This is a genomic window from Bradyrhizobium sp. sBnM-33 (assembly GCF_032917945.1).
Classification (GTDB): Bacteria; Pseudomonadota; Alphaproteobacteria; order Rhizobiales; family Xanthobacteraceae; genus Bradyrhizobium.
This window is the reverse complement of record NZ_CP136624.1, coordinates 3,203,471-3,261,141: the sequence shown is the minus strand read 5'-3', so window position 1 is coordinate 3,261,141 and position 57,671 is coordinate 3,203,471. Positions and strand designations below refer to the sequence as shown.

Genomic DNA, 57,671 nt, shown 5'->3' with positions numbered 1-57,671 from the left:
TCCCCTCCTCAGCGCTCACCTTCGTCAACATTCGAGAAACCGCGGGGTGGTCGAAGGATGTGGCCGCGGCTGGCCCAAAGGCCGCAGCGCTGATCGCGGCGGCAGGCGAGGATACGCCGCCCGTCGCGCTGGTGACGCTCGAGAGCCGCGGCGTCGCCCTGATCTATGGCCGCGACGAGGCAGCGATCGAGGTCGGTCGCCGACTCGCCGACCGCCTCGACATCACGGTGCTTCTGACCAAGCCTGGCGACGTGACGCCTCGCCACTCAAACGAATTTCCAGTCCTGAAGGGTAGCGTGCGCCATGCTCGTGGGCATCTCGGGCAGTTTGAACTCACGATCGACGATTATGCATTTCCCGCGCCTTCGTCGCGCCGCCGGCTGGAGTTCGGCGCCCCGCGCAATGGCGCGGTCTCGACCTGCGATATCGTGCTGGATATCAGCGGCGGCCGGCCGCTATTTCCCGCACATGAATTGCGGCCCGGCTATCTATGCGCCGATCCCCGCGACCGCGCCGCAGTCGAAAAAATGATCGCGGACGCTGGCCATCTGGTCGGCACGTTCGACAAGCCGCGCTTTGTCCAGTTCGACGAATCGCTCTGTGCCCATTCGCGCTCCGGAATCACCGGCTGCACGCGTTGTCTTGATCTTTGTCCGACTGGCGCGATCACGCCGAACGGCAACGCGGTGGCAATCGACGCTGCCGTCTGTGCAGGCTGTGGCTCCTGCGCCGCGGTCTGCCCGACCGGAGCCGCATCCTATGCGCTGCCGGCCGCGGACGTGCTGATGCGACGGTTACGCACGCTTGTGCAGGCCTATCGCAAGGCCGGCGGCAGCAATGCCGTCGTACTGTTTCATGACGGCGACAACGGCGCTCCGTTGATTGACGCGCTGGCGCGGTTCGGCGACGGCCTGCCGGCAAATGTGCTCCCGGTCCGGGTCAACGAAGTCACGCAGGTTGGACCCGAAGCGATTGCTGCGCTGTTCGCTTACGGCGCAGCCGGTGCCTGTTTACTGACGCGGGCAAAACCCAGTCACGATCCTCTCGGCCTGCGGCGGGTTGTTGAGACGTCGGAAACCAGCGTCGCAGCGCTCGGCTTCGGCGATGGGCTGGTGCGCATCATCGAGACCGATGACCCCGATCAACTCCTTGCCATGCTGGACGCAGTGCCGGCTGGCGTTGCAACCCGGAAACCCGCGAACTTCGTTCCGCGCGGCGCCAAGCGCGGCTTGCTCGAAACCGCTTTTCGCGAACTGCACCTAGCGGCGCCAACGCCCGTCATTGTCGTGGCGCTTGCGCCCGGGGCGCCATTCGGTGGCGTGTTGTTGAATGTCGATAGCTGCACGCTCTGTCACTCCTGTGTGAACGCTTGTCCGACCGGCGCGCTGTCGGACAATCCAGACCGCGCAATGCTGCGCTTCACTGAAAGCATCTGCGTACAATGCGGGCTGTGCGAAGTGACATGTCCCGAGGACGCCATTGCGCTGCAACCCCGCTTCGATTTCCAAGCGTGGAATGCACCGCAGCGGGTGTTGAAGGAAGAGGATCCCTTCCATTGCATCGGATGTGGCAAGCCGTTCGGCACGAAAGTACAATCGAACGCGTAGTCGCCACACTTGAGGAAAAGCATTGGATGTTTGCCGGTGCTAATGCTCGGCGCATCGATGTCGTAAAGATGTGTGAAGACTGCCGCGTTGAGGCCGCCGTCAGCGAAAGCTTCGATCCTCATGCGGTGCCGCGCCCACCGACTATGACCACCGAGGATTACTTACGCACCCGGGAGGTGAGCAAAGGCGATCCGATCAGGTTGTCACAAACGCCATCAAGCGCGCTGCAACAAGGCCGTCAGGGGATCTGTGTGCCCGGTACCGAGACAACGGCACGCGCGGCTTTCGGAAGCGAAGGCCCGAGCTTATACGTCCCCGCCCGCTTTAAGCGCAGACCGCAGCCCTCGACCGCCTCACTCCTTGATTACGCGCCGCACAGCCCGTCTGAGCTGAGGTATAACCTCCTGTTCAAACCAAGGTTGTCTTTGCATCCAGACTCCGCTTCGCCAACTCGGATGTGGAAGTGGAAAGAACTTCGGAATATTCGGGAAATGCTTTTACCGTCTCCGTCATCGAGCTCTTCCGACCTGATCCCAGATAACGCTTTTGGGAATATTGACCAAGTAACAGCGTCACTGAGGATTCGGCAGGTGATCAAGTACGCGCCCGTGCCAGAGGGGAGCGCATTCCGGACGAGGCGGCTTATCACCGCCGTTCGCCGCCGCGCCGGGGTAACAAAAACCAATGGGCAGGATCGCGATTTTTCTCTGGTCGTAGAAAATCGAGCGGTTCAAATCCGTCCAATTCCTGAGGCGGTCGCCGCTTGCGTCGTTCCACGGGATACCGGTCTCATGGGCCTTGCTGCCTGGCGCCTAACTGATGATCATTAGTCGTGCGCTTCCTGATGCGCGCAAACTCGGCCGGGCGCCGTGCAGACGCTTGGCTTCCGCACATCCGACAAGCACTAGTTTCGCACAAAATGTGTGATAACGACACTCGAAGAGCGCCTCGATTTTACATCGTGGCAGCAGTGTTGCTGACTAGGATAGAGAGATACCGCCGGTCAGAGTAATGACCGACTACGAAATCGCCTCCCGCCGCGCCGGTGGCGGGCCAGCCGCGAATAGCGGCAGGCTCAAGAGTATCGGCGGACTCGTCGCGAAAATCGAATCCGATCAAGCCGCTTGCCAAGACCGTCGCGACCATGGAACCAATGGTCGCCCGCTGCGCCCAAACTAGAAATCGCCAGCGCTTTCGCTCCGGTACCAGCATCATCGGCTGGATCGTGTTACTGTTCGCTGGAAGGTGGTCGTGTGGATGCTCTCCTCCATCCCATTTCGAGATGAGAAGCTAATCCCGCTGTTATGCGGTAAGTCTTTGCAGCTCACCGCGAATAGGCATTGCGGCCTAGTTGTTCGAACCTTTGGCCAAGGTGCGCAGCAACTCGTATGCGTCGCTTTTCTTCACGTCGTCCTCTGCAGGCCTGACCAGCTTTAGCATCTTCCTTACTCGCTCTCGACCTAATAGGCCGGCAAGGTGAAGTACAATATTTCGGCGATCACGCTTTCCGATGCTCAATTGCTTCAATGAGGCCATGGCGTGGTCGGCCTCTCCCGCGCTGATGCCACGCCGGGCAGTCAGGCGCTCCAGGCAGAAGCGAACATTCACCAGGGGGATCGTGAGGGAACGATAGGAATCGGGATCGTATATGACTGCGATCTCATCGATGCCCCATATGCGCCCGGTGCAGTAGGCCCGGTATACCCATCCAAGCCCCACCATACCATCCTCCCGTGCTTCGTACGCGCGCAAAGCGCCGACGCTCGCAGCCCCGATGATCTTTACGCCGCGACGCAGAGCTCGGCGGATCTCATCAATTGGAACGGCGGAATCTCCACCGAGTTCTCCATCGATGATCGCTGCGACCGTCCCATCGCTCAGTTGATCGAGATCGCCTCGCTTCACCGGAGGTCTGACTTCGGCTGCGAGTAGCGTCCTAGCTTCTTCTTGAGAGAGGCTAAGCCCCGTGAACACAACTGGCGTCGACATGCTTGTCTACTCTCTCATTCTGATCCTTGGACCACCGGTCCGTTTTGAGAGTTGCACGGCGCACGCGGAGCAGCTGTAAAGCTCCTCCTATCCTTGCAGGGTGTGCTCACATCGAAGGAGCCAAACCATCTGCGCCAGAAACCGTGCGGTCTTCTTGTCACTCGCGAACCTAATAGCGAAGACGAGCTCGTTGTAGTCCGTGCAACTGACGGTGATTGGCGGCAACGTATCTACAGGGTGCATGCGCCCATCCTTCACCCCTGGCCGCGGTCGCAAGGCGGCTCAGCGCAGCGACTCGTTGATCTTGCTAAGGATGGTGAGGGGCACCAGTTGGTCGGGCAGCGGAGGCCGTTCCGGCTTCGCCAGCCTCTTAGGAGCAGGCGTGAAAGCTGGTGCCAATGTGAACGCAGCCCGATGAATTTCTGGCGTGTAGTAACCCGTGTTCGGCCGCAGCCGATCGAATTGCTCCCGTAGCGCTTTGATGGGTGGCCGCAGTGCTTTGTGGTCTTCACCGCCGGCAACCAGGGCCAGCATTCCGCCCGCGTAGGTGGGAACAGGCGCAAGGAAGGGCCGAACAGCGTGGAACGAACGGGCAAGCCGGCTGCAGACGCTATCCAACTGCTCTGGATTGTAGAAGGGTGCCCCGCTTTGGAGGGCGATCATGCCACCCGGTCGGAGCAAGTTCCGGCAGCGTTCGTAGAACGCCGTGGTGAATAGCTGCTCGCCGGGTCCGATTGGGTCAGTCGAGTCAACGATCACGGCGTCGAATTTTGCCTCCGCCTGCGTCACGTACTCGACGCCGTCTCTGATGACGAGAGTAACACGTCGATCCTCGAATGCGCCGTCCGACACCTGCGGAAAGAACCGTTTCGAGAGTTCGATGACATCATCGTCAATCTCAACCAGCACGACTCGTTCGACAGGATGCTTGAGCACTTCCTTGAGGGTGCCGCCGTCGCCTCCACCGATGATGAGCACGCGCTTGGCCGCGCCGTGTGCCATGAGCGGCACGTGCGCGATCATCTCGTGATAAATGTGGTTGTCGCGCTCGGTCAGCTGCACGACGCCATCCAGAACCAATACGCGGCCAAACAGCCGGTTCTCAAATATGAGGACATCCTGGAACTTGGTTCGCGCCTGGTACAGATCGGCGTCCATGGTGAAGACTTGCGAGTGGTGCTCGTAGAGCTTCTCCTGAAACGCGTTCATGGCATTACTCCTCGCCTGTGCTCCGAGACGGTCAACATCCGGGGGCCAAAGGCGTGCCTGAGCACCCCGATGGCTTTATGCGGATCAGCGTCACCGCACATGAATACGTCGACGGCAGCGTAGGCGCGCTCCGGCCATGTGTGGATCGAGATGTGGCTCTCCGCAAGCACGGCCACGCCCGTGATCCCGCCGCCAGGCGTGAAGCTGTGAAGGTCCATCTTAAGAAGCGTCGCCCCCGCCGCCACAGCGGCGTCGCGCAGCGCCGTCTCGACTACTTCGATGTCGTCAAGATTAGATGCTTCCCAGAGATCGATGACGAGATGCGTTCCGGCGAAGCGCAGGCCATCTCGCTCGACGAAGTGGTCGTGGACGGTGCCGCTTGGCATGACATGAGAAGCCGTGCGCGGAGTAACACCATCGGCATGGCGCAAACGGGCCTCTTCATGATTGATGTCGAGAGGGTTGGAGAGTGCAGCCATGCTGACGCGGGACGTGCTTTCCATTCGATTCTCCACGTTGCAGATGCTCTGCCGGTTACGTAAGATGGACCGGCGCTGCCAGGCAGCGGCGGTTGCCGCGAGCCTCAGGCAAACTGGGGCTCGCGGACCTTAAGAACGGTCAATTGCCGAATTTCTCCGGTCCGTGTTTCCCAGGTGATGGAATCTTCGGCGCTGAGGCCGATCAGCGCGGCCCCGACGGGGGTGAGAATGGATATCTTTGCCTGCGAAATGTCCGCATCACCCGGGTAGACGAGCATCACGGTCTGGACCTTTCCCGTCGTGTCATCACGGAACTCGACTTCGCTACCCATGCACACAGTCTGCTCTGAAAGGCCATCCGCAAGCACGTGCGCCCGCTCAAGCTCCTCGGTAAGGACCGACACTAGGTCCGGCATCCTCGTCGCTGCCGCTCGCGCGAGTCGCGAGATTCCTTCGTAATCCTTGGCCGTGAGCGTTATGCACGGCTTGATCTCACCGCTAATGGCTATCGCCTTGCGTTGTGTTATCATGATCATCTCCTATTCCTGTTCGAAATCTGCAGTTAAGGCAGCGGTCGGACCCGGATCGTCATCATTGTCGTCCCAGTGACGCCGGCTTGCATGCTGGCTCGCGGTCTCTGGAATTTCCGAACGGTCTCTCCCGGCTGCATCGGCTCTGGCTGTCGCTCCTCACGCGAAACGAACCGAAAGTTGGCGGCTGCTCGTCTGTTCTTAGCTTTTTGGAGAGCGTTGCGTCCGATTCGCCGTTCATAGCGCACCTCCTCCGCAGCGGACTTAGTCCGGCGGCTCTTGGATTGCGGACACGCGCCAGCAGGCTGTGCGGCCTGGAGCGGGTGAACAAAGCTTTTGAAGAATGCGCCGTATCGGCTATTGGGCGATCGACCACCAAAGTGGCGACCCGCTTCAGTCAGCTTGGTGTGATGGTCCCCGAGCTCGGGATACGACGGCGCCCGCTGAGCTCGGGGCTAAATGCCCGCGATCAGATTGCCTGCGTGACACAGGCCTCGACGAAATGTCGCTAAGCTCAACATGATGATGCAATACTTAGGCATTCGCTGCGGAAAGTCAACGGCGACACTCGCGGCGAGGATCAGAGCGCGTGCTTCCAATTCGGTTGCAGGTCGTGTCCGCGCCGGGAATCTGTAGACGGGATGACATGCGCTGCCTCCGCGCTGGTTTCTGCGCGCAAGCGCTTGGCAACTTCGCGGTCGCGCAGCCGTGTCGCGGCCCGATACGACAAACTCGCCGCCAACTATCTGACCTTCATTAGCTCGCATCAATCCGAATTTGCTACGCGCTTGTGAATCCAAGCTCCTAGCTGTCCCCCGAGCTGTTGCTCAAGGATGCGAGCCTGTGCGCCGACCGTCGTTTGGTCGGCAATCAATCGATCAGCGCTCTTAACGACACTCCGTACTGAGAGACGGGAAAGGGTCTGGCAAGCTCGATGCCGGTCTCATACATCCGGAAAAATGCATTTAAGTGACAATAGAATTCGTTTGTCTAACGTCCTTGCGAGATGACTCTTCAGATCATCGCTGAGGCGACGCGCAACGATGAAAGTGAGCGGGTCGAAAGAACCGTCGTTACCACTGTGGTTAAACTAAAGTTACGGAGACAACGTGTGCTCGAACCCGAGCCGAGTTGCGGCGTTACAAGGTGGAGCCCTATGTAATCGCTGCCGACATCTACGCCGCCTCCCATCACGTCGGCGATGGGGGCTGGACCTGGTACACAGGCTCTGCCGGATGGATGCAACGTGCCGGGCTCGAGAGTGTGAAGGATCGTCTCTACATATCGATCCCTGCATCCCCAACAGCAGGCCAGGCTTCGAGATAAGCTTCGCCGCCGTCCCGCCCAGCTACACATCAAGATCGAAAATCCGAAAGCGCGTCACACGCGGCGTCGCGGCGGCCCGGATGGATGGGACCTTGCTAACCCAGCGTCCTCTGCGTTTTGAACTGGCCGACGAATCTTACACATGAACTATCCATCACGTTAGGCTGAGGTCAGATCGAACGGTAAAAGCGAATTGGAGGACCATATGTCGCCAAATGTTTCGATAGAAAGACGTTACGGAGTTGTGTCTGCTGACGAGCGACGCGCCTTGGGTGGGCTTGAGTTCGTTCAACGGCTCGTTACCGGCGCATTGCCACTAAACACCATGGCCCGAACGCTAGGCTACGATATCGTTGAAGCGACGGCAGGACGGGTTATCGTAACCGCTGCCCCCTCGGCAGATCATCTCAATCCTGCGGGAACCGTGCATGGAGGCTTCGCAGCAACATTGCTCGATACCTGCATGGGACTCGCAGTTCTTACTACAATTGGAACGGGCTTCAGCTCAACGACACTGGAATTCAAGATCTCACTTTTGCGATCTCTGATGCCAGAGACGGGCCCGATAAGAGCTGAGGGGATCGTCATTACCAGTGGTAAGCGCATCGGTACCGCTGAAGGGCGTTTGACCGACAGCGAGGGTCGTCTTCTTGCGCACGGAACAACCACCTGCCTCATCTTCGATCGGTAGGATCGGGAGCTCAACTTCATGACGAAGATTGGTTCCTGGTCGGCGAATATCCCGAGCCTTGCACCTTGCCTGGCTACAGCAAGCCGGGGCGAAACACTGAAGCTCCGTCCCAGTGGATCCTGGACGGCTATTCACGCAAATGAGCTGGAGGGTCTCTCCGACGTAGCCTTGCCGAAGCTTCAACAGGCGACAACCCTGAAGATCGACATGACGGAGGTGCGTGAGCTCGACACCCTCGGCGCGTGGTTGCTTGAAAACTGTTACGACGCGCATCGGAGTCCGGCCGGCCAAGAAACATCGCCCAGTTGGCGAGTCCGCGAAACAGGTCCTACCGGAGATCCCGCTTCGACGGTGGAAGCACAAGCTCTACCTTCATTTATTCCAGACCCACATGCGGAAAGCGTCGGATTTCTGCGGTATCGATGCCGGTCGGTATCTCTCTTACTATGCGGTTAGCATGTCTATCACCGGATGTCTTTCGGTAGTCATAGCGGCGATCACCACGGCATCCATCACACCTTCGCCGATCCGCGGGCGGGCGCCGGCTTCAAGTTCATCCATTCAGCACAATGCCAACCCTGCTTACCGTGCTCTCGGTCTGAGACAGGGTGATTCATAACTCTAGGACATATGAACCAGGCGCGCCAAGATAGCCGGCCTCGCTTGCACCCCGCGCGCGACCGTCGCGTGCATTATGCGACCGAAGACAGATTCGACATTCTTGTCGTCGCTCTTGTTACCTGATGTAGCAACGTTAGTCTTGCTCAGGGTTGGCGGTATGATCAAAGCACTCGGGGCTGGCGTAATGGCTAATCCTCACTGCGGCTCTATCATTTGGACATCGCGAAGGCACTCGATGACGCTGACAATTCACCGGTGGCCGCTCGGGTAGCTTCGGCCCCAAATCGGGCCGCCAATCATGCGTCTGACTTTTTCGTACGGCTGACCTCCGTGTTCAGAACTTGTCTTTGATTGCGATATTTTTCCAAAAGCGCGCCGCCCCCGCGCGTTGGGAACGCAAATTGAGGCGCGTGTCGCGGCTGGGCCTCGCGTCCATCTGTTGCGCGCGACGAGCTTGCACCAAATTGCGCGTTAGGAGATCCGCGATCCAACCTGCGCCTCTAGACGGAGGTTCGCGATCGGGGCGCTCCCGGAGCGTGCGAGCAGCTATACAGCCGTCGAGCTTGGTCGACAAAGCAGTCGAAAATCGCGGAGAGAGGCAGGTATCAGGGCGCATTTCCAAGAGAATGGAATATCCTACAGAGCTGCACCAGACTAGGAGCGCTCCATGATGCCTATTGGGCCATCAATGCGGCGATTTGGGTTTGCATGATCATAGCTTGGGTCATGGTGCCGAATGTCAGACGGTCGGAGCGATAGCGCGTGAAGGCGCCCATCACGATTAGATCAGCTTCGCGAGCCAGGCATTCTTGAAGCAGAGTCGCACCTTCTGAAGCGCGTTGCAGCGGTAGTGTCACATCTCCGCCCGGACCCCATGACAGCGTAGATACTCCACCAGCTTAGCGCCAGAGGATGTGCAGGGCTGACCTCCGACTATCACAACCACGATTTGGACGCTCTTCCGAAGGAGCGGCAACGCGAACCGAACCGCCCGCGCCGCTTCAACATTCCCATTCCAGGCGACCACCGTTCGGCCACCGATTCGAGAAACCGCCCGCGGAATCAACAGCACGGGAGAACCCGTCTCCCGAATAGCGCTCTCTAGCGAAAGATTGGGCCAAGCCGATTCGGCCGCAGACGGACGCGTGATCACGATCAAATCAGAGATCCGGCCATTCGCTGCAATCAAGTCCGGCTCTGTGCCCGGCAGTGCCGAGAAACGGCCTGATAAACCGCTGTCCAGCGGAACTATCGTTGTTGCAGTTTCGAGGCGGCGCGAAAACAGGACGAGAGCGGCTCGCTGCAGCTCTGTGCCGTCGGGAAGGGCTATCTCGCCGGCAGGTTTGCAATCGATCACGTCGACCGTAATCGAAGCTGCATCCAAGGGTGCAGCGTAAAGTGCTTCGACGCTAGATCCGAATTGATTCGCCAGCAGAAACGCCACGTCCAGGGCGGCGGCGTCCTCTTGCGTACCTCGGATCGGAGCAAGGATTTTCTTGAACATCGGGCTCGTCCAACCTCGCGCCCCTCGCCTTACATTTCACGGTTATAAGTTCTAGACCGCTGGATGCCATCAATCAATGCGATAACAAGACAGGGATCTGAAGTGCGGATTGAAAGATGTTCCGGGTCGCGCCACCAAAGAGGAACTCCCGCTCCATGTCGTGTGCGAAACCTCCCATTACTACAAGACCAGCTTCAATTTCCGCTGCATGGCCGAGAAGAATGTCACCGACACTCCGATTTCCGCGCTGCAAAAGGTCGAAGCGCGCGCGCACTCCCCATCGGCCGAGATAACGGCAAACTTCGTCGCCGGACTCCGAGACTCGACGTTCCTTGTCATCAGCCACCGTCGTGACCACCACTTCCCGCGCATGGGTCAATACCGGCAAAGCATCGTGCAATGCTCGAGCGGCGGAGCGCGTGCCATCCCAGGCAACTAGGACTCTTTCCGCTGCCGGCGTATGAGCACCGCCTGGGACGAGGATGATCGGGCGGCCACTCCCAAAGAGCGCAGCTTGTACAAGCCCCTGGCGGGGATGACGCAACGAGCGGCAGACGTCGAAGATTACGACGTCGCGTGCTTGTGCAGTGTCGATCAACTTCTCACGGAGCGCTGAAGAAGGAGGCTGCGCCACCACGGTGCAAGTCACTCCTGCGCGACTTGCCGCATCTTGAACAAGCTCGACCGTACGTGGCACGCACTCCTTAGCTAGCTGTTCGGCCACCTCGTCCCCGACTTGCATGAGATCGGGCTCGATCATCCCAGTGGCCGGGTCAGACTCTATTTCGGTTATCCATGCTGTGACATGTGCTCCAACCAGGCGAGCCAAAGCGCACGCGTAATTGGTCGCCTGTCCGGGAGCGTTCGTATAAACTGGCGTCGTGATTAGCAGTACGTCCTTCATGCCGCCCTGGTATCGTCGCTCTTGAGGTGCATCACACGTCTATTTGGTCACGCGAATGGCCTTTCGCAAGTCGACAACCTATGACATTGAACACCGTTTAGCTGGCGTGGATCGCTAAAACTGTAGCGGAGCGAATTTTTTTGATTGACCGAGAGTCCATGAGGGCCGCCCCAATAAGCGTCATTACAGACACGCGTCTGTTCTCGATATGCGCCTCGGATGGATCTCGAGCATGATTTCCTAAAACTGAATGCCATCTCCAAATTCGACTTGCTCCCAAGGTAACGATCTCCGATTCCAATCGCTTGACGGAGTATGCGCCCTCGGTCCAGTTCTTCACGAAGAAACTCGCAGACATCCTCGGGGCAGTCGGCCGTCAATAGTCGCCTTCGAGACCCTGAAACTTCATGCTTACCTACGCCAATTTCTAAATTGCAGCCCTTGGTGAAAGCACCGAAACGTTGATCTGCGCGTCGCAAAAATTTTCCGAGCACACGAGAACCTTGCGTCCTACTGCTGCTGTCAACCCTTACGTCACCGACCCGTCAGCTTCGCGACGTTTTTGAAGTACTCACCATGCCTGCATAAATGCGCTCGATTAATTTCAGACATCAAAAGTGCAAACCGGAATTTAACGAGCCGCCTCAGTCTGATACTGTCTTCGCAATGAAGACTGTTTCATCGAATTCTCCTTACAAAATGACGCAGCAAGCAGTGATAGCTTGCGTTCTAAACGGACGCGTCGTTCCGAGAAGGATCCCGCGACCGAGTTCGAAGAGACCCATAGCATGTTCGCGCATTATTTCGGCCTGAGCTCTATACTGCGCTTCCGAAAGCTTGATGATTTCTGCTCCGTTATTCGAACAAGCGAGCCGGCTCACAAGCTGTAGCGCCTCGAGATGACTAGCAGCTACCAACCTTGCCGTGACTAGTCCGTAATTCGAGACGCATTTGGTGACTTCCAGGGTCGCCTCCGAAACGGCTCGATGGCTATCTGCCTCAGGGTACATCGACCTACCCATCAGTTTATCCCCTGACCGATCTCAGAGTAGATCGGCTCATTTGCCTGGCGAGTTGATGGCGGCATGCTCTCGATCCCTTGGATTGGAGGGGACACACTCAGCGCCAGCTAGCGGATTGAATTGAATGCGATTTCGCAACATCAGGGGCTTGGCAGCCAGGTCAGTTCGCCAGTTCGCCAAGCGTCCAAGCATGGCACTCAACCCGACCAACGAGATTAAGATTTGGGAAGTTAACCCGGCGGCTGAGGCCAGCCGGGATTACTGGCCCTTCTTAAGAAGGCCTGCGTGGCCGGAACGCAATTTCTTGTTCAGTTGGCGATCCAACTATAGGAATCAAGCTAGCTGCTCCGGGGCGCGCCGATTTGACGCGACATTTCAGATCACGTCGAGACACCCGACGTCATCTCAGGCCCTTCACCGCTTGGAAGCGTCTATTAGCATTCGGTGATGGCAAAACGATCGATTGGAATGATGAAAACGGGTTAGACTGGGAGATTAACCATTGCTGGCATCCTGCCGTAGGCATTCGGCTGCAGGCTTGTCCGATGACGTGACAGCCGACTCGATGCGTTCTCCTCTCTGTACGGGTGAAATCGGCGTCCGCTTGTATCACGAGGCGCCGGGCCAGCAGCTTGCGAATGTGGAAGACAAGACGAGCGAGCCTGAATGCGATCGAAAGGCGCGCATCAACCGGCTTGGGCACACCGAAATCACCAAACGTCGCATAAATTGCAAACGCAGAGCTAAACTCGCGTGCTTCCCGTATACGAGGCCGGATCGCTTGCCGGGAACGACTGGATCGAACCCTCGTCAACGGTCCTATCTTGGGCTCCCTCTGCCGGGAGCGGGTGCGGTTTGCGGGCGGGGGTCGCAGAGACTTCCGACGGACCTCCAAGGAGTTGACGTAGGACGTACTGCAGGATGCCCCCGTGGCGGATGTAGAGCACTTCTTGCGGGGTCTCGATGCGGGCACTGACCTCGAACTCGACTGCGCTACCGTCCTCGCGGCGAGCGCGCACCTTCAAGCGGCGCGATTGCGCGAAGCCGCTCGCGACGCCGGTGGTGACTCCGTCAATATCGAAAATCTCCGACCCGGTGAGTCCGAGGCTGGCTACCGAGGACCCGTCCGCGAACTGGAGGGGCAGTATGCCCATGCCAACGAGGTTCGACCGGTGAATCCGCTCGAAGCTTTCGGCGATAACGGCTCGCACCCCCTGGAGGTAGGGGCCTTTCGCCGCCCAGTCCCGGCTGGAGCCGGATCCATAATCCTTGCCGGCGAGTACCAGAAGAGGAATGCCCTTCTCCAGATAGCGCTGGCTCGCCTCGTAAATTGAAGTCACTTCGTGACGTGGCAGATAGGTCGTGTAGCCGCCTTCTGTTCCCGGAGCGAGCCGGTTGCGAATGCGAACGTTCGCAAAAGTGCCACGAACCATTACCTCGTGATTGCCGCGTCGTGACCCGTATGAGTTAAAGTCCTTTGGTGCAACGGCTTCCGAAACGAGGTACTCTCCGGCAGGTGACTGCACCTGGATCGTTCCTGCGGGCGAGATGTGATCCGTGGTGATGCTGTCCCCAAACACTGCGAGCGCGCGAGCACCACGGATGTTCTCGACTTCCAGAGGAGCTTTGCGGGGCATCTTCTCGAAGAATGGCGGACTCCGGACATAGGTGGAAGTCTGGTCCCAATTGTAAATGTTTCCCGTGGGTGCCTGCAGCGTGCGCCACTGTTCATCGCCGGCGAAAATCTCGCGGTAGTTCTCGAGGTAAAGTTTCGAACCGGTCGCCTCACGCATGGTCAGCCGGATTTCCTCCTGACTCGGCCAAATGTCGCGCAGAAATACGGGGCGTCCCTCTCGATCATGCCCTAGCGGCTCGGTTTCGAGATCGATTGTGATCCGTCCGGCGAGCGCGAAAGCAACGACGAGCGGCGGTGACATCAAATAATTGGCACGTACTTCCGAATGGATACGACCTTCAAAGTTGCGATTCCCGGACAGCGCTGCGGCGACGACGAGGTTCCTGCGCTCGATCTCCTCCGATATCTCGGTTGGAAGAGGTCCGGAATTCCCGATGCAGGTGGTGCAACCATAGCCGACCAGGTTGAAACCGAGTTGTTCGAGATAGGGCGTGAGTCCTGCGCGTTCGTAGTAAGCGGTCACCACGCGCGAGCCCGGCGCGAGGGAGGTCTTGACCCAAGGTTGCCGGCTGAGGCCACGTTCGACCGCACGCTTAGCAAGCAGGCCAGCGGCCAACATGACCGACGGATTTGATGTGTTGGTGCAGCTTGTAATGGCAGCGATGACGATCGAGCCGTGCTCCAGGACGTCGGCGCCACCCACCACGGGATGGAGCGGGCCGCCTCCAAAATCCCCTGCGCTCGATTCACCCCACACATCCAGTCGCTCATGGTGCGAGGTGCGAGCATCGGCGCCTTTTCGACTGCGCGGAGAGCTAGGCGGCAAGAGCGATGGCAAACAAGCCTCGAAGGCCACTTTGGCGCGCCTAAGAGACACACGGTCCTGAGGGCGACCAGGACCGGCAATGCTGGGCTCAACCTCGCTGAGATCAAGCTCTAGCGTGTCGCTGAACATCGGCTCGGGCGCGGTGCTGTCATGGAAAAGCCCCTGCTCCTTCATATAGGCCTCGACGAGCGCCACCCGCTCCTCCGAGCGAGCTGTTAGCCGGAGATAGTCCAACGTCAAGGTATCAATCGGAAAGATCGCGCATGTCGACCCGTATTCTGGAGACATGTTACCGATGGTCGCGCGGTCCACCACGGGAACGTTGCTCACACCCGGCCCACAGAACTCCACGAACCGGCCCACCACTCCCTTCTTGCGCAGCATCTGTGTCACGGTGAGCACGAGGTCCGTCGCGGTCACGCCTTCGCGGAGCTTGCCCGTCAGCTTGAAGCCGACGACTTCTGGGATGAGCATTGAAATAGGCTGGCCGAGCATTGCCGCCTCGGCCTCGATACCCCCGACACCCCAGCCGAGGATGCCGAGGCCGTTCACCATCGGCGTGTGAGAGTCGGTCCCGACCAGCGTATCCGGATAGGCGAGCGGGAGCACAGCACCGCTTGCGGGATTTCCCTTCGAGTCCTCGTCCGCTCCGAACACCACGCGCGCCAGATATTCGATGTTGACCTGATGGCAGATGCCGCTGTTCGGCGGCGCGACCCGGAAGTTCTTGAAGGCCTGCTGGCCCCATTTGAGCAGCGCATAGCGCTCCCCGTTGCGCATATAGTCGAGCTTTTGGTTGATCGCCATGGCGCCGGGCACGCCGAACGCGTCGGCTTGGATGGAATGGTCGATGACAAGTTCGACCGGCTGCAGCGGATTGATTTTAGCGGGATCGCCGCCGAGGCGAACCATGGCGTCGCGCATCGCGGCGAGATCGACGATTGCCGGAACGCCCGTGAAATCCTGCAGCAGGACGCGGGCCGGCTGAAATGCGATCTCGGCGCGCTCGGGCGAATTCGGTCGCCAACCCGCCAGCGCCTCGATGTCGGCGCGCGTCACGGAAGAGCCATTTTCGGTTCGCAGCAAGTTTTCAAGCAGGATGCGAAGCGAATACGGTAGACGCTCCACGGCAAAACCGTGTCGCTTGAGCGCGTCGAGGCGGTAGATCGTGTAGGCGCGATGTCCGACCTTCAGCTGTGAGGCAGTTCGGAAGCTGTCCATGTATTCCTCCGTTCCAATCGATTCATCATTTTCCAGCCTTGTGCGTGAGCATTCCCATTTGCAGGAGGCGAGCCTTCCAGATGCAATTCCGGCAGTACGTCCGTCGCAGCACGCCGGGCTGGGGAAGTCGCGCCTTCATCAGCGGCGGCACGCTAAACGGGATACCGCAGAACCGCCGCAAGCGACTGCTCGTCCGGGATGTCGGCTTTGCGGACGCCGATCACCCGACCTCCTGCGGCAAGGACACGCGTGGCGATTTCGTCTATCAAACCATAATTGCCGTCGCCTTGTTGCTTGGCAAAGCTGACTGCGCCTTGGTCGTCGATGCGACCGGGAACGACCTGGTCAATGTCAACGAGGATCGTCTCGACGGCGCCGAACGTCGCCGCGCGAGCCGCTTGGGCGATGTCCGTTGTCGCGTGGCCAGTGTTGGCGCGTTGCCGGAACAACGTTTGCCAAGCCGCGACCTCATGCCGGTAGATCCCATCCAGAATCGGCCGAGCTCGCTCGGCGAGGTCGGCTTCGTTCAATCCCTCGGGGCTTCCCTCGATGAAGGGATCAGCGAGCTGCGGGTATGTGTTCACCGACCGGTAGATCGAAGCAAGCGGCTCGGCTGCCGCGAGGACGAGCGGGAGACCGCTTCCGCCCAACACGGGCCGTAGGGCACTGTCCACCCTCCGGGCGAACTGTCGCAGCAGCACTTTCTGACCTTCCCGGCCTTGGATTCGGCCGCTAGGCCAATGAGTGATCTCCCCAACACCGCGCACCGCTCTTCCGGCATCTACCGGCAGGCCTTCCACTTTGACCAAGACGGCGGGCAAGTCAGCCGACACTTCGACGAGACGCACGCCCCGTTGCGCCAGCGCCAAGACGTAACATGCATTGGGGAAGCTCACGCTTCGGAGCAGCGGCTTGACGTGAAACCGATCCGAAACCTCCAGGAGCCGCTCAAGGGAATTCGGAAGGCGAAAGGTTCGCACATTCTCCGGCGTCGCAAAGACGGCAAGGCTGTGTGCCTGAAAGCGCCAGAATTCGTCGTCGTCGACAAGATCATCGAGTTGCTCCCTTATCAGGGCCGCAGCGCGCCCGCCTTCAACGGAACGGATCTGCTCGACGGCCCTCTTGGTCAGGTTTTTGAGCTCGATGCGATCGCCTCTCGTCTGCTGAGTTACAGGAGTGGTAGGCAAATAGATCGAGACGCAAACATCGCCTCGATTGAACGCTAAAGCCGCAATATCCGCGGCAGTGGGGATATCGACGTACAGCATCCTAATGTCCTCCGTTTCTAAAGGAGACCAGTGCGGACGGATCGAGCTCAAACATCTCCAACGCTTAGTGATCGGCGTCCGATTGACTGACGAAATTATCTCCTGAACACCGGCAACTCTCCGGCTCGGCAGGCGAGCCGAGAACACTCATAGGCCGGCCTTGATCTCATCGATCGCGCGAACCATGAAGCCCTCCAGCACGCGTCGTACCTCAGCCTCGTCAGAAGGGATACCTGCAGCCTCGAGATCGTTGGCGACCTTGCGAATGACATCTTCATCGCCGGGTTCTTCGAAATCAGCGAGGACCACGGCGCTCGCATAGGCGTCGGCGTCCGCGCCTGATTTGCCGAGCCGTTCCGCGGCCCACAGGCCCACAATTTTATTTCGGCGGGCAATAGCCTTGAAGCGCAACGCCTCATCGTGCGCAAATTTGCTCTCGAACGCTTCCCCGCGCCTGGACAACTCGATCATTCCTATTTCCCTCCTATGTCGATCTCAACGGTAGCGACAACCGTCAAGAGAAGCGCACCGGCTGCTTCTGGCATCCGAATGAGGATACGCTTCCACCCACCGATGTGTCGCGCAGCGAAGTCACGTCGCACGATTGAATGTTGGTTCAAGCTGATGCGTTTCGTCCGATCACTGGATTCACGTCCTCGATTCTGATGACGTCCATATCTCTTTCTACGACGTATGGCATTCGATCTCCGACTCGTAGGCCGATCAACGCTGCGCCTAAACTCGACAAAACGGAGACGTCGCTCGGATCGGACGTGATATTTTCTGGCCAAACCAGCCGCGCTGTTTTTCGGCGAATGCCTCGGTTCGTCCAGTACGCGACCCAGGATCCCACCGTCACAAGTGACTTGACATCGTAAGCGTCGTCCGAGACGACTTTTGCCCTCTTGATTTCGGTGAGCAAAAATGGCGCGGACTTGTCACCTCGCTGCGCAGAGAGCAGCGCGAGCTGCTCAAGTCGGGGGTGGTCGGACGCGGTTAAGGTGATTGAAGGTAGAGACATTATTGCACTCCTCTAAAGGCAACCGAGGCGAACCTAGGAAGGAACCATGAAGCAGATTTTTTGATGTGAAGTGATACCGGACCGCAGCAAGCGCTACCGTCCGCTAGAAGCCTGATTAAGCGTCCGCCGTGCAGAAAAGAGCGGGTAAGCAGCGTGTCCATTCCAGTCGCGCAGATCATAACAGACCAAACATAGGCGCTTCTTGCGTCAAAACCATTGCGACGGAAGCACGCACCGTTTGGCGACGCTGTCGTGCGCAGCTGGACGCTGCGTCGACGTGGCCGGGGAAGGTCCTGCGATGGGCGCAGCGTAGCTGGCTCTCGTCCGAGAGCAATTAATCTAAGTTTCCAGATGCGCGGATCGGAGAATATTGCACATAGTCCCCACCGCTATCTCGAACAATCGCATCAGCGCTGCTCGCTCGGCACACGCGAATGCGCTGATTATTAGTCGGCCTTGATCGATCTGCGATAGCAGCTTGCGCAATGAGACCGGCTTGAGGCAGGTGAAGTTCAAAAAGCGCTGAAGGTAACATCGATGCAAAGGCTCACGAGCACATTCGTTGTTGCGTCGAGAAAGTGTTTTATCCCGGCGGGGTTCTCTACACCACCCAAGCCTGGATCGTGTTCACAGCGCCAATCACCTGCATAGGCGCGCGATCTTCGATGCGAAGAGACCAGCTTCGGCTCTTGTGCGTTATGTTCCCTCCCGCATGAACTCCGATCGGAGTCTACCGTCCGAACCGGTGATGAGGAATTTGCGGAGTCGCGATGCGGCGAACAACCATGCGTCGCGCATGGTGTTTTTACCGACGTTGCGACCGTGAGAACACTCCGATGGGGTGGATCCGACATTCACAAATCCTCTCCCCCGATCCGAAGCGGACGAACTTCCGAATTGGACCACGAAAGGACAATTGGATCGCTGCTCCAATTCGGCATCGGCGGTCACAACGCCGGGCAAAATGCCGCGCGCTTTAGACGGTCACCTCGCCATCGTCAGTAACGAGGCCGGCGTGAAGTGGATACTTTCGGCGCATTCATTTGCGGTGAATTGCAGAAGCTAAAAACGCAAGGTTTTGTTGGGCGACAGCAGTGCCGATTGCCCCTGGCGCGCGCCGATAACCGCCGAGGGCTTGTGCGTGAATGAGTTGGCGCCATATGGCCTGCTTGCCCGGTCAATGGCGTGCTTCAGCCGCCCGGGGATCGATCGGTTATATTCAGGAGCTACAAACAGCAATGCGTCGACTTTCTTCAGGGTATCCTTGAATGCACGAGTGACTGGCGGACAGTCCGCGTCATAATCATGACTGAAAAGCGGGAGATGCTTATGTAGCTGGTCATCTGCATCTCCTCCTGAGCAAGGGCCATAATTGGAATGGCGGGCTAACTTTAAGTCCAAATCCGCCGCGACCGGTTCCTTGTGATCGATCTCCACCACAACGTTCTTTTCAGAAAAGTCCCTTCTCTTGCGAGATTACAGCATCAATAACTTGAGCTCGATCTCAATCTTCGGCGCTGTTTCCTCGCGTGGTGCTTTTGATCCGGACGCATTCGAAACGGTGTCTCAGCGTCAGTTCAAAACATTTCCACCTTGGACGAATCAAGACGCCTAGTGCGAGCGGCCGGAACGCGGAATGCCGTCGGACCTACCGCTGGCGTCGTAGAGCGCGGTACGATCATCCATCACGACCACAATCTCAGGGCGCGTCGTCTGAACGCACGATCCCGCCTTCGCTTTCCAGTCGATTGATCTGTTTCACGTCCTGGCGCGTGAATTTCAAACGGACGCCAGCCCCCATGCTGCCATCCTCTTCGATAACGACGACTCCAAACTTCTCAAAGGCGCGGATCACAGCCTCGGCATCGCTTTCCGAATGGAGCCAAGCGCTGCCGCTTGCCTCCATCAAGGCTAACGTGTTGGCTGGAATTCCAGCAGCTCCCGCGAAATCCTCCCGGCTGATTCCAGTTAAGGCGCGCGCCGCGGCAATCAAACGTCCGGTCATTTTAGTCTCGGATCTCATGTTCACATCTCTTTGCTGGTTGGGAAAGATGCGTTGTTTTGCCTTAGCAAGTCGAGCGGTCGGCCATACAGCATTCCCAACAGAGTTGTCGGTAGCGCCGCGGACGACCGCGCAATTGCCGTCCTCTCCCACTCAAGGATCTTTTTCGAAGTGCTTGCGCGGACGGGCAATCGGGAGTTGCCACCCGCGACGGATCGCCATCAGGCGAAGTCCAAAGCACAGTGCTGCCCCGGCAATCGTTGTCGCGGTTGAGGGAATGTGCAACAGACTGCCTGCAACCACCACCGCCGCACCGGCCAAAGCGGCGACAGCATAAAAGATCGGCGCGCAGCACGGTTGGAATCTCGGCGACAAGGACATCGCGCGCCATGCCTCCGCCTATTCCCGTCACCATGCCGAGCAGCGCCGCCATGACCGGATTCAGGCCTAAGGCCAGCGCCTTTTGAGTGCCGGACACGGCGAACAGCGCCAGTCCCGCAGCGTCGAACAAGAGGACGGAGTTGTGCCACCGGTCGACGCCGGGAAACCAGCAGAAGGTGAGCACGCCCGCCAGAAGGGAGACGGCAAGATATCGCCAGTCACTGATCGCTGCGGGCGGAACCGCGCCAATCATCAGATCGCGCGTGATACCTCCGAAGTTTCCCGCCACGAACGACAGCACCAGAACACCGAACAAGTCGAGCCGGCGCTTGACGGCAGCGGTGGCCCCACTAAGCGCGAAGACAAAGGTCCCGATGAGGTCGAGTACCAAAAGCAGCATGTTCATCGCGGTCGGCCGCCATACGGGAGGTGAAGTCCATACTCTACACCTCCCGCGCCGATCAGACACAACAAATGCCGCTCCTAAGCCGCTGCCAGCCGAGCCCGCACAGTGACGATCAATGTTCCCACGCATTGCGACGTACTGGCGCTGGCTGAGCTACATCTGACAACGTGACGCAACGCCCGTACTCCCGTAACGACCCGGACATAGGTCCCTTCAAGAGAACGAGGCAGAAACAGGGTCCCGAACCATGGACATCAACGTCGACCAGTCCGGCCGGGCGGAGCCTCACCAGCAGACCGCCGATCGGGTCTTGTCAGCGCTCAACACCGATGCTGATGTCGGCCTGACCAGTGCCGAGGCCCGTTCGCGGCTCGACCGCTTCGGTAGGAACGAGCTCACCGCCGAAGAGCCCGTGCCTGCGTGGCGAAAATTTGTCGCTCAGTTCGCCGACGTCCTCGTCATCCTATTGCTCATTGCGGCACTCGTCTCCGCTGTGCTTTGGCTCTATGAGCGCGAATCCGCCTTGCCGTACGAGGCGATGGCAATCTCCGCGATCGTGCTTCTCAATGGCGTGATGGGCTATATCCAGCAAGCCCGGGCGGAGCAGGCTGTAGCCGCCTTGCAGCAGATTTCGGCGGCACACGCTAACGTCGTGAGAGACGGCGCCCCGCAGAGCATTGCGGCAGCCGAGATCGTGCCCGGCGACATCGTCCTCATCGAGGAAGGCGACACGGTCCCGGCCGATGCCCGGCTGCTCCAAACCGTCGTCCTGCAAACGGCGGAGGCGGCGCTCACCGGCGAGAGCCTGCCGACGTCGAAGAACAGCGCGCCGGTCGCGGGAGAGGCGGGACTTGGCGATCGGCGCAACATGGTTTTCAGCGGTACGTCGGCGACCTACGGGCGCGGGCGCGCGGTTGTCACCGCCACCGGTATGCAGACCGCGATGGGCCGTATCGCCGGCATGCTGAAGGCGGCGCAGCAGGAGACGACGCCGCTGCAAAAGGAGCTTGACCGCGTCGGCAAGCTGCTCGGACTTATCGTAGTCGTCATCCAGGAAGGCCACGTGAGATACAATCGACGAGAGAAAACTGGCGGACAACAGTCACAAGTCAGCCTATCCGCTCTCCGATGGGAAAACGCGCGTAAAGAATCATCCTGCGGTCTTGATCGAATTCATTCGTCTGATGGCGCCGGTAATCACGCTGACGAGATCCGCACCAAACTTGCCGCCTGATCCTTCCAAGAGCGTTAATAGAAGCCGTCGCGATGATGCGGCGGCTTTTCACACGGGAGAGGTCCAAGGTTCGATCGCTTGTGCCTCCACCATCAAGCCTTTACAATCAATAATATAGAGGATTGCTTCCCTCGAAGCGTGCCCCAAAAGATCTGGAGCACAACTATCGCGCGCTCGTCATTGACATCAACCTGAGCGGCCGTATGACCGGGTGGGAGGTTGCGAAACAGGCCCAACAGATCGAACCGAAGTTTCCGATCGTTTACATGACGGGTCCGCTGCTGACGATTGGGCCTCGCACGACGTGCCCAACAGCATCCTACTCGTGAAGCCCTTCGTCCCTGCCCAACTTGTCACGGCCGTGTCTCAGCTTTTGAACGTCGGTACTCCGAACAATTGACCGGCTTCAAGAAGGGGGCGTCCATATTTTTGGTCGAGGACAAGGCCCTGATTCGGATGATGATCGTCGAGATGCTCGAGGAGCTTGGGCATCGAGTAGTTGCCGAGGCGGGCAGTATTGAGGCGGCCGAACCGTTGGCCCGCACCTCCGCATTCGATTTAGCGGTTTTCGACATCAGCGTCGCTGGCTTCAATATCAGCCTCATTGCGGAGATCGTTGCGGCGCGGTCTGCTGTTCGTATTCGTCAGCGGGTATGGAGCGGCTGGTCGGCCAGCCGTGTTTGCCGACAAGCCAGTACTGCAAGCCATTCTTGATTGCACACTTCGCTGAAGTGATCAATTCAGCGATGGGCGTCAAGCCAGCTGTAAATTCACGTGCGATGTCCCTTGTGGGTGTCATGAGCTGACTTTGCGCACTGACCGCGCCTTGATCTGCTTTGCCTGTCTGCTGCTGGGTGATTAACCTGCCAAACTAAGACATTGCTGGACGCTGTGTTTCAAACATTGTTGCAAACATTCACTTTCATCAGACTACGCCTGAGAGTCTAAAAGCGAACCGACACCTCAAGTCCCGTTGGTATCGTGACGGTACGCAGCTGGGATGGCGGGGCGGCCGTGTTGGAAGTCTTGATTACCAAGCGAAGCCCGACCAGGTGGGAATGGCGGGTCTGTGACCGCTACGGGGCCACGATTATGGGCGGGTTTGAAAGCACCCGACCAGCGGCCAAGTACAGGGGTAACCGGGCGCTATTTCTACTGTTGTCTACCAGCTGGATACGGTGATCGCGCGAAGTCGCGCGCCAGAGTGCGAAACAGTGGTCGCCAGGTGAAGTCCAGCGGCATTTAAGAGGCTCCGGAGCGATCCGAGGCCCTTTGCACTGCGGGCCACACTACACGCTTATTCGAGGCCAAGTTGCTTGAGTTTTTTGTAGAGCAATTGACGGTGAATGCCGAGGCGGCGCGCGGCCTCTGCGCGATTTCCGGCGCAGGCCTCGAGCGCTCGCAGGATCATCGCGCGCTCCAGCGATTCGACTGCGACGTTCAAATCCCCGTCAAGTAACGTGAGATTGAATGGCACCCTAGTGGTATTCGAGGACTCGCCTAATAAAAACCCGAGATCACGCGCCTCGACCATGGGACTGCGCACCAGCGTCGAAACCCATTCCATTGCATTGCGCAGTTCACCAGCATTTCCCGGCCAGGGATGATCGAGCAGAGGCGCGACGACTTGAGCCAGGTGAGCGATGTGCCCGTCGTGCCGGCGTCCTCTCGATCACGATGACTGCACTTGCCGGTTAGGAAATGCGGGCCATCCATGCTCGTAAGCTCATGTCGTTCGGCGATAGCCACCAGAAGGTCTCCGCTGTCGTAAAGTGACATGTATGGCAGACCGATCGATCCGCCGCTCGACGGTCGGTCTTTCAATACTGTCAAAGCAATGACTCGCGAGCTGTGAAAGCGTGTTCGTTCATTACCACGCAATTCGTGTGATCGGTTCGCATTGCGCTTCGGCTGACGCGTTCAGCATCAACGTGGTCGTGGCGCTGCCCTGCACGTTCCATCTGAGACGAGCGCGCCGGACGTTGCTAGTAGAGGGGTGGGAAGGTGCGCGTTGGCTCGGGTCGCGCAAGCGCCTGGACGAGCCAACGCGGGGACCGCGAAATCTCCAGCAAAATAGCTGCTCTGAACTACCAATCAAATTCGTAGAACTTAGGCGTCAGCGGACTGTTCTCCTTTCAACGCCCGCGAGCTTCGCTCGCCGCACGGAAGCAGTAAAGCGGACCTATGCCAAGCAGAGGAAGTTGAAATGAAGACGCGTACGAATGCCGACCCCAACAATGTAAAGAATCAAACAATGGTGCTCGGAGCGATCTCCGTTTCGGATGTGGTCAAGTTCACAGCGTTAGCCTCGCTACTCGCAATCTTCATGGATGCCGCTATCGCCCACGCAATGCTCTGGGGAAATGACCCTTATTGGACTTACTGGCTTACCGACACGCTGCTTATGGCGACGGTGTTCGGCCTTGGCACCGCTTGGCTCGGAATCGGCCTGGTGCGAGGGGCAGCACTCACGACCGTGCATATGGTTTTGCTCACCACTTTTTATTGGTCGATTTCGCCAGTCGGCCTTCCGTCACATCCCGAGTGGCTGGATCTCGAGCATACCTGGATCACCGGACTGCCTGCTCATTTCGCCGTTTATTATCTTGGTTACGTGGTGGCGTTGTGGCTGTGGCAGCGCCGAGCCTCGGTGGAAAGGATTCAACGAGGGCGACCATTTTCTTCACCTGCTCGCCTAACCACGATGGCACTCGTGGTGTCGGTGGGCGTGGTGATCGTGGTAGGCGCGTTGCAAACCCTGGTTTTGCACGATTTTCCGGGCGTCGCATGGTTTGTGGTTCGGGTTGCCATCGCGTTCCCGTTTACCCTTTCTTGGTGGGTCATTGCGGGCACTGACCGTACTGCTGCTATTGGTGGCGGCATAATGACGGGTCTTCTGCTTACCACATACAGTCATTTCCTTGGCCCGAACGGTCTGCCTAATCAGTCATTTCGCCTCTTGGCTGAGAATCCACCGCCTGCCGTGGTGCATTGGCTGTCTTATCGTCAGGAATTCCTCGTCATCCTGCCGATCACCGTAATTGTTGCGGTTGCCGGCTACTTGATCGCCACTAGTTCAAGCCGCAGCCAGCTCGGCGAGTGGGGATGTAGGAGTGTCATAGGCGCTGTCGCGTCCTTGGTCGCGTTGCTGAGTCTTGGGATTGTCGCAGCCGCTTACACCGGGCCCGAAGCCAACTCCGCCGTCGTAAGCTCCAAAGGCATCGGAGGTATTGGGCAGACAGCCGGAAAGCAAAGTGAGTTGACGCCCACTTCAGCCACGCTTCGCATGAGCGTCGAGAACCGCAACACCCACAGAACACCCTTGCCGCCGCACGACCGAGTGGCGATCGATGCCCTGGTCCCAAGGGCCGACGGGACTAGCTATCGTATTGTAGCCACCGAACCAATGGTGTCGGACCCGCAGGGGCGCTTCACGACTTGGGCAGGAGTGGGCTTTGACGTCTGGCACCACGGGAGAAGCGGGATAGGCGTGGCGACCCTACCACCGACAAAGTCCAACGTGGCGGTCTATGCGCTGGGCAACGTTAGCGCGAATGGCAGATTGATAGCCGCAGGAGTACCAGTGCATGTGATGACCACTTCCAGAGAGGGAGCCAGACTGGAGATGCACGTCGGTGATCAGAACTTCCCGCTGCCGGCGGTTTCCAACGGCTATCTTCGAGTGGTCTGGCCTGATTACGAAGGCGGATACGAGCACGCCGGTGAGTACGCCCGATACGCTTGGGGCTCAGGGGTACTCGTTGTCTTGCTTTTGTTTGCGTTAGCTGCAGCGCGCCGAAGCAGAACCATGAAAGAAGGTTAAGCTGAAGCGGCACCGAGGACGATTGCCGGACCTGCTGCGAGACGTTTATACGAGAGAAGACAAAATGAATCGAAGCACGATCGAGGTGTTTGAAGATCATCTAAAGCTCAGAGTCGAGGGGGATCTGGATACTGACCTGCAGCGAAACTATTCCGAAGCGGTCGTGCTGCTGACCGAGAATTCCAACGCGCAGGGACATGACGCCATGCGCGCGTCTGCGAGGCGGCTTGCCGAACAACTTCCGAACAGTAAATTCGAATTCCTGTCCAAGCAGGTAAGCGGCCCCTACGCGCTTCTCGTCTGGCGAGCTCACTCCGATCGGTTCAATGTGAATGGCGGCGCCGATACCTTCCTGATCAAGGATGGGAAAATACAGATGCAGACGATCCACTACCAGTTGGTGAGCAACAAGGGCCGGCCGGGAGGTCTCGGGCAGCAGGACGGCCGTCGCCCCGCACGCACCAGCGACCACGATCCTGGGCGAACGGCCCCCGGACCAAATATCCCTGGACACCTACCCTCCGATCTCGAATGAAATTGGCCGCCAATCGCACTAAGACTGTGCTTAGCCTCCGAGGCATGAACATGGACTCCCCGAACGATCGCCCAATGTGTCCTGTGTGCAAGCACCGGATGGCACTGGCGTGCATCTCTCCCGGCGAGCGCGGCTTTGAGAAGCGGACGTTCCAGTGCTCAACCTGCGGGCGGACGGAGAAAGTCTCGATCGCGGTAGATCCGATGAACAGCAATGCGGTCGGCTGGCTCGCCGGCGAGCTCCGGCCGCCGCGCTGACAGCCCGCGCCGTTCGCGGGCAGCTTAGCTTAGCGCGGACCGACGATTGAAGATTCACGTTCAGACCAGACAGACCGAAGCCCCACGTACCGGAGGCACCGGCGGACGCGACCTTGGGCGGCAATGGACATAGGCCAGCGGCCGAATTGCCCGGTCCGAACGCCCGCCGAATTGCTCGATCAGATGGCGCGAAGCGAGAAAATAGTCCGTGGCGACGGCGAGGTGAGCGGCGTGAGGCCGGTGTCGGGTTGGCGGGCGTTAACGTCAGCGCCTTCGCTGCTGCAAGATCTGCACGCCGATCTGCTGACCATCCATGTAGCCGAGTAAGCGTCGGGCGCTCGCACCCCACGGGTCGATCCCGCCTGTCGGTGCTGCTACCGCTTCTGCTGCCGGCATCTGAAACTGGTCCGGATTCCGACCAGTATAGGCGAACGCGCCGCGCCAGCATTCCCGCTCTTGCCGCGCTTGGATCGATTTAGGGCATGTCGCAGCTAGCGTAAAATATGCACTCAAATCCCAAACAGTTTCGTTTGCCGGAAGAGTGCCCTGATGAAACACTGCTGTCACCGGGTGGTGCCATAGGGTCAAAGGAGGGAAACCGTCAGCGCGCAACAGCCGCTGAACTCCTTTCCCGCGCAATGCCTGAAGCCGGATTAGGCGGCCGAAAGCCTGGCGGACGGAGAGGTCCTTTGGGCATCATCGAGAACTTGGCCCGCAATTTGTCGCCTGATCCCGGGCAAGGACACGCTATGTCTACTGTTCAGATGCGACATTATCATGAGATGCGAGCAAAGGTGCGTGCCATGGCGCGCATCACGGTTCCTGATGATAATGAGAGGGACCAATCAGATCGCGAGGAGCACGGCGGGCCCGCTGCGGTATCGGGAGCTGGAGAGGCGTTTCCGCAGCGCGCACGCGCCACACAAAGGATAGCGGCGCTTGGTGAAATGACCGGGGGGATCGCTCACGATTTCAGGAATATCCTGACGATCATCGAGTCGGCCCTGCGACTGGCCGAGATGAATTCAGGGGCGCCGGAGAAGGTCAGCGCATATATCGCCGGCGCCAAGGACGGTGTTGATCGCGGCCTGCAGCTGACTTCACAGCTTCTGACCTTTGCGAAGCAGCATGAACGGGACCTTCGCGCGGGGAATGCAACCCAGCTAATTAGGAATCTTGAACTGTTCCTGAAATACGGCGCCGGCTCGGGGAATCGCATCGTCCTGGAACTTACCCACGACATTCCACAGTGCGTCCTTGATCCGTCGCAGTTCAATGCGGCGGTGCTTAACCTGATGCTGAACGCGCGGGATGCAATGCCCAATGGCGGCCTAGTTCGGATCAGCACAGACCGGTGGGAAGCCACAGGCGCGGGGCCCGACTCGCCCGCGCCCGGCGCTTATGTCCGCGTTCGCGTCCAGGACAGCGGACAGGGGATGTCTGCGGACGTGGTGCGAAGGATCTTCGATCCGCTCTTCACGACCAAAGGCGAGAAAGGGACCGGTTTGGGCTTACCGCAAGTGTTAGCTTTCATGCAACTGATCGGCGGCTACGTCAACGTCAGCAGCGAAGTCGGAATCGGAAGGACATTCGATCTCTTCTTCCCTCAGTCGAGCCCAGCGGGCTCTTCGGAACACGATAATGATCGAGCGAAGCATTGATTGCCGGCAGGCAAGAGGACGCTATGCTTGTTGAGAACATACTGCCGAAAGCGCTAGAGCGTTTAATCACGATACAGGCTGATGCTTCGCTTGCGGACGCAGCAAAGCTTCTGTGCGATACACACAGGGCGCTCGTGGTCGTGTGCGATCGAGATGGAGTGATGCTCGGCGTCATTACGAAGACCGACGTCGTTCGTCAGATCGCTAGCAGCCAAGAGGCCATCAATACGATCACCGCAGCCGCCGTGATGACGCGAGATGTCACCGCCTGCCGCCCAGACGATTCGGTGCACGATGTCTTGGCGATCATGAAAGAACGCGGCTTTGTGCATATTCCCATAGTCGATCAGCATTCCCGGCCTTCCGGGGTTGTTAATGCACGCGATGCGCTGCAAGCGCTCTTGAGGGAGGTTACGGATCAAGAACTGCTCCTGCGCGCCTACGTCATGGGTATCGGATATCGTTGATGACCGCGGGGAAAAGAGGGAGCGAAAACAAGAGCCGTGAATGAAATGCCATGCCTGTAAGAGAAAAATCGAGCAGAAAATCGAGCAGAAAATCGAGCGTTCGTGAAAACGCCTCGGACCACAGGCCGATCGTCCTTATCACGGGAGCAGCGGGGAATCTCGGCCGCTCTCTCGGCGCGGCTCTCTGCCGCGACTACCGAATCGTAGGACTTGACCTTTCGACCGAGGGCGCTGACTTCCCGGTTATCGAGGCGGATTTCACATCAGATGCGGCTGTCGAACTGGCATTCTGGAAGTTCCGCGACGCGTTCGGCTCGGACATCGCAAGCGTAATCCACCTCGCCGCCTATTTTGACTTTACGGGTAAGGATAACCCGCTCTACCGGACTGTCAACGTCGAGGGTACACGCCGGCTGCTCCGCGCGCTGCAGGACTTTAACGTCGGGCAATTCGTCTACTCGAGCACAATGCTCGTGCATGCGCCTTGCGACCCCGGCGAGCGCATCGACGAGGGCCGGCGGGTCGAGCCCCGATGGGCGTACCCGCAATCAAAGGCGGAAGCTGAAAACGTCGTCCGCGCGGAGCACAAAAAAATACCGTATGTGATTCTGCGATTAGCCGGGGTCTATGACGAGCACTCCATGGTTCCGACATTAGCTCAGCAAATAGCGCGGATCTATGAGCGCGACTTCCAGAGCTACTTCTATTCAGGCAGCACCCTTGTCGGCCAGGCGATGCTTCATCGAGAGGACATGCTCGACGCCTTCTGCCGCGCCGTCGATAGGCGTAATGCACTGCCGCCCGAAACGGAAATCCTGGTCGGCGAGCCGGACGCGGTCGGGTACGACGCGCTCCAAGATGAGCTCGGCTATCTGCTGCACGGCGCGAATGACTGGCCGACAATGCGTCTGCCGAAAGCCGTTGCCGTTGCCGGTTCCTGGGCACAGGGCAAGCTTGAGCCGGTCATCCCCGACATGATCGACAAGGGCGAGCCGCCGTTCATCAAGCCGTTTATGGTTCCGATGGCCGACGATCATTACGCGCTGGACATCCGGCGTGCGCGGGACCTGCTGGGGTGGGAGCCGCGGCACCGTCTGAAAGACGTGCTGCCCCGCATCGTTGCGGACTTCAAGAACGATCCGATCGGCTGGTACAAGGCGAACGGCGTTACGCCCCCTGCCTGGTTCAGCGCGGCCGGAAAACTGGGTGAAAACCCGGAAGAGCTGTCCGTCCGCCACGAGGCGCAAGTCAGGGCTGAGCACATGGCCAACCGCTGGGCGCACTTCGTCAACATGGGTCTCGGAACCTGGCTCGTGACGCAGCCGCCCCTGATCAACGTCAGCGAGCCGCTCCTGCGCTGGAGCGAGTTGATCCTTGGGACTGCCCTGTTCGTTTGCGCAGCATTGGCATTGTCCTGGCGCGCGCAATGGGCACGCTGGGCCTGCGCCGGCATCGGCTCGCTGGTGATGGCTGCGCCCTTCCTGTTTTCGACCGCGACCGCTGCCGCCTATCTCTCCGATACGTTTGTCGGCGCGCTGATCTTCGGCCTTGCCGTCTGCACCAAGCCGGACCCGGGACCTTCGGCCCTCGCCGCGCTGACCGGCCCTGAAATCCCGCCGGGCTGGAGCTACAATCCGTCGACATGGACGCAGCGGCTGCCCATCATCGTGCTGGCGCTCGTGGGCCTCTATGTTTCTCGCTATCTCGCCGCGTACCAGCTGGGCCATATACCCGAAGTATGGGAGCCGTTCTTCGCCGGCTCTGCGGCAGACCCCAGAAACGGCACCGAAGAGATCATCACTTCATCCGTTTCAAAGGCTTGGCCAGTCTCCGATGCTGCGGTCGGCGGCTACACCTACTTACTCGAAATTCTCACCGGCATCGTCGGCTCGCGCGCGCGCTGGCGCACAATGCCCTGGCTTGTGTTGCTGTTCGGCCTGATGATTGCGCCTCTCGGCATCACCTCGATCATCTTCATCGTGATTCAGCCGATTGTCATCGGAACTTGGAGCACGCTTGCCTTGATCGCAGCCGCGGCGGTACTCGTTCAAATCCCCTATTCCTTGGACGAATTGCTCGCGACATTGCAGTTCATGCGTCGCCGGATAAAGGCGGGCCAGAGTTGGCTACGCGTGCTTCTTGTCGGCGGCACTGACGAGATGCCGGACCCTCGACATCCCGCGCCACTCAAAGACGAGTTCGACCGGCCGCCTGGGACCATCGTCGAGGACATGATTGGCAGCGGCGTCAGCCTGCCATGGAACCTTGCTGTTTCCGCCGTCATCGGCCTGTCGCTGCTGTTCACGCGCTTAACTGTCGGCGCTGAAGGCGCCCAGGCCAACGCCGATCACCTGATCGGCTCCCTCGTCCTGACCATGGTCTCAATCGCGGCGGCGGATGTCGCCCGCCCGGTGCGGTATGTTAACGCCCTGCTCGGCGCCGCGCTATTCGTCACACCCTTTGTGTACGGCGCAGACATGGTTGCGACTATCGCCAGCGTCGTTTCAGGCGTCGCGCTCATCGCTCTGAGCGTCCGCCGCGGCCCGATCCGAGATCGGTACGGAAACTGGAGCCGCGTGCTGGTGTAGTGGGTGTCACGAGTGTCCATTGTGTATGTCTGGCCGGGACCGGCGCGCGGTATGCCCAGGTCAGGCGAATGCGCGTGAGCGACGTACAGGTTTCTGCACGGCGTCTGATGGTGCCGGGCTCCTGCAAGGGGCGCGGCGGCTTTGGCGGCTCAGACCCGGTGCCGGTGGGCGACGATGTGATTGAGGTGCTTTTGCCCGCAATCGCCGGGCGGCCAAGCGATGCACCTCTTTTCGAGCGATGGATCCATGAACAGGAGCCGGGAGGCATTGCGTGGAAGAAGTCTGAACGCGGTCCGTGGAAAAGAGGCGAACTTGCACGTCCGTGGATGGCCATTCGCGAGCACGCCCGTATGCCGGAGGTGATTCCCTATGCTTTGCGGCACTCGAGCATCGTGCGCGGTCTCCGAAAGGGCCTGCCCATCCAACAGGTCGGGCCAAACTGCACAACACCTCAGTCAAAATGATCGAACGGCACTACGCGAAATACATTGCGACCGCCTTGGAAGACCTCGCAAGGGCGGCAGTCGTGTCCCTGGTGCCGCGGAGCGATGGAAACGTGGTGCCAATGGGAAAACGCGCGTAAGGGATCATCCTGCGGTCTTGATCGAATTCACTCGTCTGATGGTGCCGGTACCCCACGCGTTACCGTGAACTTCGCGATCACTTGAGAGCAAGGACTAAATAAGAGCAATTTTCGAAGCGAATTAATGATGCCCAGGGAGGGAATTACACGTAACCCACCGACACGAAGAACCGCTGTTGTCCTTAGTATGGTGGCATGAGCTTGGCACATGGTGGAGCCTCGCCATACTGCTATCGGAGGGGGCCCGATCGCTCTCGCACTCGCGAGGCCCAGTAATGGAAGGCTGCCAAGAGCCGCCGATTGTGAGCGATCCATCCGGCGGACAAGAGTAGGTCCAAATCCCGGACATGCAGTCATGTCAAATTGCTCTTTCAGACGGTCGCTTAGGCATGGCCGGCGATGCTTGCCATCCTTTTCGCTAGCTCCAGTTCTTCGACGTGGCGCTGAAGACGATGAGTGAGAGACCGTCACGACCCCACACTCAGAAACTACGGTTTGCGCCGTGACTGGGGGGTAACATCACGAGAATTGTCGCGCGATCCATTGTTCTGCTGTCGGTGCGAACGATCGGATGCATCGGAGAACAGTGCAGCGGCGGACAGAGTGTCAGTCAATCTCCATTGATGTGTAAGCTCTCCATTGATGTGTAAGCTGTTTTTTCAAGATGTGGGCGCCGCTCGCGGTCAACGCCAATCCGGTCAGCCCGTAATAGAAGGACCCTCCGCTCGCTACCAGGAAAGCACCGCCGGCAGTGAGCGTCAGACCGTTTGCGCCGGCCTGCCGTCAGGAGGCTTCGCCGACGAGGCGATCGTGGACGCCGCCAACGTCTTCCGGATCCCTTGAGCTTCGAAGGCTCGACGCTGTTTCCGACCATTTACGCGACGGCCTATGCCCGGCTTGAAGTTGCGCGCAAACCTGCGACCCGGCGAGACCTTGCTCGTCCACGGCGCGGCGGGTGCGAGCGGACTGGCGGCCGTTGAGATCGGTCGTGCGTTGGGAGCGACTATCATCGCGACCGCCAGCGGCGATCGCAAAGTTGAGGCAGTCAAGAGATACGGCGCCGATCATGCCATCGACTGTAGGAAGGGCGGCTTCCGCGACCGGGTCCTGGAGATCACCGGGGGGCGCGGGGCGGACGTTGTGTTCGATCCCGCCGGCGGCGACGTCTTCGACGAGTCTCTGCGCTGCGTCGCGACACTCGGCCGTCTTCTGCCAATGGGATTCGCATCGGGCCGAATTCCGGATATTCCCGCGAACATCATCCTAGTGAAGAATCTCACTGTGATCGGCCTGTACTTTGGCTTCTACATGGCCTGGGGCAAGACCAAGGCCGATCTGGCGCGTTACAATTCCCCTTCGGGAGACATCCATGGTGCTGCGCGAGGGCTCACCAAGGCACTTGCGCCGACCGATCGCTCAGGCCCGTGCGCCTTTGCAATCATGTCGATCTCCAGGCCATAGGACATCCCGGTCTCCTCCAGGTTCGCCCGCGCGATGTTCACGACGAGGTGCAGTCGCCACGCGTAGCGTAACGCGATGTCGCTTATCCGACGATCTGAGAGAAGCGTGCGCTACTCGGGCGACGCGGTCCGGATGGCGCCCCATCGCCTGCCGGACGCTGACGGCAGAGCACGGATCGGCCCAATAAAAAACACAACCTGCCGATGAAATCACCCGATTCCAAATATCTTATCGATGCTCCTGCATTCTCAGAGCATCATGGTCGCGAATGGCCGATGAACAAGACCACAGATATTTATCTCTCCGCAATCAATCTGCAACGATCCCCCTTCAACACCTCCGATATGCGGTTGTTTCCGCGGAGTATGGCAGCTTTCGGCGGGCTGCAGAAGCGTTGTTGACGCAGCAGTCAACTCTGAGCCGCTGTATTCGGGAGCTCGAGGAATCAATAGGCGTGATTGTGTTCGAGCGATCGAGCGGCGGCGTCTGCGCCACGTCGGCTGGCCGGGATTTTCTCCGAACGGCGCGGTCAATTCTCGAACAAATGGATGCGCTGGTTACGTCAGCCAAGTCTAACGGACGCGGCGAGGCTGGGCGGCTGTCTGTGGGATTCTATACATCGCTGTCGGCCGGCAATTTACGGGCGACGTTGGTAGATTTCAGGCAGCGGTGTCCACAGGTCGCACTTGGCATGGTCGAAAGGTCGCGGATGCGCCTCGTCACCGCCTTACGCAATGGTGCAATCGACATTGTCATCGCGACCGACGGGGGACACGTCTTTGACAGCAACGCCTTGCCGCTGTGGAGCGAGCGCGTCCTGGTGGCCTTGCCTGAGGGACACCAACTGGCTGGGAAGAAGGCGATCTACTGGACCGACCTGCGGAATGAGACGGTCCTTCTCAGCCATTATGACCCGGGACGAGAACTTGAGGATATCTTGTTGGCGAAGCTGATCTCGACAGCAGACCGTCCCAAGATCGAACGCCATGACGTTAGCAGAGGTATCATCAAGACCCTCATATCCATAGGATTCGGTGTCAGTTTGGTGGCCGAGTCCGACATCGGCGTCACTTTTGCCGGCCTGACTTATCGAGAGGTACGAGACGGCACGGGGCCGAGCCAGGTAAATTATTCAGCACATTGGCGCAAGGACAATGACAATCCGGCGCTGGCAAACTTCCTCAAACTGTTGAGCGAGCGCTATCCCCTGCCTTGCGCAGGCTGACCCTTGCGGCGGGTCTTTGCAAAGGCTCGGTCGGTTGCCATGAATCGCGCCAGCATTGGTGCGACCAGCTTTGCCGGATCCGAGATCGACTGCCCCGTTTCGCGGGCAAGCATGTCGGTGTAGGCCGCGAGGTCGCGATGGACATCGGCCGGCAGTTCCACGGTGAGCTTTACCGGCTTGTCATCGGCAATGGCGCCGAGCTTCAGCTTTGCCATTTTTTCAGCCTCTGTATGGTTCGAGCACGAGGTCGCGATTGACGATTACCCGCACCGGAAAACCCGGCCGGATTGTCAGGGTCGGCTGGATGTTGAGATTGCGCCGAACGATCTGCTGACCGGTCTGGTTCAGGGAATCCCCTGCCCCACGGCGAAGGGCCTGCAGAATGGCGCTGTTTCCGTTGCCAGCATCCGAGCCGGACCCAAGTTCGGCTCCTACACCAAGCAAAGTCGACAGCAACGCCGCCTTGAACAGCTCGCCCCAGTGATGATCGACCTCGTCGTGAAGCCCAGCATAGCCTGCGGTATCGGCACCCGGCTGGCGCTCAAGGACGATCGATCGGCCGTTCGGCATGATCAGGCGTGTCCAGACCAGGAGCACGCGTCACTGTCCATGTGTAACGTGGCTATCGTAGATTCCTATCAGCCGCGCACCCTGGGGCACCAACAAAGTTTGACCGGACAGCGTATCAAATAGCGGTTCGGTCACATGCGCCATGATCTGCCCGGGCAGATCGGAGCGGATGCCCGTAATAAGGGCGGCCGAAATCACAGACCCTGCCTGGACGACATAACGCGAGGCTGGCTTCGCCACACGGTCAGGGCTCGTGGTCCGCCGATCAACGGCAACGCTAATAAAAGCGAGCTTGCGGTCCTGTCCATTCTGGGCAAACGCCTCATCGGACGGTGATGCGGCATTTGAGTTCGTCTCGGCAGGAGTCGCTGCCGCCGGTGGCCGAACATTCGTCGACGCAAATACTTTGCTGGTGCGCGCGGCCTCGCTTTCCTGGCTCATCCGCTGTTGCTCGGGATCGACCGCAAGCGGGCCGGACTGGGCCTGGGCCGCAACAATGGGGCGACCGAGATCACCCGGCAATGACGGCCCGAGGCGCGGCACCTCGCGCGGAATGCCCGCATAGTCGCGTGGCAGCCCGTCAAGGCCGTCGGCCACATTGTGGTGATCGATGCTGTACAGCTCTTCGGAAGCTGGACCACGCGTGCGATTCTGCTGCAGGGCCCACAGCACGGCTGCGGAAACGAGAACGAGCGCGAGTGCCGTGCCCCCGGCCAATACCTTACGCGACAGGCGAGTCACGGGCGGACGTTCTGGACGCAGGCGCAGTGAGCTGGCGATCTCCGCAGTGCTCTTCGGCGAGGCAGAACCAGGACCACCGGCGCCAGTCGTTTGCTTATCAGTCACGACGGCCTCCCGTCGCTTCTGATGATTCGGACCTTTTGCTGAGGGTCGCCACCAAGTCGCAGCTCGGCCGCGGCAAACAGCCGATCGACGATCAGCACGTTACGATAGGTTCGGTAGTTGACGATCTCGGAATTGCCGTCCGGACCGATGACAAACAGCGGAGGCATTTCTCCCTGAACGATGCCGGGTGAGAACTCGATATAGACCTTGCGGCCATCGTCATAGACGCCGACCGGCCGCCAAGGCGGATTGTCGCCCTCGAGGGTGTAGCGAAAGCGCCGCTGAGAAGAGTCAGGAAGAACTGGCGTCGGGGAAACAGCTCGGGCACGGCCGGGCCTGTCCTCGGGATAGAACCAGGCGACTGATGGCATGTAGGGTTTTTCACGCGAGCGCAGCTCGATGAGATAGGTGCGCCGGTCGGTGTTGACCACGAGGTTGGTCTCAATCGAAGGCCGCGTCGGCTTGACCATGATGTGGACACGTCTGGTATCGCCGCTTCCGCTTTCGGTGTCGCCAACGACCCAGCGCACGGTATCGCCAGCCGATACCGGCCCCGAACCCGTGAGCTGCTCGCCAGGCTCGAGTGCGATATCGGTGATCTGTCCGGGGCTCGCGTAGATCTGATAGAGGGCGCCGGGACTAAAAGGGAAGACCTGCACAGCATTGAAGTAGCCGGCGCTACGCGGCTCGACGCGCGCAGCGTCATTGGCGGTCTCGATCCGCGCAATAGGCTCCTTTGCCTCAACGTTTCCCCTCTTGCCTCCCTTCGCCGGCGTCCAGGACGGCGGAACGTGAAGGGATCGCGGACGATCCTCCGCCAGCGACGGCGGACTGGGAAGTGGCGGGATATCGTCGTCGTAGCTGATCTGCGGCGGTTTGGAGGTGGCACAGCCGCTGAGTGCAAACATGCAAGCAAACAGAAACGGGCCCATGACCTTGCGCACACTCGGGCTAGCGACTCCAGGAATCTGCATATTCACTGCCCAAGCTCCTTCGACCAGTTGATGGCGTTGACATAGACCCCGAGAGGATTTTTGCGCAGACGATCGGCATCGCGCGGAGTTTCGATCACGATGGTGAGGATGGCGGTCCAGCGCTCGGTGGCGGTAAGCTGCCCATTGTCGTAGCGGCGCTCGATCCAGGCGACCCGAAAGCTTTCCGGCGAGGCACGGATGACGCTGGATATTTCCACTGCGATCTGCAGCTTGCCGAGTTTGGCAAAGGGATCGTTGACGCGGGCGTGGTCATTGAGGGCGGCGGCGCCGCGGTCCGTGGTAAAGTCATAGGCACGCAGCCAGTCCTGGCGCAGCACGACGGCGTCGGCCGGAAGCCCACGTACGTCTTCGATGAAGCGTGCCAGATGGAACGCGATCTGCGGATCGGTCGGCTGATAGAAGGGATTGGCTGGGCTGACGCTCTGTGCCTGGCCGAGACGATCGACCTCAACGACCCAGGGCGTAACGGTACCTTGCGTTGACTGCCAGACAAGTGCGGATGCAAGTCCTGCCGACAGGATCAGAGAACCGAAGGCTATAAGTCGCCAGTTTTTGGCCTGCACCCGCGCCGAGCCGATGCGCTCGTCCCACACTTGCGCCGCTTTCTGATAGGGCGTTACGGGCGCGGGCGTGCGGCCATAATGAACGGATGGTCGTTTGAACATCACTTCCCTCCTTCGGAGAGATCGACGGAGGCGCCTCCTCCACCATGGTCGGCAGTGCGAACGACGTTGGTAGCGGCCGACACCCCCTGACTCATGGTCTGCATCCGCTTCATGCGTCTGGCCGAGCTGGACTGACTGTCCGGAGGTGAGGAACTTGCCGGCGGCTGAGCTGCGCCGGCTTCACCGGCTGCCGTGCCACCAGTTGAAGCCGAGCCGCTTGCAGCCACGGCGCGACGAAGCGGGCTCGTCATCGCGGACGCGGCGGCATCCGCGACGCCGGACAAACCACCCGCCCGGAACGCCCCGCTCGCGCTACCCGCTAGCGCCGTAGCCCCGCGCGCCGCGCGGGCGAGTGCACCGGCGCTTCCGGCAGCGAGACCCGCTCCGGCCACCACGACCCCGCCGGCAGCTAACCCCGTGCCCGCGGCGGCTCCGGCGCCAAGTTGCGGACCGCCGGACACGATGCCATTGGCGATGCCGGGCCCAAAGATCCCTAAGCCCAGGAGCGTCAATGCCGCGAGCACCAGGGCCATGGCATCTTCAATGCCGATCTGCGCGCTGCTCGATCCGGCGGTAAACTGTGAAAACAGCGTCGAGCCGATGCCGACGATGACGGCGAGCACCATAACCTTGACGCCTGACGAGATGACGTTGCCGAGCACGCGCTCAGCGGCGAACGCCGTCTTGCCGAACAGCCCAAACGGGATCAGGACGAAGCCCGCGAGCGTCGTCAGCTTAAATTCAATCAGGGTGACAAAGAGCTGGATTGCGAGGATGAAGAAGGCGAGCAGCACGATCACCCAGGCGAACAGCAACACCACGATCTGGACGAAATTTTCGAAGAAACTGACATAGCCCATCAATCCCGAGATCGAGTCCAGGATCGGCCGCCCCGCATCGATGCCGACCTGCGCGATCCGCCCCGGGCGCAGGAATTCAGCCGCGGACAATCCGGTCCCTGAGGCTTTCAGGCCGAGACCGGCAAAGCTCTCGAAAACAATGCGGGCGAGGTTGTTCCAGTTGCCGATCAGGTAAGCGAACACGCCGACAAAGAGCGTCTTCCTCACGAGGCGAGCGATGATGTCCTCGTCGGTACCCCACGCCCAGAACAAAGCGGCCAGCGTGACATCGATCGCGGCAAGCGTGGTTGCGAGGAAGGCGACTTCGTTGCCAAGCAACCCAAAGCCAGAGTCGATATAGCGGGTAAACGTTTCCAGGAATCGGTCGATGACGCCGGTGCCACCCATGGAATCACTCGCGTTCGGCTGTTGCGACGGGCGGCCAGCCCTGGGGGAGACGATCGGGATGCTTGGGCTGCGCCAACGACGGTGTCGGGCTGCCTGGTTGAGCATCGGCGGAAGTAACGCCCGGTGTTTTCCTTGATGCAAGGAAGCGACGGCGGTTCTCCGCCCAAATCAGACGGCACTCCTGGAGTTCTGCAACCTGCTCGGAGGTGACCTTCCGGCAGCGTTCGAGTTCGCCGCCAAGCGGACTGGTTGCCCGGGATGCCGACGATCTAGCCGGTGGACCGTCGCTGTCGCCGCGGAGCTGGATTGTGCACGCTGCGACAAGGATGGGGATGGCAGCCGCCGTCGTCACAAGCATCACCCGCTTAAGTCCACCACGTACGCTCATTGGTGAAACATCCGAACTATCGAAGGCTGATAGCCACGACCGGGTGCAAGAAAGCGACGAAGCTGCTCCCTGCCCTGATCCTGCGCGGTGGTACGCTGGGCCGTTTCGAGAGTTTGCGCCCGTCCCTGCGCGGCAACTGCGGCCGTAAGGTCGGCGAGCTGCTGGGCCTGCAGGCCAAGAAGCTGATTGCCGGCCTGGCTGACCTGTAGCGTGCCGGTCGCGCCCTGGCTTGAGCTGACGAGGGCCGACATCTCCTTGCGATGGGTGTCGAGATTGCCAACCACGGTCGCCTGAACGCGTAAAGCATCCTGCAAGCCCGCCACAGAATTCTGCCAGCGTGTTTGCGCATTCGCGATCAGCGCTTGATCTGATTCGTTCGCCGAAACGGGCGCATAGGTCGTCGAGAACGCCCGATCGATCTGATTGATGTCATAGGCAATGCGCTGCGCCTGGGCGAGAAGCTGTTGGGTTCGCTGGATCGACTGCTCGAGCTGTTGCAACGAGGAATACGGCAGGCTGGCGAGATTCTTGGCCTGGTTGATCAGCATCTGCGCCTGGTTCTGCAGCGAGGTGATCTGGTTATTGATCTGCTGCAGCTCACGTGCAGCCGTGAGCACGTTCTGCGCATAGTTATTAGGATCGAACACGATCAACTGGCCGGATGTTGGCGAAGCGGTACATACAATCGCAATTGCGAGCGCACCCACCGCTGAGAGGTGACGGCGGCGCTTCATGACAAGCCTTCCTGCTTGATGAGACCGGGTATGAGATCGGCGGCCCAACCCTGCCCACGTGCGGCGAGCCAGCCGGTGACAAACCCCTCACGGCCATGTTCGGCCAGCACGCGCTCGATCATTGCCTGATCGGACTTTGATGAAGCGGCCGTAAAGGCGAGCGCGAACTCTTCAAGACCGAGTTCGAACATGCGATTGCCGCGCCGGGACTGGCAATAGTAGTCCCGCTTTGGCGTGGCGCGCGCGAGAATCTCGATCTGCCGGTCGTTGAGGCCGAAGCGCCGATAGATAGCCGAGATCTGCGGCTCGATCGCCCGCTCATTCGGCAGAAACAGCCGCGTCGGACAGCTCTCGACGATGACGGCCGCAATCGCGGAGCCGTCGATATCCGAGAGCGACTGGGTGGCAAAGACGACGGAGGCATTCTTCTTGCGCAGCGTCTTCAGCCATTCGCGGATCTGACCGGCAAATCCTTCATCATCGAGTGCGAGCCAACCTTCGTCGAGAATGAGTAGCGTCGGCCTTCCGTCGAGCTGGCCTTCGATCCGATGGAAGAGATAGGCGAGCACGGCCGGTGCGGCTCCGGTGCCGATCAGCCTCTCGGTTTCGAACACCTGGACCGGAGCAGAGCCCAACCGCTCGGCTTCAGCATCGAGCAACCGGCCAAAGGGGCCGCCGAGGCAATAGGGTTGAAGCGCCCGTTTCAGGCTCTGGGATTGGAGTAGCACGGACAGACCGGTCAGCGTCCGTTCGCCAATAGGTGCCGACGCCAACGAAGACAGCGCCGACCAAAGATGCTCCTTGGCTTCAGGCGTCATGTCGATCTTTTCGCGGGCGAGAATGGCTGCGATCCATTCCGCCGCCCAGCCGCGCTCGGCCGCATCGTCAATCATGGCTAGCGGCTGCAGGGCGACCGGCTCGGAGGCGCTATCGGACAGCGCACCGCCAAGATCGTGCCAATCGCCCTTCATGGCGAGCGCCGCGGCCCTGATCGACCCGCCGAAATCGAAGGCAAAGATCTGGGAGCTTGGATAGCGGCGGAACTGCAGCGCCATCAGCGCAAGCAGCACGGACTTGCCCGCACCGGTCGGGCCGACCACCAGCGTGTGCCCGACGTCCCCGACGTGGAGGGAAAAACGAAACGGCGTGGATCCTTCCGTGCGTGCGAAGAATAGCGGCGGCGCACCGAGATGCGCGTCCCTCGCCGGCCCTGCCCAAACCGCGGACAATGGAATCATATGGGCGATGTTCAGGGTCGAAACCGGCGGCTGCCGGACATTGGCATAGACGTGGCCGGGCAACGAGCCCAGCCAGGCATCGACGGCATTGATGGTCTCCACCATGCACGTGAAGTCGCGTCCCTGAATGACCTTCTCGACCAAGCGCAACCGTTCGTCCGCGATGCGCGGATTCTCGTCCCAGACCGTGATCGTGGCGGTGACAAATGCCTCTCCGATCAGATCGGAACCGAGCTCCTGCAACGCAGCGTCGGCGTCGATAGCCTTGTTACTGGCGTCGGTGTCGATGAGAGACGAAGTCTCATTGGTCATCACCTCCTTCAGGATGGCGGCAACGGATTTCCGTTTGGCGAACCATTGCCGCCGGATCCTGGTCAGGAGCTTCGTTGCGTCTGCCTTGTCGAGCATGATCGCCCGGGTCGCCCAACGATAAGGGAAGGCAAGCCGGTTGAGATCGTCCAGGAGCCCCGGCGTGGTTGCCGTCGGGAACCCAACAATCGTGAGCACCCGCAGGTGTTGGTCGCCCAGCATCGGCTCGAGCCCACCCGTCAGGGACTCGTCCGCCAACAGCGCATCGAGATACATGGGAATCTCGGGAACGCGGACGCGATGTATCTTGGTCGAGACGCAAGCATGCAGGTACGTCAGGGTCTCGCCGTCATCGAGCCATCGGCACTCCGGCATAAACCCTTCGACCAGTTGCAGCACGCGGTCGGTCCGATCGACAAAGCCGCGCAATACCTGGTGGGCGCCGGCAGCCTCCCCGCGCTCAGGTCCCTCATAAAGGAGGCGCTCGGCGCGCGCCGCATCCTCGGCCGGCGGCAGATACAGGAAGGTGAGGAAATAGGCTGACTCGTAGTGAGCTCCCTCTTCCTCGAATTGCGCCCGGCGCTCCGCATCGACCAGCGCCGATGCCACGTCCGGACAACTGCTCGGTGGATAGGCGTTCGATGAATACCTCTGCGCTTCAACAAACACTGCCCAGCCGGATCCGAGGCGCCTCAAGGCGTTATTGAGGCGGCCGGCAACCGCAACAAGTTCTGCTGGAACAGAGGAATCAAGATCGGGCCCGCGAAAACGCGCAGTCCTCTGAAACGATCCGTCCTTGTTGAGGACGATGCCTTCGTCGACCAGTGCGGCCCATGGCAGGAAATCCGCAAGACGTGTAGTGGAGCGGCGATATTCGGCTAGGTTCATCATTGGTTGCTCACACATTCAGATGGATTGGGATGCGCAGATGGCGTCTTGCAGTCTCGACAAAGAGCGGATCGCGCTTCGCGGCCCAGACGGCAGCGGCATGACCGATTGCCCAGATCAGGAGGCCCGCGATCCACAGCCGCAGGCCGAGGCCGAGCGCAGCGGCAACGGTGCCGTTGACGATGGCGATCGCACGCGGCGCGCCGCCGAGCAGGATCGGTTCGGTCAGCGCGCGGTGCACCGGAATTGCAAATCCATCAACCGGCCCGTCCATCAGATCAGCATTCCGCCGCCGAATGAGAAAAATGCCAGGAAGAAGCTCGAGGCTGCGAACGCGATCGACAGACCGAAAACGATCTGGATCAGGCGCCGAAAACCGCCCGAAGTGTCGCCGAAGGCGAGCGTAAGGCCCGTGACGATGATGATGATCACGGCCAGAATCTTGGCGACGGGCCCCTCGACCGACTGCAGGATCTGGTTAAGCGGCTGCTCCCACGGCATGTTGGAGCCAGCGGCCTCTGCAGTGGGCGAGATCGCCACGGAGCTGAGGGCTACCGCAACAGCTATCATCCCGCTTCTCAATGTGACGCCGTTCATGATGGGTCTCCTGCGGGTGAAATGAGGTAGTCGCCCTCGGTCGTCAGGCCATCGACGCGCGCGAGTGCCGTCAGCCGACGGTCTGCGCCGCGGCCGGAGAGGACGGCAATCACATCAATGGTCTCCGCGATCAGCGCGCGCGGCACGGTGATGACGGCTTCCTGGATAAGCTGTTCGAGGCGGCGAAGCGCACCCAACGCCGTACCGGCATGAATGGTGCCGACGCCCCCGGGGTGGCCGGTGCCCCAGGCCTTGAGTAGATCGAGCGCCTCGGCGCCACGCACCTCACCGATCGGAATTCGGTCCGGGCGTAGCCGGAGCGAAGAGCGCACGAGGTCGGACAGGGAGGCCACACCGTCCTTGGTGCGCAACGCCACGAGATTTTCCGACTTGCATTGGAGTTCGCGCGTATCCTCGATCAGCACGACGCGATCTGCAGTTTTTGCAATCTCGGCCAGCAGCGCATTCGTCAGCGTGGTCTTGCCGGTCGAAGTACCGCCGGCCACGAGGATGTTTTGACGGTCCCGGACAGCGTTCCGCAGCCCTTCAGCCTGAGCAACTGTCAGGATGCCGGCGGCGACATAGTCGTCGAGCGTGAAGACGGCTAGCGCCGGCTTGCGAATGGCAAAGGCTGGAGCGGTCACCACAGGCGGCAGCAACCCCTCAAAACGCTCTCCCGTCTCGGGCAACTCGGCCGAGACGCGGGGACTTGCCGGATGAACCTCAGCGCCGACGTGATGGGCAACGAGCCGCACGATGCGCTCGCCGTCGGCTGCGGCGAGACGCTCGCCGGTATCTGTCATGCCCCCCGACAACCGATCGACCCAGAGCCGGCCATCGGGATTAAGCATGACCTCGACGATCCCAGCGTCTTCGAGCCAAGCCGCTATCGCCGGTCCGAGCGCGGTGCGCAACATGCGTGCACCACGCGAGGCCGCCTCGGACTGAAAGGAATGAACTGCCACGCTTGCCCCCAAGGTCGCCGAGATATGAGCTCGGCGGTGGGGATCAGTAGAAAAGGCAGGTTACGCGCTCGTGCAACTAGCTGAAATCAGTCGGCGTGCCGTGGCGTAGCAAAAGAAAAAAATGGCGGGATCACTTACGAGGAACGGTTGGCGACGTTTGCGCCGGATCGATGTCGAGCGAGATCTCCTGGGCCAGGGTCTGGCCCCTGGCCAGCCGGCGCCCGAGCGCTTCGACAAACCCCTCATACCGTTCCCGGCCCTTGGCCTGCGCAGCGGGCTGCGCCGTATCAGGCAGCGGCGGCGTTGCCGTCAGCCAGAACCGCACGAACAAGGCCAATGCCTCATTTGAAATGGTGATGTGACGCTCCAGCCGCTCGACGTGCCGGGTCAGCCGGTCGAGGCGACGGCCGAGCGCCGCTTCCATCCGCTCCGAATTATTCGGCGACAGGAATGAGGCCAGCGCAGTTTCGACGATGAGCGCCTGAGGTACTCTCTTGCGGTTGGCATGATCGGCGAGCTGGCCCGCAAGCTCCGGAGGCAAACGAAACGTGTGCTTGGTTCGCATTATCTCATCCTAGAGGTCGAGGCCGTCGCCTGGATCCATCGCGGCCTGACGCGCCAGACCGGGAACGTTCATGCGCAGCACACGCGCCCGTATGGCGTCACTGTCGCCCTCATCTTCCGTGAAGTCGAACTCCGGTGGAGGCTTCAAGGCCTCTGGCGCGATATTTTCATGCTCGGAAGCTCCGGCTCGCGGCGAATGCCGGAGTTTGCGGTAGATTGCCGAGCACCCGACATGCTTACCGGCTCGGCAACATTTGAATTCGGCGGAGCTGGCTGCCGGCTCCAATCGTCTGTCGCTGCCCTACCGTCGCGGTCGAGGGAGCTTGAGTTTGGCGGTGGAAGCACGCGCTCGGTCAAACGTGGATCCTCAAAATACCTCGCCTTCTTGGCGCGGATCGGTGGCACGCCGGAAACCAGCACCAGCTCGTCCTCGGGCGGAAGCTGCATCACCTCGCCGGGCGTTAGCAATGGCCGCGCGGTCTCCTGTCGCGAAACCATGAGATGGCCGAGCCACGGGCTAAGCCTGTGACCGGCATAGTTCTTCATCGCCCTTAATTCGGTGGCAGTCCCAAGCGCATCCGAAACCCGCCTGGCCGTACGCTCGTCATTGGTCGCAAAGGAAACGCGCACATGACAATTATCGAGGATCGCGTTATTCGGCCCGTATGCCCTTTCGATCTGATTGAGCGACTGCGCAATGAGAAAACTCTTGAGACCGTAGCCGGCCATGAAGGCAAGCGCTGACTCGAAGAAATCAAGCCTTCCCAGTGCCGGAAACTCGTCGAGCATGAGCAGCAATCGATGCCGGCGGCCCTTGGCTTGGAGTTCCTCGGTGAGACGGCGACCGATCTGGTTGAGTATCAACCGCACCAGGGGCTTGGTGCGGCTGATGTCGGATGGAGGTACAACGAGATAGAGCGTCGTCGGCCGATCGTCTTCAACGAGATCGCGGATGCACCAATCACAGCGGCGCGTCACCTCGGCAACAACAGGGTCGCGGTACAGGCCGAGGAAAGACATCGCGGTCGACAGCACGCCGGACCGTTCGTTCTCGCTCTTGTTCAATAGCTCTCTCGCTGCGGATGCGATCACCGGATGGGTCCCGGCTTCAACGAGATGCCGCGTGGTCATCATCGCGCGGAGCGTGGTTTCGATTGGCCGTTTCGGATCGGACAGGAAACTCGCAACACCGGCAAGCGTCTTGTCCTGCTCCGCATAGAGGACGTGAAGGATGGCTCCGACCAGTAGCGCGTGGCTGGTCTTCTCCCAGTGATTGCGCCGTTCCAGCGAGCCTTCGGGATCGACCAACACGTCGGCCACATTTTGCACGTCACGAACTTCCCACTCCCCTCGCCTCACTTCCAAGAGAGGGTTGTAGGCTGCACTCCGTGAGTTGGTTGGATCAAACAACAGCACCCGACCGTGTTGGGCCCGAAAGCCGGACGTCAAGGTCCAGTTCTCACCCTTGATGTCGTGGACGATGGCACTCCCCGGCCAGGTCAGGAGGGTCGGGACAACAAGTCCGACGCCCTTTCCGGATCTGGTGGGGGCGAAGCACAGCACATGCTCAGGTCCATCGTGCCGCAGATAAAGTCCCTCGAACCGCCCGAGGATCACGCCATCTGCCCCGGCAAGACCGGCACTTCGAATCTCAAGCTGGTTGGCCCAACGTGCAGAACCATATGTGGCCGCCGTCTCCGCCTCCCGAGCCCGCCACACCGACATCGCGAAAGCAACGATAATCGAGATGATCCCGCCGGACGCAGCGACGCATGCCCCTTCAACGAACACTTCAGGTGCGTAGGCATCGTAGGCATACCACCACCAGAAGAAGGCCGGAGGCAGATAGATGGGAACGCCCGGTGCAAGCTCAAACCAGGGGTGTCCGAGTTGCGGCTGATAGCCGAAACGCCAGGCCGTCCATTGCGTCGCGGCCCACATCGTGATGAGCACGACAATTAAGACGCAGGCGATCTGGCCCCAAAGTATTCTGGTTGCGGACATGGCACGGAATCAAAATGCCTAGTAAACCGCACACAAGCCATTTTGCCGATCGCGCGTATTTTCGGATATCCAGGCGAGTAGATTGGTGCGTCAATCGCCGAGCGTACCCCACGTATCGCCAAAGGTGTGAAAGCGGATTTAGCCCTGGCATCGGACGAGATAGTTGTCTCCCCTCTCGCCTGCCGGTGGCCTGGGACGCAGCGCTTAGCTTCCTTGCGGCTCGGTAGGTTGATCGGGCAACTCCAACAGACTGGCGGCCCGAAGCAAAAGCTCGCCGATAATCGAAGCGCTGATGTTGGCGTCACTTCCAGTTGCGGACCGTCCAACGTGGTGTTGGAATGTCCGCTTTGCGCCAGAAGCGGCCGGTCGAGCCGGCGTGCAACCTTGCCGAGTTAGACGAGGCAACATCGGATCTGCCGTTCCTGACGCGATCAGCACAAGCGAACTCAAAAGGGTTTATTGCCGAAAGGAGTTCTTGAGGGGCTGAGGGCGCGATATGGAACGGCCGTTCTCATGGCGAGCTTCCGCAGATCCGCGAGTTTAAGCATTCGACGCGATAGTCCGTTGAACACGGCGACGCTGCCTTCGTCCCAATGTATCGGACAGGTGGGGGCAATCGCGCACGTCGGATAGAGCCGGTCGCCCTCGTCGAACGACCGGTTGAGTAGGCGGCGACGCCGTCGAACTGGCAGCGCGCCGTTTTCGAAACACTGGCCTCCGATAGACTGTCTGGCGAGTCATGGATTGCCTCTAAGCCCAAAAGGGCTCGCCATGAAGACGTTCAATACGAGGCTGAAGCAGCGCAAACTGCCGAACGTCGTGGCATTTCGGCGTTGGTATCTTCCGAACCGCCACCGAACGGCAAGCAATGCCGCACAAACGCGAAGATGATCCGACGCCAAATCGGGAGCTGAAGCATGTCTCAGGTACACGTTCACGCCTTTCGCGACCTTCTGGATAGCGGGGGCGTCGTTGATGATCCAGAGCGGATCGTCATCTACACAACGGATCAACGCCAGCTCTTCACGGGGTCAACGCTGGCCGTGCTGAAGCCGGCGACGACGAAGCAGGTCGCCGACATCGTGCGGCTGGCGGCACAACAGGGCATCGGAATCGTTCCGCAGGGCGGCAACACCAGCTACTGCGGCGGCGCGACGCCGGACGCCTCCGGACGGCAGGTCATCGTGAGCCTCGAGCGGATGGATAGGATCCGCGAAGTCGATCCCGTCTCCATGAGCATTTCTGTCGACGCCGGCGCCATCCTGAAGAACGTACAGGACGCTGCGGCGATCGCCGGACTTCTGTTGCCGCTCAGCCTCGGCGCGGAAGGCAGTTGCCGGATCGGCGGCAACATCGGAACGAACGCCGGCGGACTGTCCGTCGTCAGATACGGGATGACTCGCGATCTGCTCCTGGGGATCGAGGCGGTTCTGTCGGACGGCACGGTGGTTTCGGACATGCGCAAACTACGGAAGAATAATACAGGCTACGATATCAAACAGTGCTTCGTTGGAAGCGAGGGAACTCTCGGCATCGTCACAGGCGCGGCTCGAATGCGACTTTCAACTGGTGGGACAGTTCAAATCGCCATGGGGCCGATCAGCCGACCATGGGCGGGCTGCCGCCGAAAGTCCTGCCCGCGCCATCGAGCGCTTGCGCTCGGACAGCGACGCGGACGTCTCTCTCGCGGCGCTGGCTTCGGATGCCGGCCTGTCGCGCTTCCATTTCTGCCGTGCCTTCAAGGAAAGCACCGGGCTTTCACCGCATGCCTGGCTGCGCCAGCACCGGTTCGAGCAGGCCATGAACATGCTGCGCGACACTGACGCATCGATCGTGTCGGTCGCAGCCGAGCTCGGCTATGCCTCGCAAACCGCCTTCGCCGCGGCGTTCAGAAAGCTAACGGGCGAAACCCCGAGCGATTGGCGGAGGCGCGTGCGTTAACAGCAATCTGGGACTACCGCTTGTTGAGTTAAGCGCCGAACCAGGGCGCGTACTCATAGCGTTGATGAGTTCACGTCCTAGCCATCGGCGGCCAAGTGGGCGATCGCCTCCGCTCCCAATTGCCAGCGATCCCAGTCCGGATCGGGGGTCGCGTCGACGCCCTTGTAGAAAGCCTGGGCTGGTGCGTTATCCTTCAGCACGAACCAGCAGAACCTTTCGTGCCCTGTATCCACCGCATGGCGGGCCATGCGCCCCATTAGTCGTCGGCCGATCCCGCGGCCGCGCACATCCGGGTCCACGAAAAGCCACTTCATCATGAGCAGCGGCCGCAGCGTGTGCATGAGAGGAATCTCGTAGTACACGGCCATGCCGGCGAGCATGCTGTCGCCGCGGTCGGCGACGAAGGCGCCGAATTCAGGACGTTCGCCGAAGCCGCGGTGCAGCAGTTCGGCCTCAGTGAGTCGGAAGTCTGTGCCGCGCTCGAACTTGACGATGCCCTCCATCAGCCGCAGCAGCTCGGGCATGTCCTGGCGCACCATGGACCTGATCCGCATATCATTTTCGACCATTCGCATCTTACACTCTCCGTCTCGGGATGGGTTCGAGCTCACCGGCGCCGATTTCCGTTGATGCAGCCGCGATGCATTGCTATAGATTCCTAAAATCCGCTAATCAGTTTGGTATTCATGGAGGCACCCTCCAGTTTCGCCTTTGGGCCTTTCGCGTTTCACGTTCTAAGCCGCCGGCTGGAAAAGCAAGGCGAATTGGTGCTGCTCAACTCCCGGGCAACGGAACTGCTGCTGCTCATGCTGAGGCGAGCGGGCGAACTCGTCACCAAGGACGATCTGCTGCACGCAGTCTGGGGTGACCGGGTCGTCGCGGAGAATAACCTCACCGTACACATGGCGGCCCTTCGCCGCGTGCTCCGCGACGGAGGGGAGGCCGACAACTACATTCGAACCGAGCATGGTCGCGGTTATCGCTTCGTTATGCCCGTCGCGGTCGCGCAGGCCGAGGGGAGCAGTGTGCCCAGCGGATCGACGGTTCACGTCGGCAGGCAGCTAGAGTCCCGAGGCATTTCCATTCTGATACCACCCGTCCAAAGCCTGCTCGACGACGAGCAGTCTCAATCGCTTGGAGTCGAGGTCAGGCGGCATCTCATGGTGCAGCTCTCGCGCGTGCCCGATGCAGTGGTCATCGGCGCGGGCGAAGCCCGCTATGTCCTGCGTACGTCCATCCGGCCAGTGGAGGGCGTGGTTCAGGTCATTGCCATGATCGATGATGCCGCCACCGGAGCGACTATCTGGGCGGATCGGTTCCAGCACCGGCACATCGGCCTCAGCCCGATGGAGGGAGAGATCTCAGGCCGGCTGGCACACGCGGTGGTCATGGAGCTAGTGGACCGGGAAGCCGCCCGGGGCCCATCCGAAGAGGCATCGCACACCGCTGGCGCGCAGCACAGCGCCTTGCGCGGTTGGAGCGCCCTAAATCGCGAGCTGTGGGTCCCCCAGGATCTCGCCGAGGCACGGCGATGGTTCGACCGCGCGCTCCTCGCCGATTCATCGAACGCGTCGGCTCTGGCGGGGTTGGCCTACACGATTGTCGCAGAGAACATAAGGGCCACTGCGCAAAGTCGTGATCTTGCAGATCGTGACGAGCTGCGGCAGGCCGACGAACTGGCGACGCGGGCGGTCGCGCGAGCTCCGGACTGGCCTCGAGCCTGGTTTTGCCGTGGCTACGTGCGGGAGTGTCAGCGCCGCTTCGACGCGGCGCTGATCGCTTTCGGTCGGGCCTTGTCGCTCGATCCGTGTGACGCCGAGGCCCTTGCCTATACAGGCCACGTCCATTTCCTGATGGGCCGTCTTGAGGAAATGCGGGCACCAATCCAGCATGCGCTTGCGCTTAGTCCGCGCGACCGCGGCGTCGGCCTGTGGCATCATTTCTTAGGCCAATACGACTTCTGGCATGGTCGCGACGAGCTCGCAATTCCGTATTTCGTGCGAGCCACCGACCTTGCTCCCAGCTTGGTCTATTGTGCGACTTTTCTCGCTGCCTCGCTTGCCCTTGCGGGCCGGATCGAGGAGGGACGAAGGTCGCTCGATTCATGGTGCGAGGCGATGGGGGGCTACCGCCTCACGATCGATAGTCTGCGCGCGCGGATTTTCTCCGACGATCCCAACTACCTCGCCGGGCATGAGCGCCACTACCGCGGCCTGCGTCTCATCGGGGTCGCGGAGCGCTGATGCGACAGGCAGGTCCGGCGATTAGCGAGATTTAGGAAGTCCGCCAACGACTTGGCGGGACTTCCCCGGTAGAACGTCGGGCACGTCCAGCGCCAAGGATCAATGCCGATGCCGACAAATGCACCCTCCGCTTCGTTCGCGTGGTCGACCGCGGCGGCCCCTCGTCCAGCAAAGGCCGACCTCGAAACGGATCGCCCACTCGTCTTGATCGTGGACGACGACGAGGACGTCCGGTTTGCGCTTCGAGAACTCCTGCTGTCGGTGGGAATCGACGCATCCTGCTTTGCTTCAACGCGGGAACTATTGCACGCCGATCTTGAAGATCGCCCCGGTTGCCTGATCCTCGATGTCCGCATGCCCGGCGCAAGCGGTCTGGATCTGCAGCAGCACCTCGTCGTGAACGGCAACAGGCGGCCGATCATTTTCCTCACCGGTCATGGCGACATCGCAATGACGGTGCAGGCGATGAAGGCGGGAGCCGTCGAATTCCTGACAAAGCCCGTGAGAGACCAGACGCTGCTCGACGCGGTTACGGCCGGAATCGAGAAAGATATCTCCCTGAGGGCGGCCGCCCGCCACATCAAGCAACACGTCGACCGCTACACAAAATTGACACCGCGCGAACGCGAAATCCTGCGCGAAGCCGCAAAGGGCCGCCTCAACAAGCAGATCGCATTCGATCTCGGCATCAGCGAGGTTACTGTCAAACTGCACCGCGGCAGCGTAACCAGGAAGATGCAGGCAACATCGATCGGCCAGCTCATCCGCATCTGGGAACTGCTGCCTGCGGGGATCCGGGAGGAAAAATCACCCTAGACCAAAGGATGGTTACGATCAGGCCGGCAATGGATCAGATGAGGGAGACGGCCATCCGGCCGTGTTAGCGAGAGCCCCCCGTTGTCCAAAGCGCCTTTAGTCGCGATCATAGATGACGATGAAGCTGTGCGAGAGGCCCTTTCCGATCTCCTTCTGGTGCTGGAACTATCGTGTCGCACTTTCGATCGAGCGGAGGCCTTCATGGCGGAATACGTCCCGGGCAAGTTCGATTGCCTGATTACCGATCTGAACATGCCGGGCCGCAGCGGGCTCGATCTGCTGCAGCACCTGCAGAGCATTGCCTCCGTGGTGCCGGTGATCGTCATCACGGCCGACACCGATCCGCCGACCCGGTCGCGCGCCATGCGATACGGCGCCTATGCCTATCTGACCAAGCCGATAGAAACTGAAGCGCTGCTTCGGCATCTGCAGTCCGCCCTGAGGCTGACTGGGCTTTCCACCTGACGCCGAGTGAGAGAGGCATTCCGATGGCCAGCCCCGTCCACAAGGCGGTAATAGACGGACGCGAAACGCCGTTGGCGTCTCCGCCGGGAATGGAGCTCGGATTTCGCATCCGAGAGGGTAACTCGTCGGCCATACATCACAGTCAGTAGGATCACGTTCGGATGACTTGCGCGCAACGGACATCAGTTTCGAGATGGGCTGACATGCTCAACAGTATGCAAGTACCCGCGGAAGTCATGCGAAAATGGCAGGAGATCGCAGACCTTCTGGCCGAGATTCTACGCGTTCCCTCCGCCTTGATCATGAGGGCAGAGCCGCCAAATATCAAAGTCTTCGTTTCCAGCGAGTCTAAAGGAAATCCTTACGAACCGGGCGAGGTCGCATGTCTCAATACAGGACTCTATTGTGAGACTGTAATGAACACTCGCCGACCATTGATTGTCCCGGACGCTCTGCAAGATGAGGCGTGGAAATCAAACCCTGACATCAAACTAGGCATGATCTCTTACCTCGGCGTGCCGATCAGTTGGCCCGATGGCGAGATATTTGGAACGATTTGTGTTCTCGACAGGAAAAGCAACGAATACAGCGAGCTCTATCTCAGACTGCTGTTGCAGTGGCGTGACGTGTTGCAGGCGGACTTGATATCCATTGCAAGCATGCAGCGAGAGATTGAACAACGTGAGGCGAAAATTCGCCGCCTCGTCGATGCCAACATCATCGGCATCGTCATCTGGAATGTGGAGGGTCAGATTCTTGATGCCAATAACGAGTTTCTCCGCATAGTTGGATATGATCAGCACGATCTCCTGTCCGGTCGAGTGAGCTGGGCGGACATGACGCCCTCTGAATGGCGCGATCGCAATGCGCTGGCGCTATCCGAACTAAAGAACAAGCGAGCCGCGCAACCCTTCGAAAAGGAGTACATCCGGAAGGATGGCAGCCGTATTCCAGTGTTGGTCGGCATCGCGGGCCTTGAAGGGACAGAGGGCCAAGGTATCGCATTTGTGCTCGACTTAACCGAGCGCAAACGGGCAGAAACACAAGCGCGTGAGAGCGAGCGGCGATTCCGCAACATGCAGATGGAACTGGCCCATGCTAATCGGCTGGCAACATTGGGCCAACTTACGGCGTCTATTACGCATGAGGTCAAGCAACCGATCACGGCCGCGCTCCTCAATACCCAAACCGCTCAGCGCCTCCTCACTCGCCAGCAGCCAGATGTTGAGAAGGCGAAAAAGGCAATAGACCGAGCGGTGCTGAACGGCATGCGTGTCAGTGAAGTTGTCGACCGGACGCACGCGTTGGTTAGGAAGGAGCCCGTGCGAAAGGACCGCATGGAGATCAATGAAGCCATTTCGGGAGTTATCGGACTCACACGCGGGGAAGCCTCGAAAAACGGCGTTCAAGTGCGGACTCAACTGGCGGAGGGTTTACCTGTCATTCAAGGCAGTCGGGTCCAGATTCAACAGGTGATGCTGAACTTGATCGTAAATGCAGTCGAGGCGATGAGCCAAATGAACGACGACCGTCGGGAATTGCAGATCAGCACCCGGGCCGAAGCTAACTGTGTTCTCGTTTCGGTGCGAGACTCTGGCCCGGGCCTGTCAGACGGCGCTATTGAGCGAGCCTTCGAGGCATTTTATACGACGAAGTCGAGTGGCCTGGGGATGGGACTATCCATCTGCCGTTCGATCGTCGAGGATCATGGAGGACGATTGTGGGCGACCGCAAACGTACCAAAAGGTGCGGCGTTTCAGTTCACCGTTCCTATCAATGCGGACTGCCGGGACTGACCACGTATTGAGCCTTCAAATCTCGTGGAATCTTCTCGAAGTGGATCACTGTGTCGACGGCATTTGGCTCCACGCTTCCGCGTGATAGGCGACCGGGTTCAGTTGCAGCAGGGGATCATCAACCTGCTGATCGATAGCATCCAGCGATTGCGCAGTCGGGACAACCAGTACCCAGATATGGGTCTCGAAGGTGCGCTGGCCATTGGCCAGTCCAATACCGCGCATGGTGGCCGCATCTCGGGATTATACGGTCCAAATGGCGGCGCGAATTTTCGCTTTACGCTGCCAGTCGTCGGGCTCGATTCCTGCGTTGCCGAATTGGTTCGCCAGAAATATTTCACAGGCTTTCGCTTCGCTGGCGCGGTTCTATCTGATGGCACGCTCCCGCCGGTACTATCCCAAGGTACAGGTCAATCTATCCGCCGAACCTGCCAGACTAGATCTGCCACACGATTCCGTCAGGCGGCGCTTGCCTTCATAGTTGGCGCACAGAGGCAGCAGTGTCGCGCTTCATTGGTTCTGACGCCTGACGCTACAACGTGAGCACAAGTCGATGAGCAAGCAAACTATGCGCGATCCGTCGAAAAATCCGGCAGCCGCGACGCACCCGGACAGTGAGCCAAATGCCGACCTGCGGCCTGCCGATGCAGAAATGACGCGCGTACTCAAGATGAGTCCAGTCCGGATGGCTTCTGACCCGTCCAGCAGCGTGATCGCCTATTGGAAACATGACGCGCTGCACGATGTCGTCGCGCCGATGGCCGACCACGTCCTCATGACATTCCTCTCGGGCTCGCTGCGCTTCGAGCGGCGCACCGGGAAATCGGTCGTGGTCGGAACGGCGCGTCCCGGCACTGTGACGGTCATCCCGGCCGGATCGACGTCGCGCTGGGACATTCCTGAATCCTTGAACGTGATCCACCTCTATCTTCCACAAACAACGCTCGAGCGCGTTGCGTTGGAGGCTGGCACGGCTTCCCCAGCTGATCTGATGGATCGATCGGCGTATCCCGATCCCATTACATCCCGCTTGCTCCTGAGCGCGGCAGATGTACTGGAAGGCAGTGCCACGCTGGATGCCCTGTTCAGGCAGCAATTGACTGATCTGCTGGCAACACGCCTGCTGGCCGCGCATGCGGGTTCACCTGTAGCGACACAGCCTGTCATCGGTGGGTTGTCGCCAACAGCGCTGCGCCGCGCCATCGAACGTCTGCATTCGGACAGCGATGCGGACGTCTCGCTCGCAGCGCTCGCTTCGGAAGCCGGACTGTCGCGCTTCCACTTCTGCCGTGCTTTCAAGGAGAGCACCGGGCTTTCACCTCACGCCTGGCTGCGCCAGCACCGGCTCGAGCAGGCCATGAACATGCTGCGGGACACCAACGAATCGGTCGCCTCCATCGCGGTCACACTTGGCTACTCCTCCCAGACAGCCTTCGCCGCAGCGTTCAGGAAACTGATCGGCGAGACGCCGAGCGATTGGCGACGACGCATTCGGTAACAGCAATCTCTCTACAGGTACGGCAATCGCTCTGGCGCAGTTGCAAAGCTAATCCGCTAAATCAGCGTTACGCCGACGCCAACAACGGATGGAGACAAATCGATGGCCTGGATGAACGTCGTTAACCCGTTTGCTATCGGACCGCGGCGGAGAGTCGTCGCGACGGCACTCATTTACGGACTTTCGTTGAGCGTTCGCTTCACCTCGGCAGCGGGCGAAGAAACGGAAGTTCCGGCACATGCCGTCCAAACCGCCAGCCCCGTCAGTTCCATCGTTTTCTACAAGGACTGGCCCGCGAAGCCCGCTCCGTTGATGGCCTTTCAACGCGGCTCGCTCTTGGGATCCGGAGGCTGCCGGGCGGCATGTGAACACCCCATGCCAATGTCGCTAATGCTGGACTGCCCCGCACCGTAACAGTCGGGATTCGTTTCACATCATCTTTGCGTCATCGATCGCAAGAGGTTTACCGCCAATGCAGAGCGGCGGCGGTGACGTGCGTACGTTCGAGAAAATTCAACCCACAGGAGCAAACACATGCGACTTATCATCATTGGCGCCGGCTTCGCCGGCATGTACGCCGCACTTTCCGCTGCCCGCCTGCGCGATATCCAGGGCGTTTCACCCGAGGAGCTCGAGATCGCGCTGGTTGCGCCCGAGCCGACCCTGGTGGTCCGGCCGCGGCTTTACGAGCCGAAGCCCGAAACCCTGACGGCACCTCTGCTTGATGTGCTTAAGGCGATCGACGTCGTTTACGTGCAAGGCAGCGCCGAAACCATCGACACCAAGTCTCGCATGGTGCAGATCGCTACCGACAAAGGCACGCGAAAGTCGCTCTCCTATGATCGGCTGGTCGTGGCCACCGGCAGCCGGCTGTTCCGCCCGAACATTCCAGGCCTCGCCGAGCACGGATTTAGCGTCGACTCACTTGATGATGCGATCGCCCTCGACAAGCATCTGCACGGCCTGGCGAAACGGCCGGCGGTGAACGGGCGCGACACGGTCGTCGTGGCGGGCGGCGGTTTCACCGGCATCGAGGCGGCCACCGAGATTCCTTCTCGACTGCGCAAAATCCTCGGCAAGGATGCCAAGACCCGCGTCATCATCGTCGACCGCAACAAAGCGATCGCACCCGATATGGGCGAGGGCCCCCGACCTGTCATCGAGGAAGCCCTGCGCAAGCTCGGGGTGGAGACCCGGCTCGGCGCCGGTGTCGCCTCGCTCGACCAATCCGGCGTGACGCTTTCCAACGGCGAACACATCGAAACCGAGACCGTGATCTGGGCGGCCGGTATTCGCGCCGCGCCGTTGACCCAGCAGATTCCCGCCGAGCGCGACAATTTCGGCCGGCTGCTGGTCGACCGCGATTTGCGCGTGCCGTCGGTGCCAGGCGTCTTCGCCACCGGCGATGCCGCTCGCGCCGCATGCGACGATGACGGCAATTACGCGCTGATGTCGTGCCAGCACGCCACGCGGATGGGCGCCTTTGCCGGCAACAACGCCGCCGCCGAACTGCTGGGCGTGCGGACCAAGCCGTATCACCAGAAGGGCTATGTCACCTGTCTCGACCTCGGAGAAGCCGGCGCGCTGTTCACGCGTGGCTGGGAGCGCGAGGTAACGATGGTCGGCGACGTCGGCAAGAAGACCAAGCAGGAAATCAACACCGTCTGGATCTATCCGCCGAAGGCCGAGCGTGCTGCCGCGCTGGCCTTGGCCGATCCGGAACGTGTGACTGATGTGACTGGCTTCTTCTAGACCCGTCACGCGAAACGGGCCGCGCTCAGCGCTGGTTGCGCGGCCTGCTCAACCGAGACCAGCAAGTAGCCTCTACCATGAAACAGGAGACAAACATGAACCTACACAACATGAGCCTGGACAACACCTCACACCCCGGCGGATCGAGATCTGACGAATTGGTTCCGTCGCGCTACGCGGTGCGGGTCGGCGACATCGACGTCCTGGTGGTCAGTGATGGCGTGCTACCGCTCCCAACCGCAATGTTGGCACACAACATCGACCCGGCCGTCCGGGCGACCTGGCTGAAAGACATGTTCCTGCCGCCGGACGCTTACGATTGGGCGCTGAACGTGGTCGTGGTGCGTAGCGGCGGCCGGACCATACTCGTCGATGCTGGGCTTGGGCTCGACCCGGACTTGCACTTGCCGCGGGCCGGGCAATTGATCAAGCGACTGGAGGCCGCCGGCATCGATCTTGCGTCCGTGACCGACGTGGTGCTGACCCACCTGCACATGGACCACATTGGCGGGCTGCTCGTCGACGGGGTGAAGGACCAACTGCGTCCGGACCTGCGGATCCACGTGGCGGCCGCCGAGGTCAAGTTCTGGGAGGCGCCCGATTTCTCCCACGTCTCCATGCCGCCGGGGTTCCCGGACGCGCTTCGGTCGACCGCCAAGCGGTTCGTGAAAGA

Annotated in this window: 48 protein-coding genes and 7 pseudogenes (2 of these 55 running past the window's edge); 23 read left to right on the top strand and 32 right to left on the bottom strand. The window is 60.2% G+C overall.

The genetic code is table 11. The features are described from left to right. Window positions 1-1,789, top strand: a pseudogene (locus tag RX328_RS15055) (4Fe-4S binding protein); its annotated part reaches 175 nt to the left of the window's first position; the annotation flags it as partial. 390 nt (window positions 1,790-2,179) lie between these two features. Here the strand turns inward: RX328_RS15055 and RX328_RS43615 are convergent. From RX328_RS43615 to rnk, 6 genes are all read right to left on the bottom strand, one after another. Further along, window positions 2,180-2,389, bottom strand: coding sequence for a hypothetical protein (locus RX328_RS43615; RefSeq protein WP_409410822.1), 210 nt, complete (start codon window positions 2,387-2,389; stop codon window positions 2,180-2,182). Window positions 2,390-2,561: 172 nt separating this feature from the next. Next, window positions 2,562-2,822 carry a hypothetical protein gene (locus RX328_RS15050; RefSeq protein ID WP_213252465.1) on the bottom strand — a complete coding sequence of 87 codons (261 nt, stop codon included), beginning with the start codon at window positions 2,820-2,822 and terminating at the stop codon, window positions 2,562-2,564. Between the two features lie 132 nt (window positions 2,823-2,954). Further along, a complete protein-coding gene (locus tag RX328_RS15045; protein ID WP_213252464.1) occupies window positions 2,955-3,596 on the bottom strand; it encodes a TfuA-like protein in 642 nt (213 codons plus the stop codon). A 282-nt stretch (window positions 3,597-3,878) separates the two neighbouring features. After that, the gene (speE, locus tag RX328_RS15040; RefSeq protein ID WP_213252463.1) at window positions 3,879-4,805 is read right to left on the bottom strand and encodes a polyamine aminopropyltransferase; all 927 of its coding nucleotides are present in this window, start codon (window positions 4,803-4,805) and stop codon (window positions 3,879-3,881) included. Continuing rightward, window positions 4,802-5,308 (bottom strand): adenosylmethionine decarboxylase, encoded by a 507-nt coding sequence (speD, locus tag RX328_RS15035; RefSeq protein WP_213252462.1) that lies wholly within the window; start codon window positions 5,306-5,308, stop codon window positions 4,802-4,804. The genes speE and speD overlap by 4 nt, the downstream gene beginning before the upstream one ends. A gap of 80 nt (window positions 5,309-5,388) precedes the next feature. Next, on the bottom strand, window positions 5,389-5,814 hold the full coding sequence (gene rnk / locus RX328_RS15030) for a nucleoside diphosphate kinase regulator (protein ID WP_213252499.1): 426 nt from the start codon (window positions 5,812-5,814) through the stop codon (window positions 5,389-5,391). A gap of 1,146 nt (window positions 5,815-6,960) precedes the next feature. On the opposite strand from rnk, the gene RX328_RS43610 reads away from it, so the two are divergent. Both RX328_RS43610 and RX328_RS15025 read left to right on the top strand, forming a co-directional pair. After that, window positions 6,961-7,140, top strand: a complete 180-nt coding sequence (locus RX328_RS43610) for a GH36-type glycosyl hydrolase domain-containing protein (RefSeq protein WP_213252461.1) — start codon at window positions 6,961-6,963, stop codon at window positions 7,138-7,140. Window positions 7,141-7,345: 205 nt separating this feature from the next. Next, window positions 7,346-7,831 carry a PaaI family thioesterase gene (locus RX328_RS15025; RefSeq protein WP_213252460.1) on the top strand — a complete coding sequence of 162 codons (486 nt, stop codon included), beginning with the start codon at window positions 7,346-7,348 and terminating at the stop codon, window positions 7,829-7,831. Between the two features lie 1,474 nt (window positions 7,832-9,305). Here RX328_RS15025 and RX328_RS15020 read toward each other — a convergent pair. From RX328_RS15020 to RX328_RS14980, 9 genes and pseudogenes are all read right to left on the bottom strand, one after another. Further along, window positions 9,306-9,956 (bottom strand): hypothetical protein, encoded by a 651-nt coding sequence (locus tag RX328_RS15020; protein WP_213252459.1) that lies wholly within the window; start codon window positions 9,954-9,956, stop codon window positions 9,306-9,308. Window positions 9,957-10,029: 73 nt separating this feature from the next. Further along, window positions 10,030-10,860, bottom strand: coding sequence for a universal stress protein (locus RX328_RS15015; RefSeq protein ID WP_213252458.1), 831 nt, complete (start codon window positions 10,858-10,860; stop codon window positions 10,030-10,032). Between the two features lie 1,765 nt (window positions 10,861-12,625). Then, window positions 12,626-15,565: an aconitate hydratase AcnA gene (acnA, locus tag RX328_RS15010; RefSeq protein ID WP_213252457.1), complete on the bottom strand. Its 2,940-nt coding sequence runs from the start codon at window positions 15,563-15,565 to the stop codon at window positions 12,626-12,628. A 152-nt stretch (window positions 15,566-15,717) separates the two neighbouring features. Further along, window positions 15,718-16,833: a hypothetical protein gene (locus RX328_RS15005; RefSeq protein WP_213252456.1), complete on the bottom strand. Its 1,116-nt coding sequence runs from the start codon at window positions 16,831-16,833 to the stop codon at window positions 15,718-15,720. 147 nt (window positions 16,834-16,980) lie between these two features. Beyond that, entirely contained in the window at window positions 16,981-17,304 is a 324-nt protein-coding gene (locus RX328_RS15000) for a DUF1476 domain-containing protein (protein ID WP_213252455.1), read from the bottom strand. A gap of 145 nt (window positions 17,305-17,449) precedes the next feature. After that, entirely contained in the window at window positions 17,450-17,854 is a 405-nt protein-coding gene (locus RX328_RS14995) for a GreA/GreB family elongation factor (protein WP_213252454.1), read from the bottom strand. Window positions 17,855-18,836: 982 nt separating this feature from the next. Further along, window positions 18,837-19,183, bottom strand: a pseudogene (locus tag RX328_RS14990) (NADPH-dependent FMN reductase); the annotation flags it as partial. Between the two features lie 370 nt (window positions 19,184-19,553). Continuing rightward, window positions 19,554-19,859 (bottom strand): XRE family transcriptional regulator, encoded by a 306-nt coding sequence (locus RX328_RS14985; RefSeq protein WP_249726536.1) that lies wholly within the window; start codon window positions 19,857-19,859, stop codon window positions 19,554-19,556. Window positions 19,860-19,920: 61 nt separating this feature from the next. Further along, window positions 19,921-20,643 (bottom strand): trimeric intracellular cation channel family protein, encoded by a 723-nt coding sequence (locus RX328_RS14980; protein ID WP_249726534.1) that lies wholly within the window; start codon window positions 20,641-20,643, stop codon window positions 19,921-19,923. 247 nt (window positions 20,644-20,890) lie between these two features. On the opposite strand from RX328_RS14980, the gene RX328_RS14975 reads away from it, so the two are divergent. The 3 genes and pseudogenes from RX328_RS14975 to RX328_RS14965 all read left to right on the top strand — a co-directional run bounded on the left by RX328_RS14975 (window position 20,891) and on the right by RX328_RS14965 (window position 22,591). Next, complete coding sequence (locus tag RX328_RS14975) at window positions 20,891-21,877, top strand: HAD-IC family P-type ATPase (RefSeq protein WP_213252453.1); 987 nt, start codon at window positions 20,891-20,893, stop codon at window positions 21,875-21,877. A gap of 164 nt (window positions 21,878-22,041) precedes the next feature. After that, window positions 22,042-22,277, top strand: a pseudogene (locus RX328_RS14970) (response regulator); the annotation flags it as partial. Then, complete coding sequence (locus RX328_RS14965; RefSeq protein ID WP_213252452.1) at window positions 22,274-22,591, top strand: response regulator; 318 nt, start codon at window positions 22,274-22,276, stop codon at window positions 22,589-22,591. The pseudogene RX328_RS14970 and the gene RX328_RS14965, both read left to right, overlap by 4 nt. Window positions 22,592-23,174: 583 nt before the next feature. Here the strand turns inward: RX328_RS14965 and RX328_RS14960 are convergent. Further along, complete coding sequence (locus RX328_RS14960; RefSeq protein WP_213252451.1) at window positions 23,175-23,411, bottom strand: helix-turn-helix domain-containing protein; 237 nt, start codon at window positions 23,409-23,411, stop codon at window positions 23,175-23,177. Window positions 23,412-24,083: 672 nt separating this feature from the next. Here RX328_RS14960 and RX328_RS14955 point away from each other — a divergent pair. From RX328_RS14955 to RX328_RS14915, 8 genes and pseudogenes are all read left to right on the top strand, one after another. Then, window positions 24,084-25,700, top strand: coding sequence for a hypothetical protein (locus RX328_RS14955; protein ID WP_213252450.1), 1,617 nt, complete (start codon window positions 24,084-24,086; stop codon window positions 25,698-25,700). A 22-nt stretch (window positions 25,701-25,722) separates the two neighbouring features. Further along, complete coding sequence (locus RX328_RS14950; RefSeq protein WP_213252449.1) at window positions 25,723-26,235, top strand: nuclear transport factor 2 family protein; 513 nt, start codon at window positions 25,723-25,725, stop codon at window positions 26,233-26,235. 946 nt (window positions 26,236-27,181) lie between these two features. Beyond that, window positions 27,182-28,153, top strand: coding sequence for a two-component system sensor histidine kinase NtrB (locus RX328_RS14945; protein ID WP_317258740.1), 972 nt, complete (start codon window positions 27,182-27,184; stop codon window positions 28,151-28,153). Window positions 28,154-28,176: 23 nt separating this feature from the next. Beyond that, window positions 28,177-28,620 carry a CBS domain-containing protein gene (locus RX328_RS14940; RefSeq protein ID WP_213252447.1) on the top strand — a complete coding sequence of 148 codons (444 nt, stop codon included), beginning with the start codon at window positions 28,177-28,179 and terminating at the stop codon, window positions 28,618-28,620. A 50-nt stretch (window positions 28,621-28,670) separates the two neighbouring features. Then, window positions 28,671-31,208, top strand: a complete 2,538-nt coding sequence (locus RX328_RS14935) for an NAD-dependent epimerase/dehydratase family protein (RefSeq protein WP_213252446.1) — start codon at window positions 28,671-28,673, stop codon at window positions 31,206-31,208. 74 nt (window positions 31,209-31,282) lie between these two features. After that, window positions 31,283-31,672, top strand: coding sequence for a hypothetical protein (locus RX328_RS14930; protein ID WP_312018031.1), 390 nt, complete (start codon window positions 31,283-31,285; stop codon window positions 31,670-31,672). Between the two features lie 1,007 nt (window positions 31,673-32,679). Continuing rightward, window positions 32,680-33,048 (top strand): annotated as a pseudogene (locus tag RX328_RS43605) (zinc-binding dehydrogenase); the annotation flags it as partial. A gap of 472 nt (window positions 33,049-33,520) precedes the next feature. Beyond that, window positions 33,521-34,477, top strand: coding sequence for a LysR family transcriptional regulator (locus RX328_RS14915; RefSeq protein ID WP_213252444.1), 957 nt, complete (start codon window positions 33,521-33,523; stop codon window positions 34,475-34,477). Here RX328_RS14915 and RX328_RS14910 read toward each other — a convergent pair. The 14 genes and pseudogenes from RX328_RS14910 to RX328_RS14855 form a co-directional block, all read right to left on the bottom strand. Continuing rightward, entirely contained in the window at window positions 34,453-34,692 is a 240-nt protein-coding gene (locus RX328_RS14910; protein ID WP_213252443.1) for a DUF2274 domain-containing protein, read from the bottom strand. The two genes, RX328_RS14915 and RX328_RS14910, sit on opposite strands and share 25 nt — an antisense overlap. A 4-nt stretch (window positions 34,693-34,696) precedes the next feature. Further along, a pseudogene (locus RX328_RS14905) lies at window positions 34,697-35,827 on the bottom strand (TrbI/VirB10 family protein). A 62-nt stretch (window positions 35,828-35,889) separates the two neighbouring features. Next, a complete protein-coding gene (trbG, locus tag RX328_RS14900) occupies window positions 35,890-36,825 on the bottom strand; it encodes a P-type conjugative transfer protein TrbG (protein ID WP_249726549.1) in 936 nt (311 codons plus the stop codon). A gap of 44 nt (window positions 36,826-36,869) precedes the next feature. Beyond that, entirely contained in the window at window positions 36,870-37,553 is a 684-nt protein-coding gene (gene trbF, locus RX328_RS14895) for a conjugal transfer protein TrbF (RefSeq protein WP_213252442.1), read from the bottom strand. Beyond that, window positions 37,553-38,800: a P-type conjugative transfer protein TrbL gene (gene trbL / locus RX328_RS14890; RefSeq protein ID WP_213252441.1), complete on the bottom strand. Its 1,248-nt coding sequence runs from the start codon at window positions 38,798-38,800 to the stop codon at window positions 37,553-37,555. Before trbL ends, trbF begins: the two co-directional genes overlap by 1 nt. Window positions 38,801-38,804: 4 nt before the next feature. Next, window positions 38,805-39,158, bottom strand: a complete 354-nt coding sequence (trbK-alt, locus tag RX328_RS43600; protein WP_409410821.1) for a putative entry exclusion protein TrbK-alt — start codon at window positions 39,156-39,158, stop codon at window positions 38,805-38,807. 26 nt (window positions 39,159-39,184) lie between these two features. Next, a complete protein-coding gene (trbJ, locus tag RX328_RS14885) occupies window positions 39,185-39,922 on the bottom strand; it encodes a P-type conjugative transfer protein TrbJ (RefSeq protein ID WP_213252439.1) in 738 nt (245 codons plus the stop codon). Continuing rightward, a complete protein-coding gene (gene trbE, locus RX328_RS14880) occupies window positions 39,919-42,360 on the bottom strand; it encodes a conjugal transfer protein TrbE (RefSeq protein ID WP_213252438.1) in 2,442 nt (813 codons plus the stop codon). The genes trbJ and trbE overlap by 4 nt, the downstream gene beginning before the upstream one ends. 7 nt (window positions 42,361-42,367) lie before the next feature. Beyond that, window positions 42,368-42,631: a VirB3 family type IV secretion system protein gene (locus tag RX328_RS14875; protein ID WP_213252437.1), complete on the bottom strand. Its 264-nt coding sequence runs from the start codon at window positions 42,629-42,631 to the stop codon at window positions 42,368-42,370. After that, window positions 42,631-42,927 (bottom strand): TrbC/VirB2 family protein, encoded by a 297-nt coding sequence (locus RX328_RS14870; RefSeq protein ID WP_249726548.1) that lies wholly within the window; start codon window positions 42,925-42,927, stop codon window positions 42,631-42,633. Before RX328_RS14870 ends, RX328_RS14875 begins: the two co-directional genes overlap by 1 nt. A 23-nt stretch (window positions 42,928-42,950) precedes the next feature. Further along, window positions 42,951-43,919, bottom strand: a complete 969-nt coding sequence (trbB, locus tag RX328_RS14865) for a P-type conjugative transfer ATPase TrbB (RefSeq protein ID WP_312018030.1) — start codon at window positions 43,917-43,919, stop codon at window positions 42,951-42,953. A gap of 130 nt (window positions 43,920-44,049) precedes the next feature. Beyond that, window positions 44,050-44,484: a CopG family transcriptional regulator gene (locus RX328_RS14860; protein WP_213252435.1), complete on the bottom strand. Its 435-nt coding sequence runs from the start codon at window positions 44,482-44,484 to the stop codon at window positions 44,050-44,052. A 9-nt stretch (window positions 44,485-44,493) separates the two neighbouring features. Beyond that, window positions 44,494-44,631, bottom strand: a complete 138-nt coding sequence (locus RX328_RS43595) for a hypothetical protein (RefSeq protein ID WP_213252434.1) — start codon at window positions 44,629-44,631, stop codon at window positions 44,494-44,496. Then, complete coding sequence (locus tag RX328_RS14855; RefSeq protein ID WP_213252433.1) at window positions 44,628-46,487, bottom strand: conjugal transfer protein TraG; 1,860 nt, start codon at window positions 46,485-46,487, stop codon at window positions 44,628-44,630. Before RX328_RS14855 ends, RX328_RS43595 begins: the two co-directional genes overlap by 4 nt. Before the next feature lie 917 nt (window positions 46,488-47,404). On the opposite strand from RX328_RS14855, the pseudogene RX328_RS14850 reads away from it, so the two are divergent. Together RX328_RS14850 and RX328_RS14845 are read left to right on the top strand one after the other, a co-directional pair. Beyond that, window positions 47,405-47,878, top strand: a pseudogene (locus tag RX328_RS14850) (FAD-binding oxidoreductase); the annotation flags it as partial. A 209-nt stretch (window positions 47,879-48,087) separates the two neighbouring features. Further along, window positions 48,088-48,428 (top strand): annotated as a pseudogene (locus RX328_RS14845) (helix-turn-helix domain-containing protein); the annotation flags it as partial. 77 nt (window positions 48,429-48,505) lie between these two features. Here RX328_RS14845 and RX328_RS14840 read toward each other — a convergent pair. Continuing rightward, the gene (locus RX328_RS14840) at window positions 48,506-48,967 is read right to left on the bottom strand and encodes a GNAT family N-acetyltransferase (protein ID WP_317258739.1); all 462 of its coding nucleotides are present in this window, start codon (window positions 48,965-48,967) and stop codon (window positions 48,506-48,508) included. Between the two features lie 147 nt (window positions 48,968-49,114). Between RX328_RS14840 and RX328_RS14835 the strand changes: the two genes are divergently transcribed. The 4 genes from RX328_RS14835 (at window position 49,115) to RX328_RS14820 (ending at window position 53,748) form a co-directional block, all read left to right on the top strand. Continuing rightward, the gene (locus tag RX328_RS14835) at window positions 49,115-50,671 is read left to right on the top strand and encodes a winged helix-turn-helix domain-containing protein (protein ID WP_213252431.1); all 1,557 of its coding nucleotides are present in this window, start codon (window positions 49,115-49,117) and stop codon (window positions 50,669-50,671) included. Between the two features lie 108 nt (window positions 50,672-50,779). Continuing rightward, a complete protein-coding gene (locus tag RX328_RS14830) occupies window positions 50,780-51,487 on the top strand; it encodes a response regulator transcription factor (RefSeq protein WP_213252430.1) in 708 nt (235 codons plus the stop codon). Window positions 51,488-51,613: 126 nt separating this feature from the next. Further along, window positions 51,614-51,952 (top strand): response regulator transcription factor, encoded by a 339-nt coding sequence (locus RX328_RS14825; protein WP_317258738.1) that lies wholly within the window; start codon window positions 51,614-51,616, stop codon window positions 51,950-51,952. Between the two features lie 203 nt (window positions 51,953-52,155). Next, window positions 52,156-53,748 carry an ATP-binding protein gene (locus RX328_RS14820; protein WP_213252428.1) on the top strand — a complete coding sequence of 531 codons (1,593 nt, stop codon included), beginning with the start codon at window positions 52,156-52,158 and terminating at the stop codon, window positions 53,746-53,748. 45 nt (window positions 53,749-53,793) lie between these two features. Here the strand turns inward: RX328_RS14820 and RX328_RS14815 are convergent, their stop codons facing one another. After that, on the bottom strand, window positions 53,794-53,973 hold the full coding sequence (locus tag RX328_RS14815; protein ID WP_213252427.1) for a hypothetical protein: 180 nt from the start codon (window positions 53,971-53,973) through the stop codon (window positions 53,794-53,796). A gap of 328 nt (window positions 53,974-54,301) precedes the next feature. Between RX328_RS14815 and RX328_RS14810 the strand changes: the two genes are divergently transcribed. The 3 genes from RX328_RS14810 to RX328_RS14800 form a co-directional block, all read left to right on the top strand. Next, window positions 54,302-55,246 (top strand): helix-turn-helix domain-containing protein, encoded by a 945-nt coding sequence (locus RX328_RS14810; protein ID WP_213252426.1) that lies wholly within the window; start codon window positions 54,302-54,304, stop codon window positions 55,244-55,246. Window positions 55,247-55,780: 534 nt separating this feature from the next. Continuing rightward, window positions 55,781-56,998, top strand: a complete 1,218-nt coding sequence (locus RX328_RS14805; protein ID WP_213252425.1) for an NAD(P)/FAD-dependent oxidoreductase — start codon at window positions 55,781-55,783, stop codon at window positions 56,996-56,998. 95 nt (window positions 56,999-57,093) lie between these two features. Next, a protein-coding gene (locus RX328_RS14800) for an MBL fold metallo-hydrolase (RefSeq protein ID WP_213252424.1) crosses the window boundary here: on the top strand, window positions 57,094-57,671 show its 5' portion. The gene runs 355 nt beyond the window's last position; 578 of the gene's 933 nt are visible here — the first part of the coding sequence; it begins with the start codon at window positions 57,094-57,096; the stop codon falls past the right edge of the window.

Excerpts from the sequence above, each read along its gene's own strand:
- RX328_RS15050 (WP_213252465.1), bottom strand. The coding sequence starts at position 2,822 with ATGATGCTGGTACCGGAGCGAAAGCGCTGGCGATTTCTAGTTTGGGCG.
- RX328_RS15045 (WP_213252464.1), bottom strand. The coding sequence starts at position 3,596 with ATGTCGACGCCAGTTGTGTTCACGGGGCTTAGCCTCTCTCAAGAAGAA.
- speE (WP_213252463.1), bottom strand. The coding sequence starts at position 4,805 with ATGAACGCGTTTCAGGAGAAGCTCTACGAGCACCACTCGCAAGTCTTC.
- speD (WP_213252462.1), bottom strand. The coding sequence starts at position 5,308 with ATGGAAAGCACGTCCCGCGTCAGCATGGCTGCACTCTCCAACCCTCTC.
- rnk (WP_213252499.1), bottom strand. The coding sequence starts at position 5,814 with ATGATAACACAACGCAAGGCGATAGCCATTAGCGGTGAGATCAAGCCG.
- RX328_RS15025 (WP_213252460.1), top strand. The coding sequence starts at position 7,346 with ATGTCGCCAAATGTTTCGATAGAAAGACGTTACGGAGTTGTGTCTGCT.
- RX328_RS15020 (WP_213252459.1), bottom strand. The coding sequence starts at position 9,956 with ATGTTCAAGAAAATCCTTGCTCCGATCCGAGGTACGCAAGAGGACGCC.
- RX328_RS15015 (WP_213252458.1), bottom strand. The coding sequence starts at position 10,860 with ATGAAGGACGTACTGCTAATCACGACGCCAGTTTATACGAACGCTCCC.
- acnA (WP_213252457.1), bottom strand. The coding sequence starts at position 15,565 with ATGGACAGCTTCCGAACTGCCTCACAGCTGAAGGTCGGACATCGCGCC.
- RX328_RS15005 (WP_213252456.1), bottom strand. The coding sequence starts at position 16,833 with ATGCTGTACGTCGATATCCCCACTGCCGCGGATATTGCGGCTTTAGCG.
- RX328_RS15000 (WP_213252455.1), bottom strand. The coding sequence starts at position 17,304 with ATGATCGAGTTGTCCAGGCGCGGGGAAGCGTTCGAGAGCAAATTTGCG.
- RX328_RS14995 (WP_213252454.1), bottom strand. The coding sequence starts at position 17,854 with ATGTCTCTACCTTCAATCACCTTAACCGCGTCCGACCACCCCCGACTT.
- RX328_RS14985 (WP_249726536.1), bottom strand. The coding sequence starts at position 19,859 with ATGACCGGACGTTTGATTGCCGCGGCGCGCGCCTTAACTGGAATCAGC.
- RX328_RS14980 (WP_249726534.1), bottom strand. The coding sequence starts at position 20,643 with ATGAACATGCTGCTTTTGGTACTCGACCTCATCGGGACCTTTGTCTTC.
- RX328_RS14975 (WP_213252453.1), top strand. The coding sequence starts at position 20,891 with ATGGACATCAACGTCGACCAGTCCGGCCGGGCGGAGCCTCACCAGCAG.
- RX328_RS14960 (WP_213252451.1), bottom strand. The coding sequence starts at position 23,411 with ATGGTCGAGGCGCGTGATCTCGGGTTTTTATTAGGCGAGTCCTCGAAT.
- RX328_RS14955 (WP_213252450.1), top strand. The coding sequence starts at position 24,084 with ATGAAGACGCGTACGAATGCCGACCCCAACAATGTAAAGAATCAAACA.
- RX328_RS14940 (WP_213252447.1), top strand. The coding sequence starts at position 28,177 with ATGCTTGTTGAGAACATACTGCCGAAAGCGCTAGAGCGTTTAATCACG.
- RX328_RS14935 (WP_213252446.1), top strand. The coding sequence starts at position 28,671 with ATGCCTGTAAGAGAAAAATCGAGCAGAAAATCGAGCAGAAAATCGAGC.
- RX328_RS14915 (WP_213252444.1), top strand. The coding sequence starts at position 33,521 with ATGGCCGATGAACAAGACCACAGATATTTATCTCTCCGCAATCAATCT.
- RX328_RS14910 (WP_213252443.1), bottom strand. The coding sequence starts at position 34,692 with ATGGCAAAGCTGAAGCTCGGCGCCATTGCCGATGACAAGCCGGTAAAG.
- trbG (WP_249726549.1), bottom strand. The coding sequence starts at position 36,825 with ATGGGCCCGTTTCTGTTTGCTTGCATGTTTGCACTCAGCGGCTGTGCC.
- trbF (WP_213252442.1), bottom strand. The coding sequence starts at position 37,553 with ATGTTCAAACGACCATCCGTTCATTATGGCCGCACGCCCGCGCCCGTA.
- trbL (WP_213252441.1), bottom strand. The coding sequence starts at position 38,800 with ATGGGTGGCACCGGCGTCATCGACCGATTCCTGGAAACGTTTACCCGC.
- trbK-alt (WP_409410821.1), bottom strand. The coding sequence starts at position 39,158 with ATGCTTGTGACGACGGCGGCTGCCATCCCCATCCTTGTCGCAGCGTGC.
- trbJ (WP_213252439.1), bottom strand. The coding sequence starts at position 39,922 with ATGAAGCGCCGCCGTCACCTCTCAGCGGTGGGTGCGCTCGCAATTGCG.
- trbE (WP_213252438.1), bottom strand. The coding sequence starts at position 42,360 with ATGATGAACCTAGCCGAATATCGCCGCTCCACTACACGTCTTGCGGAT.
- RX328_RS14875 (WP_213252437.1), bottom strand. The coding sequence starts at position 42,631 with ATGGACGGGCCGGTTGATGGATTTGCAATTCCGGTGCACCGCGCGCTG.
- RX328_RS14870 (WP_249726548.1), bottom strand. The coding sequence starts at position 42,927 with ATGATAGCTGTTGCGGTAGCCCTCAGCTCCGTGGCGATCTCGCCCACT.
- RX328_RS14860 (WP_213252435.1), bottom strand. The coding sequence starts at position 44,484 with ATGCGAACCAAGCACACGTTTCGTTTGCCTCCGGAGCTTGCGGGCCAG.
- RX328_RS14855 (WP_213252433.1), bottom strand. The coding sequence starts at position 46,487 with ATGTCCGCAACCAGAATACTTTGGGGCCAGATCGCCTGCGTCTTAATT.
- RX328_RS14840 (WP_317258739.1), bottom strand. The coding sequence starts at position 48,967 with ATGGTGCGCCAGGACATGCCCGAGCTGCTGCGGCTGATGGAGGGCATC.
- RX328_RS14835 (WP_213252431.1), top strand. The coding sequence starts at position 49,115 with ATGGAGGCACCCTCCAGTTTCGCCTTTGGGCCTTTCGCGTTTCACGTT.
- RX328_RS14830 (WP_213252430.1), top strand. The coding sequence starts at position 50,780 with ATGCCGACAAATGCACCCTCCGCTTCGTTCGCGTGGTCGACCGCGGCG.
- RX328_RS14820 (WP_213252428.1), top strand. The coding sequence starts at position 52,156 with ATGCTCAACAGTATGCAAGTACCCGCGGAAGTCATGCGAAAATGGCAG.
- RX328_RS14815 (WP_213252427.1), bottom strand. The coding sequence starts at position 53,973 with ATGCGCGGTATTGGACTGGCCAATGGCCAGCGCACCTTCGAGACCCAT.
- RX328_RS14810 (WP_213252426.1), top strand. The coding sequence starts at position 54,302 with ATGAGCAAGCAAACTATGCGCGATCCGTCGAAAAATCCGGCAGCCGCG.
- RX328_RS14805 (WP_213252425.1), top strand. The coding sequence starts at position 55,781 with ATGCGACTTATCATCATTGGCGCCGGCTTCGCCGGCATGTACGCCGCA.